Annotated in this window: 50 protein-coding genes; 34 read left to right on the top strand and 16 right to left on the bottom strand. The window is 72.9% G+C overall.

The genetic code is table 11. The features are described 5' to 3' along the window. The first annotated feature begins 184 nt into the window (after positions 1–184). From AB0O11_RS32205 to AB0O11_RS32175, 7 genes are all read left to right on the top strand, one after another. Entirely contained in the window at positions 185–943 is a 759-nt protein-coding gene (locus AB0O11_RS32205; protein ID WP_224283951.1) for an NUDIX domain-containing protein, read from the top strand. A 188-nt stretch (positions 944–1,131) separates the two neighbouring features. Beyond that, the gene (locus tag AB0O11_RS32200; RefSeq protein ID WP_363394048.1) at positions 1,132–1,410 is read left to right on the top strand and encodes a hypothetical protein; all 279 of its coding nucleotides are present in this window, start codon (positions 1,132–1,134) and stop codon (positions 1,408–1,410) included. Positions 1,411–1,677: 267 nt separating this feature from the next. After that, complete coding sequence (locus tag AB0O11_RS32195; RefSeq protein WP_363394045.1) at positions 1,678–3,243, top strand: ATP-binding cassette domain-containing protein; 1,566 nt, start codon at positions 1,678–1,680, stop codon at positions 3,241–3,243. A 3-nt stretch (positions 3,244–3,246) separates the two neighbouring features. Then, complete coding sequence (locus AB0O11_RS32190) at positions 3,247–4,152, top strand: hypothetical protein (RefSeq protein WP_363394042.1); 906 nt, start codon at positions 3,247–3,249, stop codon at positions 4,150–4,152. 165 nt (positions 4,153–4,317) lie between these two features. After that, positions 4,318–5,250: a FadR/GntR family transcriptional regulator gene (locus AB0O11_RS32185; protein ID WP_363394039.1), complete on the top strand. Its 933-nt coding sequence runs from the start codon at positions 4,318–4,320 to the stop codon at positions 5,248–5,250. Between the two features lie 531 nt (positions 5,251–5,781). Further along, positions 5,782–7,437, top strand: coding sequence for an RNA polymerase sigma factor (locus AB0O11_RS32180; protein ID WP_363394037.1), 1,656 nt, complete (start codon positions 5,782–5,784; stop codon positions 7,435–7,437). A 196-nt stretch (positions 7,438–7,633) separates the two neighbouring features. Further along, positions 7,634–8,548 (top strand): serine protease, encoded by a 915-nt coding sequence (locus AB0O11_RS32175; RefSeq protein WP_363394035.1) that lies wholly within the window; start codon positions 7,634–7,636, stop codon positions 8,546–8,548. Between the two features lie 243 nt (positions 8,549–8,791). Here AB0O11_RS32175 and AB0O11_RS32170 read toward each other — a convergent pair whose 3' ends face one another. Further along, positions 8,792–9,022, bottom strand: coding sequence for a hypothetical protein (locus AB0O11_RS32170; protein WP_224280335.1), 231 nt, complete (start codon positions 9,020–9,022; stop codon positions 8,792–8,794). Between the two features lie 537 nt (positions 9,023–9,559). Between AB0O11_RS32170 and AB0O11_RS32165 the strand changes: the two genes are divergently transcribed. The 6 genes from AB0O11_RS32165 to AB0O11_RS32140 all read left to right on the top strand — a co-directional run bounded on the left by AB0O11_RS32165 (position 9,560) and on the right by AB0O11_RS32140 (position 16,844). After that, on the top strand, positions 9,560–11,671 hold the full coding sequence (locus tag AB0O11_RS32165; RefSeq protein WP_363394031.1) for a DNA topoisomerase IV subunit B: 2,112 nt from the start codon (positions 9,560–9,562) through the stop codon (positions 11,669–11,671). 154 nt (positions 11,672–11,825) lie between these two features. Beyond that, on the top strand, positions 11,826–12,311 hold the full coding sequence (locus AB0O11_RS32160; RefSeq protein ID WP_363394028.1) for a DUF1453 domain-containing protein: 486 nt from the start codon (positions 11,826–11,828) through the stop codon (positions 12,309–12,311). A gap of 116 nt (positions 12,312–12,427) precedes the next feature. Beyond that, entirely contained in the window at positions 12,428–13,561 is a 1,134-nt protein-coding gene (locus AB0O11_RS32155) for a histidine kinase (protein WP_363394078.1), read from the top strand. Between the two features lie 69 nt (positions 13,562–13,630). Next, a complete protein-coding gene (locus tag AB0O11_RS32150) occupies positions 13,631–14,326 on the top strand; it encodes a response regulator transcription factor (protein ID WP_363394025.1) in 696 nt (231 codons plus the stop codon). A gap of 320 nt (positions 14,327–14,646) precedes the next feature. Continuing rightward, on the top strand, positions 14,647–15,078 hold the full coding sequence (locus AB0O11_RS32145) for a DUF485 domain-containing protein (protein ID WP_363394022.1): 432 nt from the start codon (positions 14,647–14,649) through the stop codon (positions 15,076–15,078). Further along, positions 15,075–16,844, top strand: a complete 1,770-nt coding sequence (locus tag AB0O11_RS32140; RefSeq protein WP_363394019.1) for a cation acetate symporter — start codon at positions 15,075–15,077, stop codon at positions 16,842–16,844. The genes AB0O11_RS32145 and AB0O11_RS32140 overlap by 4 nt, the downstream gene beginning before the upstream one ends. A gap of 80 nt (positions 16,845–16,924) precedes the next feature. Here the strand turns inward: AB0O11_RS32140 and AB0O11_RS32135 are convergent, their stop codons facing one another. Next, positions 16,925–17,611 carry a response regulator gene (locus AB0O11_RS32135; RefSeq protein WP_363394017.1) on the bottom strand — a complete coding sequence of 229 codons (687 nt, stop codon included), beginning with the start codon at positions 17,609–17,611 and terminating at the stop codon, positions 16,925–16,927. Then, positions 17,611–19,206 (bottom strand): sensor histidine kinase, encoded by a 1,596-nt coding sequence (locus AB0O11_RS32130; RefSeq protein ID WP_363394015.1) that lies wholly within the window; start codon positions 19,204–19,206, stop codon positions 17,611–17,613. Before AB0O11_RS32130 ends, AB0O11_RS32135 begins: the two co-directional genes overlap by 1 nt. Positions 19,207–19,559: 353 nt before the next feature. On the opposite strand from AB0O11_RS32130, the gene AB0O11_RS32125 reads away from it, so the two are divergent. From AB0O11_RS32125 to AB0O11_RS32115, 3 genes are all read left to right on the top strand, one after another. Further along, the gene (locus tag AB0O11_RS32125) at positions 19,560–20,366 is read left to right on the top strand and encodes an ABC transporter ATP-binding protein (protein ID WP_363394014.1); all 807 of its coding nucleotides are present in this window, start codon (positions 19,560–19,562) and stop codon (positions 20,364–20,366) included. Between the two features lie 16 nt (positions 20,367–20,382). Further along, positions 20,383–21,249 (top strand): ABC transporter permease, encoded by an 867-nt coding sequence (locus AB0O11_RS32120; RefSeq protein ID WP_363394076.1) that lies wholly within the window; start codon positions 20,383–20,385, stop codon positions 21,247–21,249. Between the two features lie 62 nt (positions 21,250–21,311). Continuing rightward, positions 21,312–22,373 (top strand): ABC transporter substrate-binding protein, encoded by a 1,062-nt coding sequence (locus tag AB0O11_RS32115; protein WP_363394012.1) that lies wholly within the window; start codon positions 21,312–21,314, stop codon positions 22,371–22,373. A 67-nt stretch (positions 22,374–22,440) separates the two neighbouring features. Here the strand turns inward: AB0O11_RS32115 and AB0O11_RS32110 are convergent, their stop codons facing one another. The 6 genes from AB0O11_RS32110 to AB0O11_RS32085 form a co-directional block, all read right to left on the bottom strand. Further along, a complete protein-coding gene (locus AB0O11_RS32110) occupies positions 22,441–23,343 on the bottom strand; it encodes a sucrase ferredoxin (protein WP_363394010.1) in 903 nt (300 codons plus the stop codon). A 24-nt stretch (positions 23,344–23,367) separates the two neighbouring features. Further along, the gene (locus AB0O11_RS32105; protein ID WP_363394008.1) at positions 23,368–24,105 is read right to left on the bottom strand and encodes a hypothetical protein; all 738 of its coding nucleotides are present in this window, start codon (positions 24,103–24,105) and stop codon (positions 23,368–23,370) included. A gap of 17 nt (positions 24,106–24,122) precedes the next feature. Then, positions 24,123–25,160, bottom strand: coding sequence for a hypothetical protein (locus AB0O11_RS32100; protein ID WP_363394006.1), 1,038 nt, complete (start codon positions 25,158–25,160; stop codon positions 24,123–24,125). Between the two features lie 14 nt (positions 25,161–25,174). Continuing rightward, positions 25,175–26,437 (bottom strand): hypothetical protein, encoded by a 1,263-nt coding sequence (locus AB0O11_RS32095; RefSeq protein ID WP_363394004.1) that lies wholly within the window; start codon positions 26,435–26,437, stop codon positions 25,175–25,177. 28 nt (positions 26,438–26,465) lie between these two features. Beyond that, on the bottom strand, positions 26,466–26,717 hold the full coding sequence (locus AB0O11_RS32090; protein WP_363394002.1) for a hypothetical protein: 252 nt from the start codon (positions 26,715–26,717) through the stop codon (positions 26,466–26,468). Positions 26,718–26,947: 230 nt separating this feature from the next. After that, positions 26,948–29,398 carry a DNA topoisomerase IV subunit A gene (locus AB0O11_RS32085; protein WP_363394001.1) on the bottom strand — a complete coding sequence of 817 codons (2,451 nt, stop codon included), beginning with the start codon at positions 29,396–29,398 and terminating at the stop codon, positions 26,948–26,950. Between the two features lie 306 nt (positions 29,399–29,704). Here AB0O11_RS32085 and AB0O11_RS32080 point away from each other — a divergent pair, with 306 nt between their 5' ends. The 3 genes from AB0O11_RS32080 to AB0O11_RS32070 all read left to right on the top strand — a co-directional run bounded on the left by AB0O11_RS32080 (position 29,705) and on the right by AB0O11_RS32070 (position 33,948). After that, positions 29,705–31,051, top strand: a complete 1,347-nt coding sequence (locus AB0O11_RS32080; protein ID WP_363393999.1) for a pitrilysin family protein — start codon at positions 29,705–29,707, stop codon at positions 31,049–31,051. 20 nt (positions 31,052–31,071) lie between these two features. Continuing rightward, a complete protein-coding gene (locus AB0O11_RS32075; RefSeq protein ID WP_363394074.1) occupies positions 31,072–32,436 on the top strand; it encodes a pitrilysin family protein in 1,365 nt (454 codons plus the stop codon). 318 nt (positions 32,437–32,754) lie between these two features. Next, positions 32,755–33,948: an RtcB family protein gene (locus AB0O11_RS32070; protein WP_363393997.1), complete on the top strand. Its 1,194-nt coding sequence runs from the start codon at positions 32,755–32,757 to the stop codon at positions 33,946–33,948. 90 nt (positions 33,949–34,038) lie between these two features. Here the strand turns inward: AB0O11_RS32070 and AB0O11_RS32065 are convergent, their stop codons facing one another. Further along, positions 34,039–34,320: an HPr family phosphocarrier protein gene (locus AB0O11_RS32065; RefSeq protein ID WP_359817494.1), complete on the bottom strand. Its 282-nt coding sequence runs from the start codon at positions 34,318–34,320 to the stop codon at positions 34,039–34,041. Positions 34,321–34,547: 227 nt separating this feature from the next. Between AB0O11_RS32065 and AB0O11_RS32060 the strand changes: the two genes are divergently transcribed. From AB0O11_RS32060 to AB0O11_RS32045, 4 genes are all read left to right on the top strand, one after another. Then, a complete protein-coding gene (locus tag AB0O11_RS32060) occupies positions 34,548–37,361 on the top strand; it encodes a GNAT family N-acetyltransferase (RefSeq protein WP_363393994.1) in 2,814 nt (937 codons plus the stop codon). 91 nt (positions 37,362–37,452) lie between these two features. Next, entirely contained in the window at positions 37,453–38,049 is a 597-nt protein-coding gene (locus AB0O11_RS32055) for a DUF5998 family protein (RefSeq protein WP_224280238.1), read from the top strand. A gap of 44 nt (positions 38,050–38,093) precedes the next feature. After that, positions 38,094–39,281: a nucleotide pyrophosphatase/phosphodiesterase family protein gene (locus tag AB0O11_RS32050; protein ID WP_224280242.1), complete on the top strand. Its 1,188-nt coding sequence runs from the start codon at positions 38,094–38,096 to the stop codon at positions 39,279–39,281. 61 nt (positions 39,282–39,342) lie between these two features. Next, complete coding sequence (locus AB0O11_RS32045) at positions 39,343–39,999, top strand: thymidine kinase (RefSeq protein WP_363393992.1); 657 nt, start codon at positions 39,343–39,345, stop codon at positions 39,997–39,999. Positions 40,000–40,012: 13 nt separating this feature from the next. On the opposite strand, the gene AB0O11_RS32040 is transcribed toward AB0O11_RS32045, so the two are convergent. Next, positions 40,013–40,756 carry a VOC family protein gene (locus AB0O11_RS32040; RefSeq protein ID WP_363394071.1) on the bottom strand — a complete coding sequence of 248 codons (744 nt, stop codon included), beginning with the start codon at positions 40,754–40,756 and terminating at the stop codon, positions 40,013–40,015. Between the two features lie 238 nt (positions 40,757–40,994). Here AB0O11_RS32040 and AB0O11_RS32035 point away from each other — a divergent pair, with 238 nt between their 5' ends. Next, positions 40,995–41,873, top strand: coding sequence for a sulfurtransferase (locus tag AB0O11_RS32035; RefSeq protein WP_363393991.1), 879 nt, complete (start codon positions 40,995–40,997; stop codon positions 41,871–41,873). Between the two features lie 63 nt (positions 41,874–41,936). Here the strand turns inward: AB0O11_RS32035 and sepH are convergent, their stop codons facing one another. Continuing rightward, positions 41,937–43,016 (bottom strand): septation protein SepH, encoded by a 1,080-nt coding sequence (sepH, locus tag AB0O11_RS32030; protein WP_363393989.1) that lies wholly within the window; start codon positions 43,014–43,016, stop codon positions 41,937–41,939. A gap of 516 nt (positions 43,017–43,532) precedes the next feature. Between sepH and AB0O11_RS32025 the strand changes: the two genes are divergently transcribed. Next, entirely contained in the window at positions 43,533–44,396 is an 864-nt protein-coding gene (locus tag AB0O11_RS32025; RefSeq protein WP_363393987.1) for a hypothetical protein, read from the top strand. A gap of 7 nt (positions 44,397–44,403) precedes the next feature. Here AB0O11_RS32025 and AB0O11_RS32020 read toward each other — a convergent pair whose 3' ends face one another. Both AB0O11_RS32020 and AB0O11_RS32015 read right to left on the bottom strand, forming a co-directional pair. Next, positions 44,404–45,726, bottom strand: a complete 1,323-nt coding sequence (locus tag AB0O11_RS32020; protein ID WP_363393986.1) for a D-arabinono-1,4-lactone oxidase — start codon at positions 45,724–45,726, stop codon at positions 44,404–44,406. A 104-nt stretch (positions 45,727–45,830) separates the two neighbouring features. Then, positions 45,831–47,099 carry an MFS transporter gene (locus AB0O11_RS32015; protein WP_363393985.1) on the bottom strand — a complete coding sequence of 423 codons (1,269 nt, stop codon included), beginning with the start codon at positions 47,097–47,099 and terminating at the stop codon, positions 45,831–45,833. A gap of 131 nt (positions 47,100–47,230) precedes the next feature. Here AB0O11_RS32015 and AB0O11_RS32010 point away from each other — a divergent pair, with 131 nt between their 5' ends. Further along, the gene (locus AB0O11_RS32010; protein ID WP_363393984.1) at positions 47,231–48,373 is read left to right on the top strand and encodes a ferrochelatase; all 1,143 of its coding nucleotides are present in this window, start codon (positions 47,231–47,233) and stop codon (positions 48,371–48,373) included. A gap of 63 nt (positions 48,374–48,436) precedes the next feature. Next, entirely contained in the window at positions 48,437–49,255 is an 819-nt protein-coding gene (locus AB0O11_RS32005; protein WP_363393983.1) for an inositol monophosphatase family protein, read from the top strand. A 159-nt stretch (positions 49,256–49,414) separates the two neighbouring features. Here the strand turns inward: AB0O11_RS32005 and AB0O11_RS32000 are convergent, their stop codons facing one another. Beyond that, positions 49,415–49,600, bottom strand: a complete 186-nt coding sequence (locus AB0O11_RS32000) for a hypothetical protein (RefSeq protein WP_224282990.1) — start codon at positions 49,598–49,600, stop codon at positions 49,415–49,417. A gap of 442 nt (positions 49,601–50,042) precedes the next feature. Here AB0O11_RS32000 and AB0O11_RS31995 point away from each other — a divergent pair, with 442 nt between their 5' ends. From AB0O11_RS31995 to AB0O11_RS31980, 4 genes are all read left to right on the top strand, one after another. Beyond that, positions 50,043–50,696: a response regulator transcription factor gene (locus tag AB0O11_RS31995; RefSeq protein ID WP_030057689.1), complete on the top strand. Its 654-nt coding sequence runs from the start codon at positions 50,043–50,045 to the stop codon at positions 50,694–50,696. A gap of 199 nt (positions 50,697–50,895) precedes the next feature. Next, positions 50,896–52,071, top strand: a complete 1,176-nt coding sequence (locus AB0O11_RS31990) for a HAMP domain-containing sensor histidine kinase (RefSeq protein ID WP_363394068.1) — start codon at positions 50,896–50,898, stop codon at positions 52,069–52,071. Positions 52,072–52,302: 231 nt separating this feature from the next. Continuing rightward, the gene (locus tag AB0O11_RS31985; RefSeq protein ID WP_363393982.1) at positions 52,303–53,286 is read left to right on the top strand and encodes an acyl-ACP desaturase; all 984 of its coding nucleotides are present in this window, start codon (positions 52,303–52,305) and stop codon (positions 53,284–53,286) included. A gap of 471 nt (positions 53,287–53,757) precedes the next feature. Next, a complete protein-coding gene (locus AB0O11_RS31980) occupies positions 53,758–54,057 on the top strand; it encodes a DUF4193 domain-containing protein (RefSeq protein WP_030285479.1) in 300 nt (99 codons plus the stop codon). A gap of 268 nt (positions 54,058–54,325) precedes the next feature. Here AB0O11_RS31980 and AB0O11_RS31975 read toward each other — a convergent pair whose 3' ends face one another. Continuing rightward, positions 54,326–54,775, bottom strand: coding sequence for a DUF3093 domain-containing protein (locus tag AB0O11_RS31975; protein WP_224282987.1), 450 nt, complete (start codon positions 54,773–54,775; stop codon positions 54,326–54,328). A gap of 135 nt (positions 54,776–54,910) precedes the next feature. Here AB0O11_RS31975 and AB0O11_RS31970 point away from each other — a divergent pair, with 135 nt between their 5' ends. The 3 genes from AB0O11_RS31970 (at position 54,911) to AB0O11_RS31960 (ending at position 56,826) form a co-directional block, all read left to right on the top strand. Beyond that, positions 54,911–55,489, top strand: a complete 579-nt coding sequence (locus AB0O11_RS31970; protein WP_224282992.1) for a PaaI family thioesterase — start codon at positions 54,911–54,913, stop codon at positions 55,487–55,489. After that, entirely contained in the window at positions 55,486–55,953 is a 468-nt protein-coding gene (gene dut, locus AB0O11_RS31965) for a dUTP diphosphatase (protein WP_224282986.1), read from the top strand. Before AB0O11_RS31970 ends, dut begins: the two co-directional genes overlap by 4 nt. Before the next feature lie 69 nt (positions 55,954–56,022). Further along, on the top strand, positions 56,023–56,826 hold the full coding sequence (locus AB0O11_RS31960; protein WP_363393981.1) for a DUF3710 domain-containing protein: 804 nt from the start codon (positions 56,023–56,025) through the stop codon (positions 56,824–56,826). The last annotated feature ends 237 nt before the right edge of the window (positions 56,827–57,063 follow it).

Raw genomic sequence — 57,063 nt, 5'->3', positions numbered from 1 at the left:
GCCACGCGCCCGTGCCCCTGACGCCGGTGGCGCCGGTGACGCCGGTCACCGATGCCGCGTCCGGCTCGTGTCCGGCCTGCGCAGGCCGCACACGAGCCGCGCCGGGCCGGGCGGATGGACCGACCCCGCGCGGCCCACGCACGGGCCTGTGCTTATCGTCAGAGAGACGACTATGATCGTCGCCATGTCGCGTTACGATCCGTCGGCCTTCCCGCCGTTCGCTGTCACGGTTGACCTGGTGGTGCTGACGGTGCGCGACCACTCGCTCTGCGCCCTGCTGGTCAGACGAGGCGAGCCACCGTTCCAGGGGTACTGGGCGCTGCCCGGCGGCTTCGTCCGCCCCGACGAGGGACTGGCCGAGGCCGCCTCCCGCGAACTGGCCGAGGAAACCGGTCTGCGCGCCCACACCGCCCCCGGCCACGATGCCGTCGGCCCCGGCGCGGCCGGTGCCCACCTGGAGCAGCTCGCCACCTACGGCCACCCGCAGCGAGACCCCCGGATGCGCGTGGTCAGCGTCGCCTACCTGGTGCTCGCCCCCGACCTGCCGACGCCCCGGGCCGGCGGCGACGCCAGCAGCGCCCGCTGGGCCCCGGTCGGTGAACTCCTCGGTGAGAACCCGGCCGACGGCGTTCCGCTCGCCTTCGACCACGGCCTGATCCTCGCCGACGGCGTGGAGCGCGCCCGCTCCAAGATCGAGTACTCCTCCCTCGCCACCGCCTTCTGCCCGACCGAGTTCACCGTCGGCGAGCTGCGCCGGGTCTACGAGGCGGTCTGGGGCGTGGCACTGGACCCGCGGAACTTCCACCGCAAGGTCACCGGCACCCCCGGCTTCCTGCTGCCCTCGGGCGGCACGACGACCCGTCAGGGCGGACGCCCGGCCCAGCTGTTCACTGCCGGCGGGGCGACCGTTCTCAACCCGCCCATGCTCCGCCCGGAGTCCTGAGCCCCGCCGGTCCCGTGCCCGGCCCGCCCGGATCCGGATCCGGATCCCGACCCGGATCCGTCCCGCCACGGCGTGGCCCCGGGCAGTCGAATGGCCTGGCCTGGCTGCGGACCCGGGGACGGCGGCGCAGAGTGTCGGTGGACGCTCTGGCCGCCGGCCGGAGGCCTTCCGGCCCAGGGAGCCCCGCGATGGCCATCAAGGACTGCGCCAACCAGCGAGCCCTCATCGAGGGGCTGGTGGCGGACTACCGGAGCCTCGACGAGACCACCACCGACACGGAGAAGGAACTGGCCGCGATGCAGGCCGAGCAGGCGGCGCCCGAGGCGATCGCCGCGGTGCAGGAACGGCTGGCCGCCGAGCGGGAGCGACTGGGCGAGATCGTGGTCGAGGGCCAGGCCGCCGTCGACGAGTTCCACGCGGTGTGCGGCGGCGAGCAGCTCCCGCCCCCGCCTTGGCCCCCTCGGTAGGAGCCGCGCCCCTTCGCCGAGCGCGGCGCTCCGCCCGGCCGAAGCTGCCGCAGCCCTCGGGACGGACCGGCCGCCCGTGAATCGCAGGATCGGATTGTCCCCTGATCGGGTGAGGCGGGCCGTCGGCGGGCCCGTGCCGTTCCCGTAATGCCCGGAATAGCCGTTGCCGCCCCCTAATGTGCTGGCGCGGAGCCGCGCGGGTGCATGCCCGCCGTCAGGGGCGCTCCGCGTCGAGCGGGTGGGCCGAGGGCATGGGAGCAGCCAGCGATGATCCAGATCACCGGACTGACCAAGGTCTATCGCAAGGGCGTTCCGCCCGCGGTGCTCGATCTGACCTTCGACGCCCGGCCCGGCACGGTGACCGCGCTGCTCGGCGCCGAGGGGGCGGGCAAGTCCACCGCGCTGCGGCTGATGCTCGAGCTCGAACGCGGCCAGGGCGTCACGCTCTTCGACGGCCGCCCCTACCGCCGGCTGCGCCACCCCGAGCGCGAGGTCGGGGTGCTGCTGCCCGGCCCCGGGGATGCCGCGGTGGCCGGACACCCGGGCCGCAAGGCGCGCAGCCACCTGCGGATGCTCGCCGCGGCCGTCGGCGTTCCGGCCCGGCGGGCCGACGAACTGCTGGAGCAGACCCGGCTGGCCGCCGTCGCCGGGCAACGGCTGCGCACCTTCTCGCCCGGCATGCACCGCCGCCTGGCCCTGGCCGCAGCCCTGCTCGGCGACCCCGGTGCGCTGCTGCTGGACGAGCCCGCCGACGGCCTGTCGCCGCGCAACGTCGAGTGGTTCCACTCCTTCCTGCGCTCCTTCGGCGCCGCCGGCGGAACGGTCCTGGTGACCACTCGTACCCCGCAGGAGGCCTCCCAGCTCGCGGACCGGGTGGTCACCCTGGACCGCGGCCGCCTGGTGGCCGACCAGCCGGTCGCGGAGTTCCGGCAGACCAGGCTCAGCCCCGAAGTGGCCGTCCGGGGGCCGCAGATGGCGCGGCTGGCGGACCTGCTGGTCAAGCAGGGCGCGGACGTCCGCCGGGACGGCAGCGTGGGTCTCGCGGTGGCCGGCATCGACCGCACCGAGATCGGCGAACTCGCCTACCGCCACGGGATCCTGCTGCACGAGCTGGCCGACCGGGTGGTCGAACAGCCGGCGCCGCGGGTCGTCGTGTCGGCCGGCTCGGGTCGCTCCGGCCACCTCCGCCTCGACCCGGGACCCGAGGCCGATCCGGGCGTGGACGCGGACCAGGAACCGACCCGGCAGCCGGCGGTCGGGCGGGTCCCCGGAACGGCCGCCGTGCCCGCCCCGGCCGAAGCCGTGACGCGCCCGGTCGAGCCCGCGACGACCCCGGCTTCCCCCTCCGTCACCGAAGCCGCCGCCTCCGCTGCCGAAACCGGCACCGAGGCCACCGCCGCTCCGAAGAGCAGCTCCGGCCGCCGACCCCGGGAGGACGGCTCCCTGCCCACCCGCGCCCTGCCCGCCGTGGCCGTCGCTGCGGCACTCCCCGCCGCCGCGCTCCCCGTTCTCGGCTCGGCCGGCCTCCGCCCCGAGCCCGCCGGCCTCCGCCCCGAGCCGACCGTGGCGACCCGGTCCGGCTCCATCGCCGAACCCGCCCCCGCCGTGACGGTCGACCGGCTCTTCCGCGACGACCCGGCCCCGGCTTCCCCGCAGGCGCCCGCCCGGGTCCGGCCCCCCGGCCGCCGGGTGAACGCCGACGACCTGCTCACCGACGACACCGTCCGCCTCCGCCGCCCCGACTCGGGCGCGACCGCCGCCGGGCCCTCGGACGCCCGGACCCCTGCCACTCCCGCAGCCCCCGCCACCCCCGACGACCACCGGAGCGAGTGAACCGTGCGTGTCCTGGCCTACGAGCTGCGCCGCCTGCGCGGCCTGCGTTCCACCTGGTTGCTGCTCGCCACCGTGCTGCTCGGCGACGCCGTCGTGGCCGCCGTCCTGGCGAGCCAGGCCCCGGACGGCCCCCTGGCGGCCCCGGCCGGAGTGCGGCTGCTGACCGCCGCCCTCCCGCTGACCCCGTTGCCCTTCGCCGCGCTCGGCGCCGGGCTGCTGGGCGCGCTCTCGTACGGCCACGAGGTGCGCCACCCGGGGCTGCCGGCCTCGCAGGTGTCGTACCCGCGCCGGGTGCGGTTGCTGCTGGCCAAGCTGCTGGTGATCGGCCCGACGGCGGGGCTGCTGGCGCTGGCCACCCTGCTGCTCGACACGGTGGTCGCGCACCTCGCACTGCCGGACGGCGTCACGGTGTCGGCCTGGGCGGACCCGGCCGAGCTGTCGGACCGGGTGGCCGAGGTGCTGACCGGCGCCGGGATGTCCGGGCTGTCCGACCTGCCTGCTGTGTTCGCCCCGCTGGGGCTGGCGGCCGGCCACGGGGTGCCCGCCGCGCTGCTGGCCTTCGTCCTGATCACCGTGCTGGCGGGCTGGACCGGGGTGCTGACCGCCTCGCTGACCCGCGGCGCCGGGTCCGGGGCGCTGCTGGTCTGCGCGCTGCCGACGCTGCTGGAGTCCGGCGTCGCCCTGCTGCTGGGCCACACCGGCAGGCCGTGGCCGACCCAGGCGGCCGAACTGCTGCCGTTCCAGTCCGGGATCGAGTGGGCCTACGGCTGGGTGTACGGCGGTCTCGACGAGGCGGCGGAGGGGAGTGTGACGCTGACCGATCCGGCGCTGCTCGCCGCGGTCGCGACGCCTGCGGCGGTCCTGCTGTTCGCCTCCCTGCTGGCCCAGGCCCGCCGTCGCGCCCTGTAGCGCCACATCGAGCGGAGCCGCCCGGGCGGGGCCCGCCAGGGCCTCGCGACTGCTCCTCGAGCACGGTCCTGCCCGGGACTACCAAGATCGACCAGCAGTGACCGTAATGCACGTTTCTTCCTGATAAGAAGTCAATTATCCAGTCACGGTCGATCACCCTTTCGTGTGCTTTTCACGAGAATTCTCAAGCCGCGCCAGCCGATCGCCGACAAAGGAGGCGTGAGTACCCTTGCGCACCCCACCATGACCCCCGCCCGTTCCGCCGAAGGGCCCATCCACGGCCCCGGCGACCTGGACCGCTTCTCGTACGCCGACCGGCCGACCCCGCCGGCGCCCCGCTGGGAGGGCGCCGAGTCCGACATCGCCCGGGTCGGCCGCAAGACCACCAGCAGCCGCGGCCGCGGACTGCACGGCCAGCTGGTCCAGCAGCTCGGCCAGATGATCGTCTCCGGCGACCTCGGTGCCGACCGCCCGCTGGTGCCCGAGGAGATCGGCCAGCGGTTCGAGGTCTCCCGGACCGTCGTCCGCGAGTCCCTGCGTGTGCTGGAGGCCAAGGGCCTGGTCAGTGCCCGGCCGAACGTCGGCACCCGGGTCCGCCCGGTCGGTGACTGGAACCTGCTGGACCCGGACATCATCGAGTGGCGCGCCTTCGGTCCGCAGCGGGACGAGCAGCGCCGGGAGCTGTCCGAGCTCCGCTGGGCGATCGAGCCGCTGGCCGCCCGGCTCGCCGCCGGTCACGGCCGGGAGGACGTCCAGCAGCGCCTGGTCGAGCTGGTCGAGATCATGGGCCACGCCGCCTCCCAGGCCGACCTCTCCACCTACACCCGGGCCGACGCCGAACTGCACGGCCTGGTCCTCCAGATGGCCGGCAACCGGATGCTGGAGCACCTGTCCGGGATCGTCGCCTGCGCCCTGCAGGTCTCGGGTGGTCCGGCGATCTCCTGCGAGCGGCCCTCCGAGTCCTCGGTCGGCCTGCACGCCCGGTTGGTGGACGCGCTGGGCGCCGGCGACGGCACCGCGGGCGAGGCCGCGATGCGGGCGCTGCTCACCGTCCATCCCGAGATCGAGCCGTCCGTCCCCGCGCCCAGGGAGCACTGAACGGGCTGTTTCCACGAGCGGAGGCGCCGGACGGCGGCGGTCCGCTCCGCCAGGGCCCTCCGGTCGCACCGCGCGGCGCCGCCGGAGGGCCTTCGCATGCCGTCGCCCGCCGGGCCCGGAAGGGGTGGTGGGACCCCGAAAGGCGGCCGGCCCCGGATCGGGCAGCCGCCCCCGGAATGCGAACCGGTGAAGGCGGAACCATTTCAGGGCTTGTCCATGACAATGATTCGTTCCGAGAGTGCGCGATGATGGAAGCGGCCCCGGGTTGCGGACGCCGGGTGGTGTGACCCGCGACACGAAGGCCATGCGTAACACTTGACGAGTAGCAGCGATGTGTCCTGAGCGGAAGCAGCTCCGGAATACTCCAACATGTCAGAATGCTGTGTTGGTCCGCGGCGCTGCTGCCGTCCTGCAAACCCAGTCCTCAAGCCCGAGTCGGTCGGAATCGACACCGCGCGTCCGACGCGCGATCTCCTTCCCCGCCCGCTCGGGCGGCCGGTACGGGTTCGAGTCCACTCATCGTCCGAGAGGTTGTTCGTGTCGGCCAGCACATCCCGTTCGCTTCCCCCCGAGATCGCCGAGTCCGCGGCTCTGCTGGCGCTCATCGAGCGGGGCAAGGCCCAGGGGCAGATCGCCGGTGACGACGTGCGCCAGGCGTTCGAGGCGGACCAGATCCCGGTCACCAAGTGGAAGAACGTCATGCGCAGCCTCAATCAGGTGCTGATTGAGGAGGGGGTGGACCTCATGGTCAGCGCGGCCGAACCGGCCGGCGCCAAGCGCAAGAGCGTTGCTGCCAAGAGCCCCACCAAGCGCACCGCCACCAAGGCTGTCACCACCCGGACCCCGGCCGCCCCGTCGGCCCCGACCAAGCCGCCGGTGCGGATCGCCCCCGGCGCCCCCGTCGCGGCCCCGGCCGTCGCGGCCGCTGCGGCCCCGGCTCCCACCGTCTCCGCCGAGATCACCGGCGAGGAGACGACCACCGTCGTCTCCGAGCTGAAGGCGGCTCCCGCGAAGAAGGCCGCCCCGGCCAAGAAGGCCGCGGCCAAGAAGACCGCGGCGCCGGCCAAGAAGGCCGCCGCCAAGAAGACCACCGCCGGCAAGACCGCCAAGGGCGGCGACGAGGAGCTGCTCGGCGAGGAGGAGCTGCTCGAGGACGTCGCGCTGCCCGGCGACAAGGCCGAGGCCGAGGGCACCGGCCCGGAGGAGGAGTCGGAGGGCTTCGTCCTCTCCGACGACGACGAGGACGACGCGCCGGCCCAGCAGGTGGCCGTCGCCGGTGCCACCGCCGACCCGGTCAAGGACTACCTGAAGCAGATCGGCAAGGTCCCGCTGCTCAACGCCGAGCAGGAGGTCGAGCTCGCCAAGCGCATCGAGGCCGGCCTGTTCGCCGAGGACAAGCTCTCGGCCGCCGACAAGCTCGCCCCGAAGCTCAAGCGCGAGCTGGAGATCATCGCCGAGGACGGCCGCCGGGCCAAGAACCACCTGCTGGAGGCCAACCTCCGTCTGGTGGTCTCGCTGGCCAAGCGCTACACGGGTCGCGGCATGCTCTTCCTGGACCTGATCCAGGAGGGCAACCTCGGTCTGATCCGTGCGGTCGAGAAGTTCGACTACACCAAGGGCTACAAGTTCTCGACCTACGCCACCTGGTGGATCCGTCAGGCGATCACCCGCGCCATGGCCGACCAGGCCCGCACCATCCGCATCCCGGTGCACATGGTCGAGGTCATCAACAAGCTGGCCCGCGTCCAGCGCCAGATGCTCCAGGACCTGGGCCGCGAGCCCACCCCGGAGGAGCTGGCCAAGGAGCTCGACATGACCCCCGAGAAGGTCATCGAGGTCCAGAAGTACGGCCGTGAGCCGATCTCGCTGCACACCCCGCTGGGCGAGGACGGCGACAGCGAGTTCGGTGACCTGATCGAGGACTCCGAGGCGGTCGTCCCGGCCGACGCGGTCTCCTTCACCCTGCTCCAGGAGCAGCTCCACTCGGTTCTGGACACCCTGTCCGAGCGCGAGGCGGGCGTGGTCTCGATGCGTTTCGGCCTGACCGACGGCCAGCCGAAGACGCTGGACGAGATCGGCAAGGTGTACGGGGTCACCCGTGAGCGCATCCGCCAGATCGAGTCGAAGACCATGTCGAAGCTGCGCCACCCGTCGCGCTCCCAGGTGCTGCGCGACTACCTGGACTGATCGACGGCAGTCGTTCCACGCGAAGGCCCGGAGCCGCACGGCTCCGGGCCTTCGCGGCTGTCCGGGCCCGGGCGCGTCAGCGTCCGGGTGGTGGTTGTCCCTCGTCCGGGTGGCGGCACGGCGGGAAGCGGTCGCATCGTGTAGCCGGTCACCTACGCTGTGCCGGTTGCCTGCTTCCGAGCCTCCTGGAGTCACGGTGCCGACCGAGCCGGACCGCACTGACCTGCCGACGACCACCCCGTTCCCGGCGGGCCTCGCCGACCCGGCCGATCCGGCCGCCGTCCGGGTGGGCCGCCGCCGCAGGGCCGCCGTGCTGGCACTGCTCGCCGCCGTGCCCGTACCGCTGGTCGCCTTCGGCACCGCGGCGCCGGCCGAGGCGCAGCGCCGGGTGGTCGGCGGGACCGCGGTGAGCACCGCGGACCACCCGTGGATCGTGGCGCTGTCCAGTCGCCAGCAGTTCGGCAGCGCCCGTTCCGGCCAGTTCTGCGGGGGCGCGCTGGTCACCCCGACCAAGGTGGTGACGGCCGCGCACTGCTTCTACGACGAGGCCAAGGGCCGGGTGGACCGGTCGGGTCTCAGGGTGATCGTCGGCCGGGACGACATGCGCGGCACGGCCGGGCGCGAGGTGGCGGTGCGGTCGGTCTGGATCCACCCCGACTACTCCTTCGCCGCCAACATGAACGACGTCGCGGTGCTCACCCTCGCCGAGTCCCAGGGCGCCCGGCCGGTGGTCGAGCTGGTCGGCCAGGGCGAGACCGCGCCGTACGCGGCCGGGACCACGACGCAGGTGTTCGGCTGGGGCGACACCACCGGGCGGGGCGACTACTCGCCCACGCTGCGCGGGGTGGCCGTGTCGATCGTGCCGGACCGGACCTGCGCGCAGGCCTATCCGGGCGGGCGGGACGGCAAGTTCGACGCCCGGGGCATGGTCTGCGCGGGCGATGAGAGGGGCGGCAAGGACGCCTGCCAGGGCGACAGCGGCGGCCCGATGATCGCCGGGGGCCGACTGGTCGGCCTGGTGTCCTGGGGGACGGGCTGTGCCGAGGCGGCCCACCCGGGGGTCTACACCAGGGTGTCCTCGGTCACGGACGCGGTGCGCTCGGTGCTGTGAACGCCGGCGGACGCGGTGTGCCCGGCGCTGCCGGAATCACGGTGGGTGAGCAGCCGATCACGTGCTGACGCAGGTTTCTGACGTCGCGTCGGATGCGTCGGCCGGGCCCGGACCGAGAGGGCGACCGGGGGTACAGCAGAGCCGGGCGACCGGCCCCCGAGGGGGCCAGCCGCCCGGCTCACCGGTCGCACACAGTGCGACCGGACACAGCTCGACGCCGGCTGCTGGTTTTGGCGCCCGGGATCAGCGCTCGTCGTCGGCGGCCGTGGCCGTGGTCGTGGTGAGACGGCCGCTCTCGTCCTGTATCTCCACGGCGATCTTCTTGAGCTCGGGCTCGAACTTCCGGCCGTGGTGGGCACAGAAGAGCAGCTCTCCGCCGCTGGCGAGTACGACGCGCAGGTAGGCCTGGGCGCCGCAGCGGTCGCAGCGGTCAGCCGCGGTGAGCGGGCTCGCAGGGGTCAGAACAGTAGTCACGTCGCCTCTTCTCTAGCTCGACGAGCTGTCGTACCAGGGTCAACATCCAACCAGGCCGAAAACGTTCCCGCTCGTGGCTTTTCTTCTCTGAGGATTCTGCTGTGTTGATGAGGACGTGCCCCGGGCGCCGCTGGTTCATGCGTGCCGAATCCCGGGATCCGCCCATCGCTCGAACGCCCGATCGGGATCGGGTGCGAGGTCCGCGTAGCATAATCCTCTGCCGGGTTGGAGCATAAGCCCCGTCCCGGGCCCCGGTAGCCTGCATAACGGCAGTTCCGGAGCCTGCGCCGGGCCCCACGATCCGCCAGGACCGGTGGTACCGGGAGGAGATGGCGCCTCCGGGCCCGTACCCCGGTGCGGTGCTTGTTCGCGTAGCGCGTACAAGCTGCGCAGGGCCGGCCCGTCGTGCTGCGCACCCGGCGCAGCTGCTCGGGCACGCAGGGCGACGGATGTCGGTGCGGCGTGCTGCACTGGCGTTTGGTCCGGATGCGTCCGGATGTGACCGATGAGACAGAACTTCACCGAGGAGAGTGCCGCGTGAGTGCCGAAACGACCGTGCCGTCCGCGCTGCTGGCCGGCGACGACGGTTCCAACTACACCGCGCGGCACCTGCTCGTCCTGGAGGGCCTGGAGGCGGTCCGCAAGCGCCCCGGCATGTACATCGGCTCGACCGACAGCCGCGGTCTGATGCACTGCCTCTGGGAGATCATCGACAACTCCGTCGACGAGGCGCTGGGCGGCTACTGCGACCGCATCGAGGTCCTGCTGCACCCCGATTCCTCGGTCGAGGTCCGGGACAACGGGCGCGGCATCCCGGTCGACGTCGAGCCCAAGACCGGGCTGTCCGGCGTCGAGGTCGTGATGACCAAGCTGCACGCGGGCGGCAAGTTCGGCGGCGGCTCCTACGCGGCCTCCGGCGGTCTGCACGGCGTCGGCGCCTCGGTCGTCAACGCGCTCTCCGCCCGCCTCGACGTCGAGGTCGACCGCGGCGGGCACACCCACGCGATCAGCTTCCGCCGCGGCACCCCCGGCATCTTCACCGAGACCAGCCCGGACGCGCCCTTCGAGCCGGGCAACGGCCTGACCAGGACCCGCAAGGTGCCCAAGGCCCGCACCGGCACCCGCATCCGCTACTGGGCCGACCGGCAGATCTTCCTCAAGGACGCCAAGCTCTCCCTGGAGACGCTGCACAGCCGCGCCCGGCAGACCGCCTTCCTGGTCCCCGGCCTGACCATCGTGGTGCGTGACGAGCGTCTCACCGAGAGCGAGCAGGTCGAGGAGTCGGTCTTCCGCTACGACGGAGGCATCGCCGAGTTCTGCGAGTTCCTGGCCCCCGACAAGCCGGTCTGCGACGTGCTGCGGCTGCACGGCGAGGGCACCTTCAAGGAGACCGTGCCGGTCCTGGACGACCTCGGCCACATGACCCCCACCGAGGTCACCCGCCACCTCGGCGTGGACATCGCGCTGCGCTGGGGCGCCGGCTACGACACCACCCTGCGCTCCTTCGTCAACATCATCGCCACCCCCAAGGGCGGCACCCACGTCACCGGCTTCGAGCGCTCGCTGGCCAAGACGGTCAACGAGGCGCTGCGCGCGAGCAAGCTGCTGCGCGTCGCCGAGGACGACATCACCAAGGACGACGCCACCGAGGGACTCACCGCGGTGGTCACCGTCCGGCTCGCCGAGCCGCAGTTCGAGGGCCAGACCAAGGAGGTGCTCGGCACCTCGGCGGCCAACCGGATCGTCGCCGCCGTCGTCGCGAAGGAGCTCAAGGCCTTCCTCACCTCGGCCAAGAAGGACCAGAAGCTCCAGGCCCGGGCCGTGTTGGAGAAGGTCGTCGCGGCCGCCCGCACCCGGGTCGCCGCCCGGCAGCACAAGGAGGCCCAGCGCCGCAAGACCGCGCTGGAGACCAGCTCGCTGCCCGCCAAGCTGGCCGACTGCCGCAGCGACGACGTCGAGCGCAGCGAACTGTTCATCGTCGAGGGCGACTCCGCGCTCGGCACCGCCAAGCTCGCCCGCAACTCCGAGTTCCAGGCGCTGCTGCCGATCCGCGGCAAGATCCTGAACGTGCAGAAGGCCTCGGTGAGCGACATGCTCAAGAACGCCGAGTGCGCCGCGATCATCCAGGTGATAGGGGCCGGCTCCGGCCGCACCTTCGACATCGACCAGGCCCGCTACGGCCGGGTCATCTTCATGGCCGACGCCGACGTCGACGGCTCGCACATCCGCACCCTGCTGCTCACCCTCTTCCACCGCTACATGCGGCCGATGGTCGAGCAGGGCCGGGTCTTCGCCGCCGTGCCGCCGCTGCACCGGATCGAGCTCACCAACCCCAAGCGCGGCCAGGAGAAGTACCACTACACCTACTCCGACACCGAACTGCGCTCCACCCTGCTGGAGTTCCAGCGCAAGAACATGCGCTGGAAGGAGCCGGTGCAGCGCTACAAGGGTCTGGGCGAGATGGACGCCGACCAGCTGGCCGAGACCACGATGGACCCGCGCCACCGCACGCTGCGCCGGATCAACCTGGGCGACCTGGAGCAGGCCGAGAAGATCTTCGACCTGCTGATGGGCAACGACGTCGCCCCGCGCAAGGAGTTCATCGTGGACTCGGCGGCCACCCTGGACCGCTCGCGCATCGACGCCTGACGCACTCCCGTCCGCCGCGTCCTCCACCCACGGGTGGAGGACGCGGCGTTTCCGTTCCACCCGAGGTCCACCCCGGCTCCGATCAGCGGGAAGCGGTGCGTCCGTAGCGTCGGAGAGGTCAGCAACAAGCCCCTCGCCGGGACGGAGAAGTCCGATGACCACCCTCGCCAACCTGCTCGTGATCGCCGTTGTGGTGGTTCTGGTGGTCCAGCGCCAGATGCGGGCCCAGCGCCTGGACACCGAGCGCCGCTTCTGGCTGCTGCCGCTGGTCCTGGGTGCGCTCGCGCTGCGGGACCCGCAGATCATCGACCATCGGCACACCGCGCTGTCGGTGGCCCTGCTGGCCGCCGGGCTGGTCGCGGTGCTCGGGATGGGCTCGGTCTGGGGCTGGACGGTACGGCTCTGGCGGTCCCCGGACGGCTCGGTCATGGCCAAGGGGACCAAGGCCACGGTGGCCGCCTGGATCGGGATGATCGCCGTCCGGCTCGGCCTGTACGGGATCGGCACGGCGCTGCACGTCCACCAGTCCGGCAGCTCCCTGATGCTGGGCATGGCGGTCCTGCTGCTGGTCCGCTCGCTCGTGGTGAACTGGAGGGCCGGGAAGCTGGAGCCCGCGCCGTCCGTCGCCGTACCGCACTGACCTGCACGGATCCGCCGCCGTACCGCCCCGCCCCACTGTCCCGACCCACCGCCGTGAACACCGAGGAGGCACCCGTGGCCGGGTGGTACTGGACCCGCTGGCCGTCCCGCGAGGGGATGGACCGCGAGGCCGAGAGCCGGCCGCGGCGGGTCCTCACCGTGCTCGGCCGGACCGTGCTGCTGGTCACCGTCGTCTGGGGGACCTTCGCCGCCGGCAGGTTCGCCGGCTGGGCGGCGTTGGCCGCGGCAGCCGGACTGGCCGCCGCCGTCGGGCTCTGCGCGGCCTTCCTGCGCGCCACCCGGGAGCAGCGCCCGCTGCCCGCGTACCTGCTGGCCGGCGCGGTGCTCGGCGCCGCCTGGCTGGCCGACACCGGCCAGGCGACCCTGCTCGCCGACGTGCTCTGGTACGGCCTGGCGGTGATGGCCCTGGTCCGGATGCCGCTCGTGCCCGGGCTGATCACGGCGGCGGCCGCGCTGGCCTCGTACGCGGCGGTCACCACGTCGAGCCGGCTCAGCATCGCGGCCACCGTCGGCGGGATCACCCTGCTCGGCTACCTGCTGCGGCTGGACGTCGAGGCACGCGCCACCTCCCGCCGGCTGCTCGCCCAGGAGCGGGCGGCCCGGGCCGCCGAGGCGGAGAGCGCCGCGCTCGCCGAACGGGCCAGGATCGCCCGGGAGATCCACGACGTGCTCGCCCACAGCCTCTCCGCGCAGCTCGTCCACCTGGAGGCGGCCCGGCTGATGCTGGACGCGGGGACGGACCGCGAGCAGATCCGCGAACGGGTCGTCGCCGCCCGGCGGATGGCGCAGGACGGGCTGGCCGAGACCCGGCAGGCGCTGTCCGCGCTGCGCGGGGAGCTCACCCCGGTCGGGGAGTTCCTGGTCGAGCTGACCGGGCGGGAGCGGGCCGCCCTCACCGTCGTCGGAACGCCCCGGCCGCTCGCCGCCGAGGCCGCCCTCGCGGTGCGGCGCACCGCACAGGAGGCGGTGACCAACATCCGCAAGCACGCGGCCGGTGCCCGCTGCTCCGTCGAACTGCGCTACCTGGACGGAGCGTTGGAGCTGGAGGTGCGCAACACTCGGCCGCCGCGCGGTCAGTCCGCAGGTGAGCTGTCGCCGGGGGCCCTGGCCGCCAGCGGCAGCGGGTACGGTCTGCTGGGAATGCGCGAACGCGCGGAACTGCTCGGCGGCACGCTGGTGGCGGGCCCGGAGGACGGAGGGTGGCGCGTGCTGCTGCGGGTGCCGGCATGAGTGATTTTCGCGAAGCGGCTGCCGAGCGTGGCGAGGTGGGCGCATGAGTGAGCGCAGCGAGGTGGGAGCATGAGCGGTCCGGAGGTGACCAGGGTGCTGGTCGCGGACGACCAGACGGTGGTGCGCGAGGGCATCGTGATGCTGCTGGGGCTGCTGCCCGGCATCGAGGTGGTCGGCGCGGCGGGGGACGGGGAGGAGGCCGTCGCCCTGGTGGAGCGTCATCACCCGGACGTGGTGCTGATGGATCTGCGGATGCCGCGCTGCGACGGCGTCGAGGCGACCAGGCGGATCCGCGCGGCGCACCCGGAGACCGAGGTCGTGGTGCTCACCACCTACGCCGACGACGACTCGCTGTTCCCGGCGCTCCAGGCCGGCGCGCGCGGCTACCTCACCAAGGACGCTGGTGCCGAGGAGATCGCCAGGGCCGTCGCGGACGTCCGCTCGGGCGCTGCGGGGCTCTCCCCGCAGGTCCAACTCCGCTTGCTGGAAAGGCTTTCGGAGCAGAGCGGCCGATCCGGACCGGCCGCCGAGCGGCCCGCCACCCGGCCGGGGGAGCTGCCCGACGGGCTGACCGCCCGGGAGGCCGAGGTGCTGGCGCTGATCGCCGAGGGGCTGTCCAACGCCGAGATCGCCCAACGGCTGTTCGTCAGCCAGGCCACCGTGAAGACCCACATCAACAATCTGTTCGCCAAGACCGCGGTGCGGGACCGGGCGCAGGCGGTCGCGTACGCCTTCCGATACGGAATCACCGGGACGCAGCAGTAGTCCGATGAGTGTCTGTCGGATGATCGATCACCTCATCGAGTGAACGTATCTGCGATGGTCAGGGGCGCTGTTCTGGCGCCGCCATCATGGTTCGGGTCAGAACATCCGGCCGTCCAGGAGCAGCAGTGCCACAGCAGCAGACGAGCAGTCCCGGTCCGGGACAGCAATTCGACTGGTGGGCCGCTCCGGCCGCCGGCATCCCCGTTGAGTCCGCCGAGCCATCGGCTGCGCACCGCCGAACGGCGGTACCGGCGCAGTCGGGCCCCGTCCGTACGGACCACGCCCGTACGGACCGGTCGACAGAGGCCGTCGTCGGGCCAGTGGCCGTCGGCGAACCGGTCCACGGGGCCGCCGTCGAGCCGTTCGCGCAGACCACCCCAGTCGACCCCGAGGCCCCGGCCGAGCCGGGCGTGCCACTCGACGAGGAGCCGGTCGCCGACCGCACCGAGGTCTACCGGGCGGTCCAGGCGAGCATGACGTTCCGTCAGATCCGCCGCAGCTACCGGACCTTCGTCTTCCCGATCACCGGCGCCTTCCTCGCCTGGTACCTGCTGTTCGTCGCCGCCCAGGCCGGTGCCCCCGACCTGATGCGCAGGACGGTGGCCGGTCCGCTCAACGTGGCCTGGCTGCTGGGGCTGCTGCAGTTCGCCTCGACCTTCCTGCTCACCTGGCTCTACGCCCGCAACTCCCGGACCAAGCGCGACCGCGCCGCCCTGGGTCTGCGCTGGGACACCCAGGACCAACTGCGATGACGACCTCGATGCTCACCGTGCCCACCGACGTGGCGAAGGCCGCGGTGCAGACCGTGGTGACGACCGCCACCCCGCCGCCCGTCGCCCCCGCCGGCGACCACCACTCGCTCGCCATCGCGCTGTTCGCCGTCGTCGTCCTGGTCACCCTCGGGGTCACCCTCTGGGTCGGCCGCCAGGGCAACGCCGCCGAGGACTTCTTCGCCGGCGGCCGCGACTTCACCCCGCTGCAGAACGGCTTCGCGCTCTCTGGCGACTACCTCTCCGCCGCCTCCTTCCTGGGCGTCGCCGGGCTGATCGCGCTGTACGGATACGACGGCGTGCTCTACAGCATCGGCTTCCTGGTCGCCTGGCTGGTGGTGCTGATGCTGGTCGCCGAACTCGTCCGCAACGCCGGCCGGTACACCCTCGCCGACGTGCTCGCGCTGCGGCTGCGCCGCCGCAAGGTGCGCGCCGCGGCCGGCGGCGCCAGCGTCGTGGTCACCCTGCTCTACCTGGTCGCCCAGATGGTCGGCGCCGGTTCGCTGGTCGCCCTGCTGCTCGGCACCGGCAGCCCGCACGCCCGTACCTGGACCATCATCGCGGTCGGCGCCCTGATGATCGTCTACGTCACCATCGGCGGGATGCGGGCCACCACCTGGATCCAGATCATCAAGGCCTTCCTGCTGACCGGCGGTTCGGTGCTGCTCACCGTGCTGCTGGTGGTCCGCTTCCACGGGGACCTCGGCGAGCTGATGCGCCAGGCCGCCCAGCACAGCGGTGCCGGGCACCGCTACCTGGAGCCCGGGCTCAAGTACGGCGGCAGCATCACCAGCCGGCTGGACTTCGTCAGCCTCGGCCTCGGCCTGGTGCTCGGCACCGCCGGCCTGCCGCACATCCTGTCCCGCTTCTACACCGTGCCCACCGCGCGGGCCGCCCGCCGCTCCACGATGTGGGCGATCGGCCTGGTCGGCAGCTTCTACCTGATGGCCATCGTGCTCGGCCTCGGCGCCACCGCGCTGATCGGCTCGGCCGAGGTGCGGCACGCCAACTCGGCCGGGAACACCGCCGTTCCGCTGCTCGCCCTGATGCTCGGCGGCGGCAACGGCAGCACCGGCGGGGTGGTGCTGTTCGCACTGATCTCGGCGATCGCCTTCGCGACCATCCTCGCCGTGGTCGCCGGGCTGACCCTGGCCTCCTCGGCGGCCTTCGCCCACGACATCTGGGCCGGCGCCTGGCGCGCCCGGCCGGGGAGCGAGCAGACGAAGCAGGGCCGCGGCCGGCGCCGTCGGGGCGAGGCCGTCCCGGCCTCCCGGTCGGAGGAGTCGACGTCCGAGGTCAGCGAGCAGCAGGAGGTGGTGGTCGCCCGGATCGCCGCCGCCGGGATCGGGGCGACGGCGATCGTGATCAGCCTCTTCGCCCAGCACCTGAACGTCGCCTTCCTGGTCGGCCTGGCCTTCGCCGTCGCCGCCTCCTCCAACCTGCCGGTGCTGCTGTACAGCCTGTTCTGGTCGCGGTTCACCGTCCGCGGCGCGGTCTGGGCGGTGTACGGCGGGCTGATCCCGGCGATCGTGCTGGTGTTCTTCTCGCCGGTGGTGTCCGGTTCCGCCGAGGCGCTCTTCCCGGGCCTCGACTTCCACTGGTTCCCGCTGGAGAACCCGGGCATCGTCTCCATCCCGCTCGGCTTCCTGGCGGGTTGGGTCGGGACGGTCACCTCGGCCGAGCCCACCGATCCGGACCGGTTCGCCGAGCTGGAGGTGCGTGCCCTCACCGGTGCGGGCGCGGCCTGAGCCGTCGCGCCCGGGGAACCCCGGCGGGCCTGGGGCCGCCGGGGTTCCCCCATGTCCGGCCACCGGCCGGCGGCGCGCGGCTACGCCCGGGCCGACAGTCCGTAGCGGTGCTCAGGGCGGCCGGTGTCGCCGTACCGCAGGGTCAGCCGCAGCCGGCTGTCCCGCTCCAGCTGCTTGAGGTAGCGCTGCGCGGTGGAGCGGCTCAGCCCGGTGGCGTCGGCGACCTCCTGGGCGGACAGCGGCCGGCCGGCCCGGCGCAGTACGCCCATCACCAGGTCGGTGGTGGGCGCCGAGTGGCCCTTGGGGAGCGTCCCGGCCGGGGCGGCGGCGCTGCGGAGGGTCGCGAACAGCCGGTCCACCTCGTCCTGGCCGGCCTCCCGGGCCGGGGCGGCGAGCGCGTGCCGCAGCTGCGCGTACGCCACCAGCTTCTCCCGCAGCCCGGCGAAGGTGAACGGCTTGACCAGGTACTGGAGCGCGCCGTGCTGCATCGCGGCGTGCACCGTCGAGACGTCCCGGGCGGCCGTCACCATCATCACGTCGCAGGCCACCTGGCGTTCCCGCAGCCGGCGCACCAGGGCCAGGCCGGTCTCGTCGGGCAGGTGGTGGTCGAGCAGCAGCAGGTCCACCGGGCGGCGCTCCAGGGCGGCCAGCGCCTCCCCGGCCGAGTGCGCGGTGCCGGTCACCCGGAAGCCCGGGACCTTGGCCACGTACGCGGCGTGCACGTCCGCGACCCGGAAGTCGTCGTCCACCACGAGTACGTCGATCATCACGCCTCCGCGAGCTGAGTGGTGAGCAGGGCCTCGGGCAGTTCGACGGTGAACCGGGCGCCGCCGAGCGGCCCCGTGTCGAGCACGATCCGGCCGCCGGTCCGCTCGACCAGCCGCCGCACCATCGCCAGCCCCAGTCCGCGCGGACGGTGTGCGGGCGCGTCCTTGCTGGTCCACCCCTCTTCGAAGACCTGCTCGCGCAGTTCCTCCGGCACGCCCGGGCCGCTGTCCGTGACCTGTAGCAGCAGGGTCGGGCCGGCCGCCGCCAGGCTCACCTCCACCCGGCCCCCGCCGCCCGCGGCCAGCGCGTCCACCGCGTTGTCGATCAGGTTGCCGAGCACCGTCACCAGCGCCCGGGCGTCCACCACCGCGTCCGGCAGGTGCGCCGCCGGGGCCAGCGCCAGCCGGACCCCGCGCTCTCCCGCCACCGAGGTCTTGCCCGCCAGCAGCGCCGCCACGTGCGGGTCCTGCACCTGCTCGGCGATCCGCGCGGTGACCACGGCGTGCGAGCCGGACTGCTCCGAGATGAACGCGACCGCGTGCTCGTGACGGCCCAGCTCCAGCAGGCCCAGCAGGGTGTGCATCCGGTTGGCGTGCTCGTGGTCCTGGGCCCGCAGTGCCTCGGTGAGGCTGCGGGTGGTGTCCAGTTCGCGGACCAGCGACTCCAGCTCGGTGCGGTCCCGCAGGGTCACCACCGCGCCGCCCTCGGGCGTGGCCATCCGGTTCACCACCAGCACCCGGTCGTCCCGTACGGCGGGCAGGTCGGCGCCCGCGATCCGCCCGGCGAGCACGTCCGCCAGCCGGCCCGGCGGCAGCACCGCGCCGATCGGGCGGCCGGTGCAGTCCTCGGGCAGGCCGAGCAGCCGGAGGGCCTCGTCGTTGGCCAGCCGGATCCGGCCGCGCTCGTCCAGCGCCACCATGCCCTCGCGGATGCCGTGCAGCATCGCCTCGCGTTCCACCAGCAGTGCCGAGATGTCGGCCAGCGCGATGTTGTGGGTGCGGCGCTTGAGGCGGCGGGCCATGAGGAGGGTGGCGAGCGTCCCGGCGGCCAGTCCGGCGCCCGCGCACAGCAGGATGCCGGTGAGCATCTTCAGCAGCCGGCGGCGGATCGAGTCGTCGCTGATGCCGACCGAGACCTCGCCGACGATCCGGCCGTCCGCCATCCGCAGCGGCACCTTGCCGCGGGCGGTGCGGCCCAGGGTGCCCTCCTGGATGGCGGTGACGCTGCGGCCGCTGAGCGCGGGCTCCGGGTCGGTGCTGACCCGCTGGCCGATCCGGCCCGGGTCGGTGTGGGAGAGCCGGATGCCGTCCAGGTCGGTGACCACGACGAAGCTGGCGCCGGTGGCCAGCCGGATCTGCTCGGCGTTGCGCTGCGCGGCCACCACGTCGCGGTCGGCGGCGGCCCGGGCGATGCTCTCGTCGGTGGCGGTGGCCTGGGCGATCGACAGCGCCCGCTGCATCGCGTCGTGGTCCAGCTCGCTGCTGACCGGGGCCAGGAACAGCCCGGCGGTCACGGCGGTGACACCGACGGTGACGACGGTCTGGCTCAGCAGCAGCTGGGCGAAGACCCGGCGGGGCCGACGGGAGAGCTTCATCCGGGCCTCCTCTCGGCGGCTGCGGGGGATCGGGCGTCCCGGGACGGTCGGGGCGCCTGCGGGTGGGGTCGGGACACCCTATGTTTCCGGGGTGTTTCTGTCAGCCGCGTCCCCGCAGTTGTAGCGGAAGCAAAACGAGCAGAACACCCCCTATGCGCAGAAGTCGCACTACGCGAAGAAGGCTCCCGCCGGGGCCGGGCCCGCTCCTACCTTTCCGGGGCAGGCACACGGACCCGGGAGGATCGAATGCGCGAACGAGCGGTGGGGGTACCCCCGGCCGGAGGCTGGGGGAGAGTGAACCATCGAGAGGTGCCACTCGTGCGAAGCACCAGCCGAGCGAAGCGAGGTGGGGCATGAGCACCCCGGCGATCGAGCTGACCGGCGCGACCAAACGGTTCCGCACCCCCTCCGGGGCGCTGCACACCGCGGTCCGCGATCTCGATCTGACCGTCGCCCAGGGCGAGTTCGTCGCCGTCGTCGGCCCCACCGGCTGCGGCAAGTCCACCACGCTGACCCTGGTCAGCGGTCTGGAGGAGCCCACCGAGGGCGAGGTCCGGGTGTACGGCGAGCCCGTGCGCGGGATCGACCCCAAGGTCGGGTTCGTCTTCCAGCAGGACGCCGTCTTCCCGTGGCGCACCGTCCTGTCCAACGTGATGGCCGGCCCGCGCTTCCGCGGCGTGCCCGCCACCGAGGCCAGGGAGCGGGCCCGGGACTGGCTCGGCCGGGTCGGCCTGGCCGCCTTCGAGGACCGCTACCCGCACCAGCTGTCCGGCGGCATGCGCAAGCGCGTCGCGCTCGCCCAGACCTTCGTCAACGACCCGGCGATCCTGCTGATGGACGAGCCGTTCTCGGCGCTGGACGTGCAGACCCGGGCCCTGATGTCGGACCAGCTGCTGGAGCTGTGGGCGGGGACCGGCTCGTCGGTGGTGTTCGTCACCCACGACCTGGACGAGGCCATCGCGCTCGCCGACCGGGTCGTCGTCATGACGGCCGGACCGGCCACCGTCAAGGAGGTCTTCACCGTCGACCTGCCGCGCCCGCGCACCGTGGAGGCCGTCCGGCTGGAACCGAGGTTCGTCGAGCTGTACCGCGAGATCTGGGCCTCGCTCGGCGAAGAGGTGCGCATCACCCGCGAGAGAGGAGCGGGTCGTGCCGCTTGAGACCACGTCCGCGTCCGTGCCCGAGTCCGCGCCGGGCGTCGCCGGCAAGCCCCCGGCCGTCACGACGAGAACCGAGGCGCGCGAACGGGCCGCCCGCAACCGGAGGTTGGGCGTCTACGGCGCCCGGGTCGCGGTGCTGCTCGCCTTCCTCGGGCTGTGGGAGGTCTGCGCCCGTACGGACGTCATCGACCCGTTCAACTTCTCCCAGCCGTCGAAGATCTGGGACCAGATCTGGCAGTGGGTCACCCACGGCACCGCGCAGGGCTCGCTCGGCGAACAGATCGGCTACACCCTCTACGAGGCCCTCACCGGCTGGGTGATCGGCGTCGTCGGCGGTGTGCTGCTGGGCATCGCGCTCGGCCGGATCCGTTTCCTGGCCGACGTGTTCGGGCCGTACATCAAGGTGCTCAACGCCATCCCGCGGATCGTGCTCGCGCCGATCTTCCTGATCTGGTTCGGTCTGGGCCCGGCCTCCAAGGTCGCCTCCGCGGTGGTGCTGGTGTTCTTCCCGGTCTTCTTCAACGCCTTCCAGGGCGCCCGCGAGGTGGACCGCAACCTCGTCGCCAACGCCCGCATCCTGGGCGCCGACAACCGTAAGGTCACCCTCCAGGTGGTCATCCCCGCCGCCACCACCTGGATCTTCACCAGCCTGCACGTCAGCTTCGGCTTCGCGCTGATCGGCGCCATCGTCGGCGAGTACATCGGCGCCACCAAGGGCCTCGGCCTGCTCGTCGCGGCCGCCCAGGGCACCTTCAACGCGGCCGGCGTCTACGCGGCCATGACCATCCTCGCCGTCGTCGCACTGCTCACCGAGGGGCTGCTGACCTTCGCCGAGAAGAAGCTGTTCCGCTGGAAGCCCGCCGACGCGGGCGACGGGCGCTGACCCCCGCGCCGCCGTCACAGCCGCCGACTCCCCCCTGCCGCAAGAAGAGAGAGGCACCACCCATGCGCAGATCCGCTGCCGCCGCCCTCGCCGCCGTCCTGCTCCTCCCGCTCTCCGCCTGTGCCAACGACGCCGCCACCGCCGGCCACGGCGCGGTCGCCGCCCCCGCCGGGCAGCAGGTCGACGGGCCCAAGGTCAAGATCATGGTCGGTGGCCTGGACAAGGTCATCTACCTGCCCGCGATGCTCACCCAGCGGCTCGGCTACTTCGCCGAGGCCGGCGTCAACGTCGAGCTGATGACCGAGCCGGCCGGCGTCAACGCCACCACCGCGCTGCTCGCCGGGGACGTCCAGGGCGCGGTCGGCTTCTACGACCACACCATCGACCTCCAGGCCAAGGGCAAGAAGGTCGAGTCCGTGGTGCAGTTCGCCCAGGCGCCCGGGGAGGTCGAGGTGGTCTCCGTCAAGCAGGCCGACGCCGTCAAGTCCGGCGCCGACTTCAAGGGGAAGAAGCTCGGCGTCACCAGCATCGGCTCCTCGACCGACTTCCTCACCAAGTACCTCGCGGTCAAGAACGGCACCGCCGTCAGCGAGTTCAGCCCGATCGCGGTCGGTGCCGGCCAGACCTTCATCGCCGCGCTCCAGCAGGGCAGCATCGACGCCGGGATGACCACGGACCCGACCGTCGCCGCCATCCTGGACAAGGGCCTCGGCAAGGTCCTGTACGACATGCGCACCCCGGAAGGTTCGCGCGAGGCGCTCGGCGGGCTGTACCCGTCCTCGTCGCTGTACATGAACACCGACTGGGTGGAGAAGAACAGGGACACCACCCAGAAGCTCGCCAACGCCTTCGTGAAGACCCTCGCGTGGATGTCCACCCACAGCCCCGAGGAGATCGCCGCGAAGATGCCCGCCGACTACGCGCAGGGCGGCGCCGAGCAGTACGCGGCCGCGATCAAGGCGACGCTGCCGATGTTCACCACGGACGGCGTGATGCCGGCCGACGGGCCGAAGACGGTGCTCTCGGTGCTCGCCGCGTTCCACCCGGACGTGAAGGGCAAGGAGGGGTCGATCGACCTGTCGAAGACGTACACCACGGAGTTCGTCGCCAAGGCCGCGGGCTGAGTCCTCGGCGGCCGAGTCCTGGACGGCAGCGGTCCCGCGCCCACCCCCACGGGCGCGGGGCCGCTTCTCACAGGCCCCGGACCGACAACACGTCCATCCGCGAGGGCGTCCCCGCCGCCTTGCCGCAGCTCTCCGGACGCGCGGGCTCGCTCGCCGCCTCGATCACGTCCACCTCCCAGGCCCGGCCGTCCCGGTGCAGCACCGTCACCAGCCAGCGGCCCTCGCCGTCCGGCCGCTGGGTGAGCGTCAGCACGTCCACCCCGGTCTCGCCGGTGGCCAGCCGCACCGCGTGCTCGGCCGCCTGGCCCGGACGCTCCCAGCCCGAGCAGCCCCGCGACCACTCCGGCACCGTGTGCCCGGCCGCCGTCGCCGCCAGCACCTCCTTGGCGGTCTCCGGCGTCAGCCGCCCGTACGCGTAGCCGTACGGCAGCACCAGCATGGTGGGGGAGAAACGGTGCCCGCCCAGGTGGGTGACCTCCCACACCTCGCTGTGCCCGGCCGCCGCCAGCTCCGCCGCGAGCGGACGGCCCAGCAGCGCGCAGCAGCGGTCCCGCCGCCCGTTGGTGCACACCAGGGCCACCGGGCCGCCGACGTGCGCCGTGCCGAAGCCCGTGTGGTTGCCGGCACCCAGCGCCGCGAAGTCCAGCGCCAGCAGCTCCGCCGGATCCGCCACCCCGGCCCGGCGCACCCAGCCGCGCCCCGGAACCGTGTGGGCCACGATCACCTCGTGCTGCGTCGTCGGCAGGCAGTCCGCGTGCCGCCCGGGCCGGCGGATCAGTGCCACTCGCACGCCCGTCCCGGCCGCGGCCGCCTCCAGCGCCCGCCCGACCGCCGCGTCCAGGTGGCTCTCGCCCAGCGCCTTCGCGCCCCACGGCCCGTTCTGTTCCACCAGCAGCCAGGTGGTCGCCACCGCCGCCGTCGCGGCCAGCGGCTCCGAAAGTTCACGCGACACGGTCGCACAGGTGCTCACCCCGGCAAGGCTACCCTCAGCTGATCACCCGAACGCGGCCTTCACGCGCTGCGCCACCTCCTCGTCCACCGAGTCGTACAGCGGCTCGGAGAGGATCGGGAGGTCGGCGAACTCCAGGTGGATGCTGCGGACGACGTCCGCGAACAGCTCCGAGTGCAGCTCCCAGTCCTCCGGGCACGGGGTGCTCAGCTCCAGCGAGAGCAACTGGGACTCGTTCGGCAGCGGCAGGTGCACCTGGATCACCGAGGTGGTCAGCACTCCGTCGACGAGCGGGACCGCCAGGCCGTCGAGCGGGATCGACCCGTCGTCGACAGCGGTCGCCACGGCGTCGATCACCGCCACTGCCCGGCCGGCCGGCAGCTCGATCGCCGTCACCTCCGCCTCCGGCCGGGACAGGGCCAGCCGGGTGAGCAGGAAGTCCACCGCGCCCGGGTAGTCGGTCCCGATCAGCGGACACACCGAGGCCACGATCGACGCCGTGCTCGGACGGCCGTCCACGTCCACCAGGCACATCCCGGCGTGGATCACCCCGGCCTCGGCCATCGGCGGGATCAGCTCGGCCAGCGCCACGGCCCAGCGCACCCGCGTCTCCTCGGACCGGGAGGCCAGCACCTCGCAGACCAGCTCCCAGAGCTCCTCGGCCACCTGGTTGTCGGCGCCCAGCACCGGGACCTCGTGGAAGGCGGGCGGGACGACGAAGCGGATCTGGAGCCGCGCGTCCCCGGCGGGAGCGGGACGGTGGGCGATCGGGGTGCCGGACATCGGGCCTTCCACGGAGGTCATGAGGGCTTGCGGATCCGGTTGCGGACGTCCAGCCAGGACGGCGGGACGGGGACCGGGACGCCGTACGCGCGGGCCTCGATCAGCAGGTCGAGGTAGGCGGCGGCCCAGGAGTGCATCCCGGAGCGGCGCCAGGTCCAGTACGCCTTCAGCGTCGGCAGAGCTGCGATCACACCGACCGCGACCAGCCCGATGGCGGCGGAGCCGAACTGCTGGGCGCGCTCGGCGCCGGAGGGATCCTGGCCCAGGGAGACGAGGATCGCGGCCGTGACCAGAGCCACGACCGAGACCGTCCTCCATGCGACCAACCACTGGCGGCAGCGCCGCAAGGTGGTAAGCAGCTTCCGGACGACCTGTTCGTCCAGGAAGTCGAGGCCGTATGGAGCACCGAGTTCACGAGCCCGGCCGGCCAGCGCCCAGTGGCGCGCGAGTGCGGCGGTCGGCAGCACCGGGAACTTCGGGTCGATGACGGCGTCGGCCGGCCACCACGAGCCGGGCTGCGTGGGGGCGGTGGGGTACGGGGCCGGAGCGGCTGGCGGTTGCGGCTGTGCTTGCGGTGCGGCTTCGGAATCCCACGCGGCGGCAGCGGATCCCCACTCCGCGGGGATCTGGAACGCCAGTCCCGCGCGCCTGGCCTGGTTCAGCAGACCGATGTACGCGGTGAAGTGCACGGAGGCGGTCTGCTTGCTGTGGTCGTGGCCCTGGCCCCGCGCCCAGATCGCGATTCCGGCCGGAATCGCCAGGATGGCCGCCACGATGCCAACCACCTTCTTGGGCTCCACCGGCGATTTCATCGAGAAGCCGATGACCGCGGCGGCCACGATCCCGCCGATGATGAGGATGCCTGCTGCCTCGTCGTGCCAGTCCTGCTGATCTCGCTTCCGCAGGTGCTTGATCACCACGTTGCGGGCCACATCGTCGTTCAACAGGGTGACCCCGTAGAGTGTTTCGGCCCGCCGTGCCGCCTCGGCCACCTCGGGCAGGGCGGCGAGCTGTCCGCCCGAAACCGGCAGCGTCACATGGAGGTCCTTGACCATGAGCTGCTCCTCTCTCAGCTGACGGCGTTCAGGAACGGTGCGGACGCCGGTCGGTACGCGGGCTTCGGAAGCGGTCCCGGGGCCTCGACGTAGGACTCCCGGGCCTTCTCCTTCTCCGCGTCCTTGTAGAAACCGTAGGCAAGCCCGTTCGCCTTGTTCGTGATCGTGACCGCGCGGGGGTCCACCTCGACGCCCGCCTTCTTGAGCCCGCCGACGATGGCCTTGGTCGATATCGGGTTCACGGTCTTCTCGAACAGGCCCGCGCCGGCGGCCGAGGTGCGCTCGGCGGCACCGGCTCCCCCGGCGGCCACCGACGTCCTGATGTTCCTGATCGGGGCCCGGACCACCTTGTTGACGACGCCCACACCCTGAACCTTCGTGATCGACTTCCCGGCGGTGGCGAAGCCCTTGATGGCGCCGACACCGGGGATCACCCCGAGCCCGTCCATTCCGATCTTCAACCAGGAGACGTCCTGGCCACGGGACTTGGCGATGCCGTGCCCGGCCATCGCGGCCGCACTGGTCAGCATGGCTGCGGCACCCAGGATCGGGCCGGCCCCGGGGATCACCAGGGCCGCGATCGCCAGTCCGGCCGAGATCTTGGACAGGTCGTCCGCGTGCTCGGCCAGGAAGTCCAGCGACTTCTGCCAGGCGTGCTCCACGTTGTCGAGCATCCGCTTGAGCAGGCTGGGGTCCGGCGGGTGGTGGCGGGAGGCCTCCTGGATGGCCCGGGCGGCGGCCTCGGCCTTGTTCTTGTGATCGGCCAGCTGCTTGCGGCCGTTGGCGACGAGTTCGTCGAGCTGGTTCACGAGCTGCTCGCGGGCCTGGAGTCCGGCCTCGAAGTCGGCCTTGGCCTTCGCCTGGGCGGCCGCGTCGGTGGACTGCGCAGACGCGTCCAGCGCCTTTCCCATGGCGCCGAGTTGGACGTTCATGTCGCCCAGCCGGGAGCGCAGCTCGACGGCTTGGGCCTCCATGGTCCGGCCGGTGGCGAGCAGGCCGGTGAGCTGGGCGTGCCAGGCCTTGAGGGCCCGTGAACAGGCGGCCATCGATTCGTGGCCCTGGGTGAGGTACTTGGGCAGTTCGCCGAGCTTGCCGGCGAAGTTGCGGGCCGCCTCGCCCTGCCAGGCGCTGCCCTCGGAGCCGAGGTCGGCGAGGGCGTGCCGCAGTTCCTCCAGTTCGCGGGCGACGGCGTCGACGTCCGCGTACATCTTGGCGATGGCCGGGAGGTCCCCCGGGGCCGGGCAGAAGCCGAGGCCCGGCCAGGTCTTGTCACTCATGGTGGAAGTCAGTCCCCTGCGTATCGGCTCAGGTCGCGCCGAGGCCCTTGGCGGTGCCCTGCTCGTTGTCCCCGTAGTTCTTGAGTGAGGCGTCCAGGCCCTCGCGCAGGCCGTGGGCGAGCTTGGCCATCCGGCCGATGCCGCCGTGCCAGTGGTCCTCGAAGCCCTTGCACGCCGAGTCGAGCCGCTCGGTGCCCAGTTGCTTGCCCTTTCCGAGGTTCTCAAGGCTCTTGGCGACCGCCCCCATGCGGTTGCCGCACTCGTCGAGCTGTTTGGACACCGTCCTCATCCCGCCCATGTCGATCTTGAATTCTTCGGCCGACTCCCCGTCCCCCCAAGGCGCGTGATGCGATATGGAGCACCTGTTCGGTGAACCTAACCCATGAATGGGCAAAGTTCCGGCCATGGCCGGGAATTGGAGATCACCCTTCCGGATTCCCGGTCGGACGGGCACGAAAAAGCGGAGGGGCACCGGATGGTTCCGGTGCCCCTCCGCTCATGCGGGAGCCGTTACGCCGGGCCGGCGACCACCGCGATCGGGGTGGTGACCGGGGTGCCGGAGCCGTCGCGGCGCGGGTCGCGCTCGGGCAGGTCGACCGGGGCGCCCTTGGCGGTGGCGGCGCGGGCCGGGGCGGCGCCGGCCCAGGCGAAGGTCAGGCCGTCCTCGCCGCGCAGGAAGCGCTGACAGCGCACCCCGCCGGTGGCGCGGCCCTTGCGCGGGTACTGCTCGAACGGGGTGACCTTCCAGGTCGTCTGCTCGCCGCCGGACAGCGTGCCCGAGGCCGTGGCCACCGAGACCACCACCGCGTCCGCCGCCGGGTCCACCGCCGTGAAGGACAGCACCCGCGCGCCGTCCGACAGCTTGATGCCCGCCATGCCGCCCGCCGGGCGGCCCTGCGGACGCACCTGGCCTGCCGGGTAGCGCAGCAGCTGGGCGTCCGAGGCGATGAAGACCAGGTCCTCCTCGCCGGTGCGCAGTTCGACCGCGCCCACCAGCTCGTCACCCTCCTTGAGGGCGATCACCTCGAACTCGTCCTTGTTCGCCGGCCACTCCGGCACCACCCGCTTCACCACGCCCTGCAGCGTGCCCAGCGCCAGCCCCGGCGAGGACTCGTCCAGCGTGGTCAGCGCCAGCACCCGCTCCCCGGCCTCCAGCCGCAGGAACTCGCCCACCGCGGCCCCGCCCGCCAGCGTCGGCGAAGGCGTCGGCGGCAGCGCCGGCAGGTCGATCACCGGCAGCCGCAGCACCCGGCCCGCGGACGTCACCACGCCCACGTCCGCCCGCGCCGTCGCGTGCACCGCCGACACGATCACATCGTGCTTCGCCCGCTTCTCCGACACCTCGAACGGTTCCCCGTCCGCCGTCCGCGCGAGCAGGCCCGTCGAGGACAGCAGCACCCGGCACGGGTCGTCCGCCACCTCCAGCGGCACGGCCAGCGCCGCCGACGGCGCCGCCCCCGCCTCCAGCAGCACCGTGCGCCGCTCCGTGCCGAACTGCTTCGCCACCGCGCCCAGTTCGGACGACACCACGCTGCGCAGCTTGGTGTCCGACTCCAGGATCTCGGTCAGGTCCGCGATCTCGGCGGTCAGCTTCTCCTTCTCCTGCTCCAGCTCCACCCGGTCGAAGCGGGTCAGCCGCCGCAGCGGGGTGTCCAGGATGTACGCGGTCTGCGTCTCCGACAGCGAGAAGCGCTCCATCAGGCGCTCCTTCGCCTGCTGGGCGTTGTCACTCGACCGGATGATCGCGATGACCTCGTCGATGTCGAGCAGGGCCACCAGCAGGCCCTCGACCAGGTGCAGCCGCTCCTCGCGCTTGCGGCGACGGAAGTCGCTGCGCCGGCGCACCACGGTGAAGCGGTGGTCGACGTAGACCTCCAGCAGCTCCTTCAGCCCCAGCGTCAGCGGCTGCCCGTCGACCAGCGCGACGTTGTTGATGCCGAAGGTCTCCTCCATCGGCGTCAGCTTGTAGAGCTGCTCCAGCAGCGCCTCCGGCACGAAGCCGTTCTTCACCTCGATGACCAGCCGCAGCCCGTGCTCGCGGTCGGTCAGGTCCTTGACGTCCGCGATGCCCTGGAGCTTCTTCGCGTTGACCAGGTCCTTGATCTTCGAGATGACCTTCTCCGGGCCGACGTTGTACGGCAGCTCGGTGACCACGATGCCCTTGCGGCGGGCCGTCACCGCCTCCACCGTCGTCGTCGCCCGGATCTTGAACGTGCCGCGGCCCGACTCGTACGCGTCCCGGATGCCCGACAGGCCCACGATCCGCCCGCCGGTCGGCAGGTCCGGACCGGGCACGAACCGCATCAGCGTGTCCAGGTCCGCGTTCGGGTGCTTGATCAGGTGCCGGGCCGCGGCCACCACCTCGGACAGGTTGTGCGGCGGCATGTTCGTCGCCATGCCCACCGCGATGCCCGTCGCACCGTTCACCAGCAGGTTCGGGAACGCGGCCGGCAGCGCCAGCGGCTCCTGCTCGCTGCCGTCGTAGTTCGGGCCGAAGTCGACGGTGTCCTCGTGGATCGACTCCACCATCGCCATCGAGGCGGCCGTCAGCCGTGACTCGGTGTAGCGCATCGCGGCCGGCGGGTCGTCGTTGCCCAGTGAACCGAAGTTGCCGTGCCCGTCGATCAGCGGCAGCCGCATCGAGAACGGCTGCGCCATGCGCACCACCGAGTCGTAGATCGACGCGTCGCCGTGCGGGTGCAGCCGGCCCATCACCTCGCCCACCACACGGGCGCACTTCACGTGCGCGCGGTCCGGGCGCAGGCCCATCTCGTTGGCCTGGTACAGGATCCGGCGGTGCACCGGCTTCAGGCCGTCCCGTGCGTCGGGCAGCGCACGCGAGTAGATCACCGAGTAGGCGTACTCCAGGAAGGAGCCCTGCATCTCGTCCACGACGTCGACGTCGAGGATCCGCTCCTCGAAGTCTCCGGGCGGCGGGGTCTGCGAACTGCGGCGGGCCATCGCGGCGGGGCTCCCTTACGTGTCGCTGGCTGTGTCTCGGTCGGTCGTCGGTCGGTCGCCGAACGCCGGGGTCGGTCGTCGGTCGTCTCCGCACCTTCCTGCCACCGGACCCGTCAACCGGGCGCCGTCGACAGGGCGCGGCGCCCCCATTGTGGACCCTCGGGCCGACACTCCCGGTCAGCGGCCCTCTTCCGCCCCTGGCGAACGGCCCCGTCAGCGCGGGCACGAACACGGTTCCCGCACGTTGCACCACAATGGGGGACGCCACACGAACCCCGACATCGACGACGGGAAGGACCCGAGCGCATGGCCAACCCGGCCCCCGCCTCCAGCCGAGGCATCGCCATCACCGAGCACCGCCTGGCCAACGGCCTGCGCGTCGTCCTCTCCGAGGACCACCTCACCCCGGTCGCCGCCGTCTGCCTCTGGTACGACGTGGGCTCCCGCCACGAGGTCAAGGGCCGCACCGGCCTCGCCCACCTCTTCGAGCACCTGATGTTCCAGGGCTCCGCCAACGTCTCCAACAACGGGCACTTCGAGCTCGTCCAGGGCGCCGGCGGCTCGCTCAACGGCACCACCAGCTTCGAGCGCACCAACTACTTCGAGACCATGCCCGCCCACCAGCTGGAGCTCGCCCTCTGGCTGGAGGCCGACCGGATGGGCTCGCTGCTCGCCGCGCTCGACGAGACGTCCATGGAGAACCAGCGCGACGTCGTCAAGAACGAGCGCCGCCAGCGCTACGACAACGTCCCGTACGGCACCGCCTTCGAGAAGCTCACCGCGCTCTCCTTCCCCGACGGCCACCCGTACCATCACACCCCGATCGGCTCCATGGCCGACCTCGACGCGGCCACCCTGGAGGACGCCCGCACGTTCTTCCGGACGTACTACGCGCCCAACAACGCCGTCCTCTCCGTCGTCGGCGACATCGACCCCGAGCAGACCGTCGCCTGGGTCGAGAAGTACTTCGGCTCCATCCCGGCGCACGACGGCAAGCAGCCCCCGCGCTCGGGCGAACTCCCCGAGACCATCGGCCGCGAGATCCGCGAGGAGATCCACGAGGACGTCCCGTCCCGCGCCCTGATGGCCGCCTACCGCCTCCCGCACGACGGCACCCGCGAGGCCGACGCCGCCGACCTCGCCCTCACCATCCTCGGCAGCGGCGAGTCCAGCCGCCTCTACAACCGGCTGGTCCGCCGCGACCGCACCGCCGTCGCCGCCGGCTTCGGCCTGCTGCGGCTGGCCGGCGCCCCCAGCCTCGGCTGGCTCGACGTCAAGACCTCCGGCGACGCCACCATCGAGCAGATCGGCACTGCCGTCGACGAGGAGCTCGCCCGCTTCGCCGCCGAGGGCCCCACGGCCGAGGAGCTCGAACGCGCCCAGGCCCAGATCGAGCGCGAGTGGCTCGACCGGCTCACCACCGTTGCCGGCCGCGCCGACGAACTGTGCCGTTACGCCGTCCTGTTCGGCGACCCCAAGCTGCTCAACGACGCCCTCCCCAAGGTCCTCGACGTCACCGCCGAGGAGGTCCAGGCCGTCGCCCAGGCCCGCCTGCACCCCGACAACCGGGCCGTCCTCGTCTACGAGCCGACCGCCGCCGAGACCGCCGCCGACTCCGACGCCGCTTCCGAAGAGGAGGGTGCCGCCGCATGAGCACCGACTACGTCCCCGCCATGACCTTCCACCCGCAGCCCCAGCCGGGCACGCCCAGCCCCTGGGACTTCCCCGCCCCCGAGCGGGCCGCCCTCGGCAACGGCATCACGGTCCTGCACTGCCACCGGCCCGGCCAGCAGCTGGTCGCCGTCGAGGTCCTGCTCGACGTCCCGCTCGCCGCCGAGCCCGAGGGCCTCGACGGCATCGCCGGCATCCTCGCCCGCGCCTTCAGCGAGGGCACCGACACCCTTAGCGCCGAGGAGTTCGCCGCCGAGCTGGAGCGCGCCGGCGCCACCCTCGACGCCCACGCCGACCACCCGTGCATCCGGATCTCCCTGGAGGTCCCCGCCTCCCGGCTCCAGCGCGGCCTGTCCCTGCTCGCCGACGCCCTGCGCGCCCCGGCCCTGCCTGAGGCGGAGATCGAGCGCCTGGTCGCCAACCGCCTGGACGAGATCGTCCACGAGCAGGCCAACCCCGCCCGGCGCGCCGCCAAGGCCCTGTACGCCGAGCTCTTCGACGTCGCCGACCGGCTCTCCCGGCCCCGCGCCGGCACCGCCGACACCGTCAAGTCGATCGACCGCACGGCCGTCAAGGCCTTCTACGACGCCCATGTGCGCCCCGCGACCAGCACCGTCGTGGTGGTCGGCGACCTCACCGGCGTCGACCTGCCCGCGCTGCTGGAGAGCACCCTCGGCACCTGGACCGGAACGGCCGCCGATCCGTCCGTCCACGCCCCGGTCACCGCCGACGACCGCGGCCGCGTCGTCATCGTGGACCGCCCGGGCTCCGTCCAGACCCAGGTACTCATCGGCCGGATCGGGCCCGACCGCCACAACCCGGTCTGGGCCGCCCAGACCCTCGGCACCTACTGCCTCGGCGGCACCCTCACCTCCCGCCTCGACCGCGTCCTGCGCGAGGAGAAGGGCTACACCTACGGCGTGCGCGCCTTCGCCCAGCCGCTGCGCTCGGCCGCCGACGGCAGCGGGCGGGCGATGCTCGCCATCAGCGGTTCGGTGGACACCGCCTCCACCGCGCCCGCACTGGCCGACACCTGGACCATCCTGCGCACCCTCGCCGCCGAGGGCCTCACCGACGCCGAGCGCGACGAGGCCGTGCAGTTCCTGATCGGCGTCGCCCCGCTGAAGTACGAGACCGCGGGCTCGGTGGCCGGCACCCTGGCCGACCAGGTCGAGCAGTACCTGCCGGACGACTACCAGGCCGAGGTCTACCGGCAGCTCGCCGAACTGCCCACCGCCGCCGCCACCGAGGCGGTCGTCGCGGCCTTCCCGCCGGACCGCCTGGTCACCGTCCTGGTCGGCGACGCCGCCGTGATCGCCGACGACGTGCGGGCGCTCGGCATCGGTGAGGTCACCGTCGTCAGCTGACGCCAGCCGCGGTTCCGGCCGGCCCGGTGGAGCACCCGCTCCGCCGGGCCGGACGCGTTTTTAAATCCGTTGCGGGCCGCGCCTGTTCCGTGGATAGATGTTCCCCGGCGCACAGCACGTGCGAACTGCGACGAAGGAAGGGAGGCGGTCACCATGCGGGTCGAGCAAGCCATACGACGCTCCCCACGGCCGTATTCCCCCTGTGCCGTCGCCCCGGGCGTCTGAGCCCCTCCTCCTGAACCTCCCCGAGCCGCGCCGGGATTCCTCGCGCGGCAGCTTCCCCGCGTGAACTTCCCGACCTCTGGAGGTCGTTCGACCATGACGTACACCGAGGTGCCCGGCGTCCGGGTGCCGATCCGGATGTGGACCGACCCGGCCACCGTCGAGGGCCAGGCCCTCCAGCAGCTGCGCAACATCAGCTCCCTGCCCTGGCTGCACGGCCTCGCCGTGATGCCCGACGTCCACCTGGGCAAGGGCGCCACCGTCGGCTCCGTCATCGCCATGAAGGACGCGGTCTGCCCGGCGGCCGTCGGTGTCGACATCGGCTGCGGGATGAGCGCGGTGAAGACCTCGCTCACCGCCGAGGACCTCCCGGACGACCTCTCCGCCCTGCGCCGCGAGATCGAGCGGGCCATTCCGGTCGGCCGCGGCCTGCACACCGACCCGGTCGACCCGACCAAGCTGTACGGCTTCCGCACGGCGGGCTGGGACGACTTCTGGCAGCGCTTCGACGGGGTGGCGGAGGAGGTCAAGTGGCGTCGCGAGCGGGCCATGCAGCAGATGGCCACGCTCGGCGGAGGAAATCACTTCATAGAACTGTGCATTGATACGACCGGCGCGGTCTGGTTGATGTTGCACTCCGGTTCCCGCAACATCGGCAAGGAACTGGCCGAGCACCACATGGGCACCGCCCGGTCGTTGCCGCACAACCAGGGGCTGGTCGACCAGGACCTGGCCGTCTTCCTCGCCAAGACCCCGGAGATGGCCGCCTACCGGCAGGACCTGTTCTGGGCGCAGGAGTACGCGAAGCACAACCGCGCGGTCATGATGGCGCTCTTCCAGGACGTCGTCCGCCGGGAGTTCACCAAGGCGAAGGTCGCCTTCGACGAGGTCATCAGCTGCCACCACAACTACGTGGCGGAGGAGCGGTACGACGGCGTCGACCTGCTGGTGACCCGCAAGGGCGCGATCCGGGCCGGCTCCGGTGACCTCGGGATCATCCCCGGGTCGATGGGGACGGGCTCCTACATCGTCCGCGGTCTGGGCAACGCGGCCTCGTTCAACTCCGCCTCGCACGGCGCCGGCCGCAAGATGAGCCGCAACGCCGCGAAGAAGCGGTTCACCACGCAGGACCTGGTCGAGCAGACCAAGGGCGTGGAATGCCGCAAGGATGGCGGTGTGGTGGACGAGATCCCGGGCGCCTACAAGAACATCGAGAGGGTCATCGAGCAGCAGAAGGACCTCGTCGAGGTGGTCGCGCACCTCAAGCAGGTCGTCTGCGTCAAGGGCTGACCGGGCCGGCCGGGGCGCGGAAGCGGCCGGAGAAGCCGATCGGGGTGCCGCCGGAATCCGGCGGCACCCCGATCGGGCGGCTGCGAGGCCTCAGACCGCGGCGGGGAGCTCGTCGAGGCCTTCGGAGACGAGCTTGGCGAGGCGGTCGAGGGCGTCGTCGGCGTTCTCGGCGTCGGAGGCGAGGATGACCTCGTCGCCACCCTGGGCGCCCAGGCCGAGGAGGCCGAGCATGGAGGCGGCGTTCACCGGGTTGCCGCCCGGCTTGGCGATGGTGATCGGCACGCCGGTGGCCGTGACGGCCCGGACGAAGACGGAGGCGGGACGGGCGTGCAGGCCCTCGGCCCAACCGATGGTGACGCGGCGCTCAGCCATGAGACGTGCCTTTCCGGTGAAGCTGGTCACGGCCGTGCTCGGGGGAGCGGGGGAAGCGGCCATGTTGTCTAGACCAGTGTTGCATGCAGTCGGCCCCTGGAAACCGCCGCGTTCAGGACTTGTGATTGTTTCTTTTCGGGGCATAAACCCCGGCTGACGGCCCTGTACACCCTGCCGCGGGCACGCGCCCGGCGCCATTCGGCTCGCCGCCGGATAATCTGACGAATGTGGAAGACCCCGCGGTGGTGAACCCCGAGCAACCCGACTATCCGCAGCACTGGGAAGCGGACATCCTGCTGCGTGACGGAGGTACGGCCCGGATCCGGCCGATCACGCCGGCCGACGCCGGACGGCTCGTGGAGTTCTACGAGCAGGTGTCGGACCAGTCCAAGTACTTCCGGTTCTTCGCCCCCTACCCGCGGCTCTCCGACAAGGACGTCCGCCGCTTCACCCACCACGACTTCGTGAACCGGGTGGGCCTCGCGGTGGTGGTCCGGGACCACTTCATCGCCACCGTCCGGTACGACCGGATCGACGCCGAGGGCCGCCCCTCCGAGACCGGCACCGACGCCGAGGTGGCCTTCCTGGTGCAGGACGCCCACCAGGGCCGCGGTGTGGCCTCCGCCCTGCTGGAGCACATCGCGGCGGTCGCGCAGGAGCGCGGCATCCGCCGCTTCCAGGCCGAGGTGCTGCCGGAGAACCGGAAGATGGTGAAGGTCTTCACCGACGCCGGCTACACCCAGCGCCGCAGCTTCGCCGACGGCGTGGTGCACCTGGAGTTCGACCTCGAACAGACCGACCGCTCGCTCGCCGTGATGCGTGCCCGCGAGCACCGCGCCGAGGCGCGCTCGGTGCAGCGGCTGCTCACCCCGCGCTCGGTGGCGGTGGTCGGGGTCTCCCGCACGCCGCAGACCGTCGGCCGGGCCATCCTGCGCGACCTGCTGGGGGGCGCCCCGGCCGACCGGCCGGTGTACGCGGTGAACCGCAATGCCGAGCCCGGCACCGAGCTGGACGGCGTCCCGGTCCACCGGTCGATTCTGGACATTCCCGGACCGGTGGACCTCGCAGTGATCGCCGTCCCCGAGAGCGCTGTCCCGGCCGCCGTCGCCGAGTGCGGTGCCCACGGGGTGCAGGGCCTGGTGGTGGTCACCGCAGGCTACGCGGAGACCGGTCCGGAGGGCCGGGACCGGCAGCGCGCGCTGGTCCGCCAGGCCCGCGCGGCCGGCATGCGGGTGATCGGCCCGAACGCCTTCGGCCTGATCAACACCGACCCGCAGAGCCCGCTGAACGCGTCGCTCGCCCCACGCCTGCCCGGCCGCGGCGGCTTCGGGATCTTCTGCCAGTCCGGCGCGATCGGCGTGGCCCTGCTGGAGGCCGCCCACAAGCGCGGCCTCGGCGTCTCCTCCTTCGCCTCGGTCGGCAACCGCGCCGACGTCTCCGGCAACGACTTCCTCCAGTACTGGGCCGAGGACGAGGCCACCCAGGTGGTGCTGCTGTACCTGGAGTCCTTCGGCAACCCGCGCAAGTTCACCCGGATCGCCCGCCGGCTCGCGGCCGCCAAGCCGGTCGTCGTGGTCAAGGGCGCCCGGCACACCGGCAGCCTGCCGCCCGGCCACGCCGTCCCGGCCACCGCCACCGGCCTGCACGACGCCACGGTGGACGCGCTGTTCGAACAGGCGGGCGTCACCCGGGTGGCGACCATCACCGAGCTGTACGACACCGGTGAGCTGCTGGCCCAGCAGCCGCTGCCGCCGGGGGACCGGGTCGCCGTGGTCGGCAACTCCGACTCGCTCGGCCTGCTCACCTACGACGCCCTGCTGAGCGCGGGCCTGCGCCCGTGCGCGCCCGTCGACCTCACCACCGCCGCGACCGGCGAGAACTTCCGGATCGCCCTGGACGTCGCACTCGCCGACCCGGCCGTGGACGCGGTGATCGCCGTCGCCATCCCGCCGATCGGCACCTCCGCGCACGCCTTCATGGGCGGCCGGCTGACCGGCGAGGACGACCCCGCGATGGGCACGGACGACCCGGAGATCGCCGCCGCCCTGCTCGATGCCGGCCACCGGGCCCGGGTGCTGGGCAAGCCGCTGCTGCTCACCCACCTGGCGCTGACCGACCTGCCGGCCAGGCTGCGCCCCGGCGGCATCCCCGCGTACGCGGCGCCCGAGCGGGCCGTGCACGCCCTCACCCACGCCGTGCACTACGCGCAGTGGCGCCGCCGCACGGCCGCGGCGGAGGAGACGGCGCGCGTCCCCGAGCTGGACCGGATCGACGAGCCCGGCGCCCGCCGGCTGGTGGAGGCGGCGCTGAGCACCCGGGTCGCGGTTGCGGCGCGCACCCAGCCCGGCGGCGCCCGGCTCGTCCTGCCCGAGGCCGAGGCCCTGGAGCTGCTGGCCCGCTACGGGATCGACGTCTCGCCGGTGCGGCCGGCCCCGGACGAGGAGTCCGCCGCACGGGCCGCCGGGACGCTCGGCTACCCGGTGGCCCTCAAGGCGACCGCCCCGCACCTGCGCCACCGCCCCGACCTGGGCAGCGTCCGGCTGGACCTGACCGACGAGGCAGGCCTGCGCCGCGCCCACCGCGAGCTGGACGCGCTGCTCGGCGGCGCCGCGCAGGCCGAGCTGGTGGTCCAGCGGATGGCGCCGCGCGGCGTGGACACCGTGATCGCCGCCACGGTGGACCCGGCGGTCGGCGCGATCCTCTCCTTCGGCCTGGCCGGCGCCCCGGCCGAACTGCTGGGCGACACGGCGCACCGGCTGGTGCCGGCCACCGACCAGGACGTCGCCGGGCTGATCCGGGAGGTCCGGGCGGCGCCGCTGCTGTTCGGCTGGCGCGGCGCCGAGGCGGTGGACACCGGCGCACTGGAGGAGCTGCTGCTGCGGGTGTCGCAGCTGGTGGACGACGTACCGGAGATCGCCTCGGTGGATCTCGAACCGGTGGTCGTGGCCCCGCACGGGCTGGCGATCCTGGGGGCACGGGTACGGGTCGCGCCGCTGCCGGTCCGCAGCGATCTGGGCCCGCGCGCGATGAGCACGCTGTAACCTTCCTTGGTTGCGCCCTGCCCGGGCGCTGTTGTCCGAAGCTCGGCGCCGTGCCGCCCGCTTCGTCGGCGGACCATGCCAGGATGGAGATATGGCGAAGACCGGTACCACCACTCAGGACCTGCGCTCGGCGATCGAGCGCAGCGGCTACTACCCGGCCCTGGTGTCCGAGGCGGTCGAGTCCGCGGTGGGCCCGGAGCCGATCAGCTCCTACCTGGTGCACCAGGAGACGACCTTCGACGCCAACGAGGTGCGCCGGCACGTGACGGTGCTGGTGCTCACCCCGACCCGGTTCGTGGTGAGCCACACGGACGAGCAGTCCGGGGCCGAGGGCAGCCCGGCGGTGCCGTTCGCGACGACGTCGACGGAGAGCGTCCGGCTGGACCGGATCGGTTCGGTCGTGGTGAGCCGGATGGTGGCGAACCCGGAGACGTACACCCCGGGCACTCTGCCGCGCGAGGTGGTGCTGACGATCGGCTGGGGCGCGGTGCAGCGCCTGGACCTGGAGCCGGCCGGCTGCTCGGACCCGAACTGCGAGGCGGACCACGGCTACACCGGCTCGGCCACGGCTGACGACCTCTCACTGCGGGTGAGCGAGGCCGGCGACGGCCCGGAGACGGTGGCCCAGGCGCTGGTGTTCGCCCGGGCGCTGTCCGACGCGACGATCAGCAACGGCCCGCGGGTCTGAGTTCCGCCGCTCCCGACCGACCGCACCGCTACGAATCCGGTTCCATGTCCTTCGTTCCTGCCGACGGCTACGACGCCTTCGAGATCCTTGACCCGACCACGGCCCCCGCGCCCCCGTACGGCAGCGGCTCGCTGTGCGACCTGCTGCCCTCGGTGGCGGCGGGGCTGGGCGTCCCCGGGTTCACCGCGACCCTCCCGATCGCCCCGGCGGACCGGGTGGTGGTGTTCCTGGTGGACGGCCTGGGCTGGGAGCTGCTGCTGCGCCACCCCGAGTACGCGCCGTTCCTGTCCTCGCTCGTCGGGAGCTCGCTGGGCGGCAGCGGCCGTCCGCTGACCGCAGGCTTCCCGTCCACCACGGCGACCTCGCTGGCCTCGGTCGGCACCGGCACGCCGCCGGGCCTGCACGGCCTGGCCGGGTACACGGTGGCGGTGCCCGGCACCGGCTACCTGATGAACCAGCTGCGCTGGCAGCCGCCGACCGAGCCGCACGCCTGGCAGCCGTACCCGACGGTCTTCGAGCGCACCCACCAGGCCGGGGTGGCGACCGCCCAGGTCTCGTCCCCGCTGTTCGCCCAGACCCCGCTGACCAGGGTGGCGCTGTCCGGCGGCACCTTCCTCGGCCGCACCACGGGCGAGGAGCGGATGGACCTGGCGGCCTCCTGGCTGGCGGAGCACGACCGGGCGCTGGTGTACACCTACGTCAGCGAGCTGGACGGTGCGGGTCACCGCTTCGGGGTGGACTCGGACGAGTGGCGGATGACGCTGGACGCGGTGGACCGGCTGGCCCGCCGGCTGGCCGGGCAGCTGCCGCCGCGCTCGGCGATGTACGTGACGGCCGACCACGGCATGATCGACATCGCGCCGGAGGACCGGATCGACTTCGACGAGGACTGGGAGCTGGGCGCCGGCGTCGCCCTGCTCGGCGGCGAGGGCCGGGCCCGGCACGTGTACGCGGTGCCGGGGGCCGCGGCCGACGTGCACGCGGTCTGGAGCGAGGTGCTGGGCGACCGGATGTGGGTGGCCACCCGGGACCAGGCGATCGCGGCGGGCTGGTTCGGCCCGGCCGTGGACGAGCGGGTGTACGCCCGGATCGGCGACGTGGTCGCCGCGGCGCGCGACGACATCGCGATCGTCGCTTCCCGCAACGAGCCCGGCGAGTCCGCGATGATCGGTCTGCACGGTTCGATGACCCCGGTCGAGCAGTTCGTGCCGCTGCTCGAAGTCCGCGGCTGAGCTGTGTACTTGACTTGTCTGTGCCCGAACTTCCCTGATTTGAAAGGTCCTTGCTCCACCCATGGCTGAACTGGTGTTCTTCTCGGGCACGATGGACTGCGGAAAGTCGACGCTGGCGCTGCAGATGGACCACAACCACACCGCGCGCGGCCGGCAGGGCGTGATCCTCACCCGCAATGACCGGGCGGGCGCGGCGACGATCTCCAGCCGGCTGGGCCTGCGCGCCGACGCGGTCGAGGTGACGGACGACTTCGACTTCCACACGCACGTGGTGCACCGGCTCTCGGCCGGCGGCCGGGTGGACTACCTGATCTGCGACGAGGCGCAGTTCTTCGCCGCCGAGCAGGTCGACCAGCTGGCCCGGGTGGTGGACGAACTGGACATCGACGTCTACACCTTCGGCATCGCCACCGACTTCCGCACCCGGCTGTTCCCGGGCTCGCAGCGGCTGATCGAGCTGGCCGACCGGGTGGAGGTGCTCCAGGTCGAGGCGCTGTGCTGGTGCGGTGCGCGGGCCACCCACAACGCCCGGACGGTCGGCGGGGTGATGGTGGTCGAGGGCGCCCAGGTGGTGGTCGGCGACATCTCGGTGGACCAGGACGAGGTGGGCTACGAGGTGCTGTGCCGCCGCCACCACCGCCGTCGGCTGACCGCCGCGACGGCGCGCGTCTCGGTGCTCTCCCCGGACGTGCTGCCCTTCGAGGAGCAGCAGGCCTGAGGGCCGGGGCGGTCTAGGGGAGCACCTGCAGTACGGAGAAGTGCCCGCCCTGCGGGTCGGCCAGCCGGACGGCGCGGCCGCGGATGGTGTCGTGCGGTTCGACCAGGACCCGGCCGCCGAGCTCGACGGCGTGACGGGCGGTCAGTGCGGCGTCGCCGACCGCGAAGTGGGTGCGCCAGCGCGTCGGGTGGCCGGGCAGCTCGGCGCGGTGCCGGATGCCGGCGACCGGCCGCCCGTGCACCAGCAGCGCGGTCTCGCCCGGGGCGGAGCGGACCGGGCGGTCGAGCACGGTGGAGTAGAAGGCGGCGGCGCCCTCCGCGTCGGGGGTGAGCAGTTCGGTCCAGGCCGGGGCGCCCGGTTCGCGGCCGGCCTCCCGGCCGAGGTGCTCCTCGCCCTGCCAGAGGCCGAAGACCGCGCCGGAGACGTCGGCGGCGATGGCCATCCGCCCGGCGCGCTCGGCCTGGAGCGGCCCGACGGCGACGGTTCCGCCGCACTCGCGGACGAGTTGGGCGGTGCGGTCGGCGTCGTCCACGGCGAAGTAGGTGGTCCACTGCACCGGGAAGCCGGTGGCGGTGGAGACGCCGAGGCCGGCCACCGGCGCCCCGTCGAGCTCGGCCCGGACGTAGTCGCCGAGCTGGCCGGGCCCGGGCGTGTACGTCCAGCCGAGCAGTGCGCCGTAGAAGGCGCGGGCGCCGGGCAGGTCGTCGGTCAGCAGGCTGACCCAGCAGGGCGTGCCCTGGGCCAGTCGGAGTTCCACCGCGGGCAATGCGGGCCTCCTCGTGGGTGGTCGGCGCACGGAAATCCTCGCGCGCGAGGGTGATGCTTCCACCCTGGCGGGCGCCCAACCCTCGGGCCGCGCGGAAAGTCCGGCAAAGACCCCACAAAGAGCGGCGGGTCGGGCGTGTCCTGCGGATTCCGCCGGTACCCCCGGACCGGGCCGTGGCAGGGATCCGGATGGCCCGCCGCCGGGGCCGGGCTGCGCGACAATGGCCGCCATGACCACCACCTACAACGACGGTTCCCCGCTGATCTCCGCGGCCGAGCTGCGCGAGGCGCTCGCCTCCGCGCTGCCGCCGGTGCTGTTGGACGTGCGCTACCAGCTGGTCGGTGCCGCGCCGGGCGGCCCGACCGCGGCCGAGGAGTACCGGGCCGGTCACCTGCCCGGCGCCCACTTCGTCGAGCTGGACCGGGACCTGGCCGCCCCGCCCGGCGCCCCCGGCCGGGGCGGGCGCCACCCGCTGCCCGACCCGGAGGAGTTCGGCGCGGCGATGCGCCGCTTCGGGGTGAGCGCGCAGCGCCCGGTCGTGGTGTACGACGGAGCGGCCTCGATGGCGGCGGCCCGGGCCTGGTGGCTGCTGCGCTGGGCCGGTCACCGGGACGTCCGGGTGCTGGACGGCGGTTTCGCGGCCTGGCAGGCGGCCGGGCTGCCGGTGACGGCCGAGCTGCCGGAGCCCGGGGAGGGCGACTTCGAGCCGGTGCCGGGGCAGCTGCCGACGGTGGACGGGGACGGCGCCGCGGCCTGGGCGCGCGGCGGGCTGCTGCTGGACGCCCGGTCCGGGGAGCGCTACCGGGGCGAGACCGAGCCGGTGGACCCGCGGGCCGGGCACATCCCGGGCGCGGTCTCGGCGCCGACGGCCGGGAACGTGGGCCCGGACGGCCGGTTCCTGCCGGCCGTCGAGCTGGCCGCCCGGTTCCGGGCGCTGGGTGCGGGGGAGCGGGAGACCGCGGTGTACTGCGGTTCGGGCGTGACGGCGGCGCACCAGATCCTGGCGCTGGAGGTGGCGGGCCTGCCGGCCACGCTGTACCCGGGCTCGTGGAGCGAGTGGTCGAGCGACGATTCGCGCCCGGTGGCGGTCACCGAGCAGACGGGCTGACTCCCCGGGTGCGCCGCAGGGGCGGGAGGCCCGGCCTCCCGCCCCTGCGGCGCACCACTGGTCCTACTCCTGCTTCTTGCGCCGGCTGCCGAAGACGATCTCGTCCCAGCTGGGCACGGTGGCCCGGCGGCCGGGCCGGACGCCGTCCGCCTCGGCCTGCCGGTCGGTGGTGCCGACCAGGCGCTCACGGTGCGGGGCGACGGCGCGCGGCATCAGGATGTCGGCGTAGGCCGAGCCCGCGCCCACTGCCGGGGCGGCTGCCGCGGCCGCCTCCTCGCTCTCCTCGGCGACCTCGGCGGGCACCGGCTCGATCGGGGTGGGGACGCCGACGGCGAGGTCGCCGCGGAAGGCGGGGACCACGTCGAGCAGGCTGGTCAGCGAGTCCCGGGACTCGGCGGTGGCCTCCCGCGACTCGCGGACCTCGCGGGCCGACATGATGCGGTCGGCCGAGGGCCGGTCGATCATCGGGCGGGGAGGCCGGTCCTGGGGGAGCCGGGCGATCCGCGGGATGAACGGGAAGACCGACTCCTCCTCGCGCTCGACGTTCTCGCCGATCAGCGCGCGGGCCTCGTCGTCGTTGGGCTGGACCAGGCGCCGCGGCGGGTCGTACGTCCAGGAGGCGCTGCGGCCCTCGCCGTCGGCCCGGTAGGAGAGGATGACCTCCCAGGTGCCGTCGTCGCGCCGCCAGGAGTCCCAGCGTTCGGTGTCCTTCTCGGCGCCGCGCAGCGCGAGCCGCTCGGCCACGGCCTCGCCGAGCTGCGGGCCGGGGGACTCGCCGTTGCGGCGGATGGCGGTCTTGCGGGCGCGTTCGGCCATGAAGGCGCGCTCGGCGAGCACCGGGCCCTCGAAGCGGCGGACGCGGTCGACGGAGATCCCGGCGGCCTGGGCCACCTCCTCGGCGGAGGCACCGGCTCGTATCCGCGCCTGGATGTCCCGGGGGCGCAGATGGCTCTCGACCTCGATCTCGATCTGGCCGAGGCGCGGCCGGTCGCCGCGGATGGCGGCACGCAGCCGTTCGTCGATGGGAAGGGTGTACTCCGTGCTGTCGGCAGCCTTGAGCACCAGCCGTGTGCCGTCGTTGCTGACGGCCACAACCCGCAGTTCGGGCACGGTTACCTCCCGGGTGGTGCCTGCCGACGTCACCTGCGTCGCTGCTCCCGTACTGAGTGTGGCCTGCCCACTCGCGACTGGCCACAACCTTGCTGAGTTCCCCGGCGTGTCGGGCTTACGCCCGCGCACGCCGCTGTGGCACGGTTGCCTTTTTGCCACGCCATCCGTCGACGTCGCGCCTGGGTGTCCCGGCCGTCCTCGCACGCGCAGTGAACGCGACGATCCGGGACGGGCGTCGCCGTGCGTGCCCGCTCCGTGGCTCCTCGTCAAGCTGCCGGTGCAGGGCAGTCGACAAGTCGACCCAGGGCTCGGGCTTTACGAACAGTACTCCATTCGTGGCATCCAAAGGGGCGGCTCGCCGCTCAAGTCTCCCGCGATTCACGGGAATCTCAAGAGCGCGCTCCCCCAATGGCGGACCACCGCCGGATGAACGGTGATCATCTTCACACAATCCGGGCGCGAAGAACCGCATTTTCGTCCCTTGTGTCCTTCTTTGGGCAAGATGGACAGTCTTGTTCGAAGGACAGTCGTACGGACCGAGGGATGTTGATGCCGGAGCGGAGCCCCGCCGAGGAGGGCGGCAAGGCCAAGGAGGAGCGCAGGCGCATCGATCTGAGTGTGGCTCAGGTCGCGGCGAGTGCGCTGGCAACGGTGGTGGGTGCGCTGCTGGCCTCCGAACTGGGGGTGTACGGCACGATCCTGGGTGCCGCCGTGGTGAGCATCGGGGCCACCACCGGCAGCGCGGTGTTCCAGCACATCTTCAAGCGGACCGGGGAGCAGCTGCGCGAGGTGGTGGACCGGGGGCCGAACCAGGCCGCCAACACCCTGCGCCAGATGCCGGTCGAGTCCGGGGAGCCGGCGCGGCCGCCGGTGATCACCTCGGAGTGGAACGAGCCGCAGGTGGTGCGGGCGCGTCGGCGGTGGGGCTGGAAGACGTACGCGGCGGCGTCGGGGCTGGTCTTCCTGCTGGCGATGACGCCGATCGTGGCGTTCGAACTGGCCACCGGGCAGCCGGTGTCGGCGACGGTCAAGGGCGAGTCCGGCAACGGCACGTCCTTCGGCGGCTCGGTGACGCCCAAGTCGTCCCGGCCGCAGGACGCCCCGGTGGACCGGCCGTCCCCGGGCGACAGGCAGGGCCAGGACGCCACGCCGTCCGGCGGCGCCTCGGCCCCGGCGACCACCCGGCCGGGCCGGGGACCGGGCGACACGCCGAGCAGCGGCGCGGGGGCGGCCTCGCCCTCGGCGGGCCCGAGCGCGACCCCGTCGGCCGGCGCCTCCCCGTCGGCGGGCGGCGGGAAGCCCACCGGCGGGGCGACCCCGCAGCCGCCGGCACCGAGCGGCGCCCCGGCGAACGAACCGGCGAAGGCGCCGGTGGCCCCGCCGCCGGCCGACGGGGCCACCGGGACGCCCTAGGAACGGGTCAGGCGCCCAGTACCCGGCGCAGGTAGTCGTTGCCGAACACCCGCTGCGGGTCGACCTCGTCGCGCAGCGCGGTGAAGTCGCCGAAGTGCGGGTAGACGCCGGCCAGGTACTCGGCGTCGCGGGTGTGCAGCTTGCCCCAGTGCGGCCGGCCCTGATGGGCGGTCATCAGCTGTTCGACGCCGGTGAAGTAGCCCTGGTCGGCGGTGCCCCGGTAGAGGTGGACGGCGATGTAGGCGCTGTCCCGGCCGGAGGCGGTGGAGAGCCAGAGGTCGTCGGCGGGGGCGAAGCGCACCTCGACCGGGAAGCTGACCTTCCAGTCGGAGCGCTCGACCAGGGCCTTCAGCTCGCGCAGCACCGCGCCGACGGCCGCGCGCGGCACCGCGTACTCCATCTCCACGAAGCGGACCTTGCGCGGGCTGGTGAACACCTTGTAGGCGGTGTCGGTGAAGCTGCGCTCGGACCAGGCCCGGCTGGCCAGCGAGGCGATCGAGGGGATCGAGCCGGGGAAGCGCCGGCCGACCCGGCAGGCGCCCTCCCAGACGGTGTTGGAGAGGAAGTCGTCCTCCAGCCACTCCTTGAACCGGGGCAGCGGGGCGGCCGGGCCCTGGCTGCGGTTGTTGCGCTTGGTGGAGCAGCGGTCGGTGTGCGGGAACCAGTAGAACTCGAAGTGCTCGTTGACGGCGGTGAGGTCGTCCAGGCGCTCCAGCACCTCGTCGAAGCCCATCGGCTGCTCGTGCGCGGTGAGCAGGAAGGCCGGCTCGACGCCGAAGGTGAGCGCGGTGATCACGCCGAGGGCGCCGAGGCCGAGCCGGGCGCCCTGGAAGAGCCGGGGGTTCTCGGTGGGGGAGCAGCGCCGGACGGTGCCGTCGGCGAGGACGATCTCCAGCGCGCGGATCTGGGCGGCCAGCGAGCCGGAGTCACGGCCGGTGCCGTGGGTGCCGGTGCTGGTGGCGCCGGCCACGGTCTGGACCTCGATGTCGCCCATGTTGGTCAGGGAGAGGCCCTCGGCGGCGAGGACCCGGTTGAGCCGGTGCAGCGGGAGGCCGGACTCGACGGTGATGGTGCCGGCCTCGCGGTCGATCGCTCGGACGGCGGTGAGCGCGTGCGGGCGGATCTGGACGCCGTCGCCGGCGGAGGCGATCGAGGTGAAGGAGTGGCCGGAGCCGACGGCCTTGACGGTGCGGCCCTGTTGGGTGGCCCGCAGGATCTCCTTGGCCAGCTCCTCCACGGTGCCGGGGGCGGCGGCCCGGGCGGGCCGGGCGCTCTGGTTGCCGGCCCAGTTGGTCCACCGGGTGGGGGTCGCGGTACTGGCCTGGGGCATTGCGCTGCCTCCTGCTCCGTGGCCGAACGGGTCGGCGCGGTCCGGGGCGGCGCGGCCGCCCTACCCACGGGTAGGCCCGCGGGTAGGGCGAGAGATTAGTCAGTTCACCGTTCGGCGTCTACGGTCCGTTCGGTCCCTTCGAGGGCCGGCTCGGCGGCGGGTTCGGCGGCCAGTCCGGCGCGCAGCCGGCCGAGGCCGGCGAGGGCGGCGACCACGCCGAGCAGGCCGGCGGCCATCGGCACCCAGTAGCCCGCGGCGGCGCCGGAGGCGTCGATCACCCAGCCGGCGGCCGAGGAGCCGGTCGCGACGCCGAGGGCCAGGCCGGTGGTGGTCCAGGTCATGCCCTCGGTCAGTTGGGCGGCCGGGACGAGCCGTTCGACCAGGGCCATCGCGGTGATCAGGGTGGGGGAGATGGCGATGCCGGCGATCAGCAGCGCGGCGCCGACCGCGATCAGCCCGCCGACGCCGTGCACCGTGTGGGCGACCAGCAGCAGGGGCGCCATGCTGACCGCCATGAACAGGACGCCGACGAGGAAGCGCACCGCCATCGAGCCGGTGAGCTTGAGGGTTCCGAAGACCACCCCGGCCAGGCAGGAACCGAGCGCCCACAGGGCGAGGATCACGCTGGAGACCGACTTGTGGCCCTGGGCCTCGGCGTAGGCGACGGTGACCACCTCGACCGAGCCGAAGATCGCACCGGTGGCGACGAAGGTCAGGATCAGCACCTGGAGGCCGCGGTTGAGGATGACCGAGCCGCCCTCGTGCCGGGCGGCCGGATGGACCGGCGGCTCGGTGGAGCGCTGGGCGGCGAACAGCAGGACGCCGACGGCGAGGAAGATCGCGCCGAGCAGCAGGCCGGCCTCGGGGAAGACGGAGGTGGCCAGGCCGATGGAGAGGATCGGGCCGACGATGAAGCAGACCTCGTCGACCACGGCCTCGAAGGAGTAGGCGGTGTGCAGCTTGCCGGTGTCGTCGCGGTAGAGGTGGGCCCAGCGGGCGCGGACCATCGCGCCGGTGCTCGGCATCACGCCCATGCCGGCGGCGAAGACGAACAGGGTCCAGTCCGGGGCCTCCAACCGGGCGCAGAGCAGCAGGCCGGTGGCGGAAACGATGGTGATCGCCATGGCGGGGACGATGATCCTGCGCTGGCCGTGCCGGTCCACCAGCCGGGAGACCTGCGGGCCGAGGACCGCGGCGGAGATCGCGAGGCAGGCCGAGACCAGGCCGGCCACCCCGTAGGAGCCTCTGAGCTGGGACAGCATGGTCACGATGCCGATCCCGGTCATGGAGATCGGCAGCCGGGAGACGAAGCCGGTGGAGGAGAAGGCCAGAGTGCCGGGGGAGGCGAATATCTGGCGGTAGCTGGACAGCACGGGAGCTCCGGGCGGGGGAGTAAGGAACAAGGCTGGCAAACACAGCTTACGTACCTTGGCAAACGGTATTTTCCGGACACCCGCGCGGCCCCGGCGGCGACGCCCGTCCCCTCAGTGGCAGGATCGGTGCCATGTCCGACGCGCGCAAACCCTCCCGCCCCGGCGCCGCCCCGTACGACGCCCTGCTGCTGCTGTCCTTCGGCGGGCCCGAGGGCCCCGAGGACGTCGTCCCGTTCCTGGAGAACGTCACCCGCGGCCGCGGCATCCCCAAGGAGCGGCTGAAGGAGGTGGGCAAGCACTACTTCATGTTCGGCGGGGTCAGCCCGATCAACGGGCAGAACCGCGAGCTGCTCGCCGCGCTGCGCAAGGACTTCGCCGAGCACGGGCTGGACCTGCCGGTCTACTGGGGCAACCGGAACTGGGCGCCCTACCTGGTCGACACCCTGCGGGAGCTGGCCGCCGACGGCCACCGCCGGATCGCCGTGCTCGCCACCAGCGCCTACGCCGGCTACTCGGGCTGCCGCCAGTACCGGGAGAACCTGGCCGACGCGCTGGCCGCGCTCGCCGAGGAGGGCGCACCGGCCCTGCGGGTCGACAAGCTGCGGCACTTCTACAACCACCCGGGCTTCGTCGAGCCGATGACCGACGCCACCCTGGCCGCCCTGGACGAACTGCCCGAGGCCGTCCGGGCCGGTGCCCGGCTGGCGTTCACCACCCACTCCGTCCCGGGCACCATGGCCGAGACCTCCGGCGCCCCGGACGACCCGGCGCGCGGCGAGCCCGGCGGCGCGTACGTCGCCCAGCACCTGGACGTGGCCCGGCTGATCGCCGCCGCCGTGGCCGAGCGCACCGGCGTGGCCGACCGGCCGTGGGAGCTGGTGTACCAGAGCCGCAGCGGGGCCCCGCACACTCCGTGGCTGGAACCCGACATCTGCGACCACCTGGAGGCCCAGCACGCCGGGGGCGCGCCCGCCGTGGTGATGGTCCCGATCGGCTTCGTCTCCGACCACATGGAGGTCAAGTACGACCTCGACACCGAGGCCGTCGCGAAGGCCGCCGAGCTCGGCCTGCCGGTGGCCCGGGCCGCCACCGTCGGCGCCGACCCCCGGTTCACCGCCGCGGTGCGCGAGCTCGTCCTGGAGCGGGCCGCCACCGAGCGCGGTGAGCACGTGACCCGCTGCGCCCTGGGCACCCTCGGCCCCAGCCACGACGTGTGCGCGGTGGCCTGCTGCCCCAACCCGCGCGCCCCGCGCCCGGCCGTCGCCGAGCGCTGACCGCCCGTCCCGTCCGTGCTGACCGCTCGTCCCGCCCGTTCCGTCGCCCCGGAGGAGAACCCCGTGCCCACCCCCGCCCTGCCCGACGACGGGCTCCTCGACGACCTGCTGGAGGTCGCCCTGGACGCGGCCCGGCAGGCCGGCGCCCTGCTGCGCGACGGCCGCCCCGCCGACCTCGGCGTGGCCGGCACCAAGAGCAGCCCGGTCGACGTGGTCACCGAGATGGACCTCGCTTCCGAGAAGCTCGTCCTGGAGCTGATCACCGACCGCCGCCCGGAGGACGGCTACCTCGGCGAGGAGGGTGCCGAGCGGCCGGGCACCAGCGGGGTCCGCTGGGTCGTGGACCCGCTCGACGGAACGGTCAACTACCTTTACGGGCTGCCCTCCTGGGCGGTCAGCGTGGCCGCGGAGCTGGACGGCCGGGCGGTCGTCGGTGTGGTGTACGCCCCGGCCCGCGGCGAGCTGTTCCACGCCGTCCTGGGCCGCGGCGCCCGCCTCGACGGCCGGCCGGTCTCGGCCCGCCCGGCCCCGCCCTGGGGCCAGGCGCTGATCGCCACCGGCTTCAACTACGTCCAGCCGGTACGGGTCCGGCAGGCCGAGGTGCTGCTGGCGCTGATGCCGGAGGTGCGGGACATCCGCCGGGGCGGGGCGGCCGCGGTGGACCTGTGCGACGTCGCCGCCGGGCGGCTGGACGGCTACTACGAGCGGGGCCTGGCCCCCTGGGACCGGGCGGCCGGCTGCCTGATCGCCACCGAGGCGGGCGCCCTGGTCGGCGGCCGTCCCGGGCACGGGCCGGACCGCGAGCTGACCGTGGCCGCCGCCCCGGGGGTGTACGAGCCGCTCCAGGAGCGGCTGGCCGCGCTGCGCGCCTGGGCGGACTGACCGGTTCCGGCCGTCCCGCCCCCGGAACCCCGGGGGCGGGACGGCCCCGGACATGCGAAGAGCCCTGACATACGGGGGGTGCCAGGGCCTGGTTTCGCACGGCCCCCGCAGGGCCGCTGGTGCCGGAGGTCCGGCGACGGGTCGGTTGTGCCGGACGGATCAGGCAGCGGTGCGGTGGCGTTCCAGCACCGTGTCGATGCCGTGGTCGGCGGCGAGCCGGCGGAGGTCGTCCAGCTCGGACTGCTCCACCTCGGCGAGGAACTCGTCCCCGGCCTCGATCGCTCGGTGCAGATCCTGCTCCGCGTTGGCTATGCGCTGCAGGATTCCGGCCTTGAAGGCGTCCATACGGGCCCCCTTACTGTGTCGGACGTGCACGGTCGTGCGCTCTCCGCCCCGAGGAGGTCCAGCCGGTGAATGCACCCAGGCCGGAAGGTGGTGAATCTCCGGACAGGTGCGGAGACGGCTTTCGGCCGCTCCCGGTGATGTCCCAGCCCCAGGGCCGGCGCGGATGAACGCACGGCGAGTGGGTGCGACCGGCCGTCAGCCAGATCGCGGGTGTGCAGCTGTCCTCCCCGCCCCGGGGACCGGGAAACCTCCCGGCGGAAGAAAGTTGCCCGTGTCACAGTCCAAGCGGACTGGTGCGGATGCGAACGGCCGCTTTCGCGGACCCGGGGGCCGTGCCCGAGGGGCAGCTTATCGCTGCTTTACCGCTGGACCAGGCAGGATGGAGGCACCGTCGGAGCCGTGCGTCCGCTTCCGGGGCCGGCCTGGAGAAGGGACAACGACCGTGCGGGTTCTCGTCGTCGAGGACGAGCAGCTGCTTGCCGAGGCCGTCGCGACCGGCCTGCGCCGCGAGGCGATGGCCGTCGACGTGGTGTACGACGGGGAGGCCGCGCTCCAGCGCATCGCGGTCAACGACTACGACGTCGTCGTCCTGGACCGCGATCTTCCGCTGGTGCACGGGGACGACGTCTGCCGCAAGGTGGTCGAGCAGGGCCTGGCCACCCGGGTGATCATGCTGACCGCCTCCGGCGACATCAGCGACCGGGTCGAGGGCCTGGAGATCGGCGCGGACGACTACCTTCCGAAGCCGTTCGCCTTCAGCGAGCTCGTCGCCCGGGTACGGGCGCTGGGCCGGCGCGCGACCATCCCGCTGCCCCCGGTGCTGGAGCGCGCCGGCATCTCGCTCGACCCGGGCCGGCGCGAGGTGATCCGCGACGGACGCACCGTCCAGCTCGCCCCCAAGGAGTTCGCCGTCCTGGAGGTGCTGATGCGGGCCGGCGGCGCCGTCGTCTCCGCCGAGCAGCTCCTGGAGAAGGCCTGGGACGAGCACACCGACCCGTTCACCAACGTCGTGCGCGTCACCGTGATGACGCTGCGCCGCAAGCTCGGCGACCCGCCGGTGATCGTCACCGTGCCGGGCTCCGGCTACCGGATCTGACGACCGGAGTCCGCCCACCCGAGGACTCCCTGCCGTAAGCGCCCGCCCCGGCGGACGCCCCGAGAGGACCATCATGACCACCCCGCCCCCGGCCGGCGGGCCCTCCGGCGCGCCCGCCGGCGGCCCGCGTGCCGTACCGCCGAAGCCCCTCACCCCGCCGCGCGTCCACCGCCCCGGGCACTACGTCCCCGGCGACGGCATGCTCGCCTGGCTGCCTTTCCGCCCCACCATCCGGATGCGGCTCACCCTGCTCTACGGCGGGATGTTCCTGATGGCCGGCGTCGTGCTGCTGCTCCTGATGTACGTGTTCTTCCAGGACGCCGTCTCGTACCTGGCGCCGCGCAAGCTGAGCTTCAACGGCAACCTCGTCCAGGTCAGCGGCCCCGACGGCATCAGCAGCACCATGAACAGCGCGGAATTCAACCAGTGGCAGGCCGCCGACTTCCTGGGGCGCTCCAACTCCGCGCTCAACACCCTGCTGCGCAAGTCGCTGACCATGCTGGTCTGCCTCGCCGTGATCGCCTTCGCGGCGGGCTACGCGATGGCCGGCCGGGTGCTGCGCCCGCTCGGCCGGATCACCCGCACCGCCCGCGACGTCGCCTCCTCCGACCTCCACCGCCGGATCGAGCTGGACGGCCCGGACGACGAGCTCAAGGAGCTCGCCGACACCTTCGACAGCATGCTGGACCGGCTGGACCGCTCCTTCGACTCCCAGCGCCGCTTCGTCGCCAACGCCTCGCACGAGCTGCGCACCCCGCTGGCGATCAACCGGACCCTGCTGGAGGTCCAACTCTCCGATCCGGCGGCCTCACCCGACCTCCAGCAGCTGGGGAAGACCCTGCTGGCCACCAACGAGCGCAGCGAGCAGCTGGTCGAGGGCCTGCTGCTGCTCGCCCGCAGTGAGAACGAGCTGACCGACCGGCGCCCGGTGGAGCTGTCCGAGGTGGCCACCCGGGCGCTGGAGCAGACCCGGGGCGAGGCCGCCAAACGCGAGGTCGAACTGCGCTCGAAGCTCGATCCGGCCATGGTCGCCGGCAACGGCGTGCTGCTGGAGCGGCTCGCGCTCAACCTGCTGCAGAACGCCGTCCGCTACAACACGCCGGACGGCTGGGTCGAACTGGCCACCACCGCGGTGCCCGGCGGCGGCGAGCTGGTGGTCTCCAACACCGGCCCGGTGGTGCCCGGGTACGAACTGGAACACATCTTCGAGCCGTTCCGCCGGGTCAAGGGCGCCGACCGCACCCGCAGCGACAAGGGGGTCGGGCTCGGCCTGTCCATCGTCCGATCAGTGGTGCGCGCCCACGGCGGCACCATCGAGGCCACGCCGCGCGCCGGCGGCGGTCTCACCATGAGGGTCCGCATCCCCTCGCCGTAAGGGTCCAACGCCCCTTCCGTAGGCGACCGTTCCCAGCCGCCCCCGCCAGGCCCGTCAAGACGACATAAGGCCTGGCGGGGGCGGCTTGTCATTTCCGGCCCGGGCAACTTACGGTGTCGTAACCTACGCAACCGTAGGTGAATCCGTCGGCGGCCCGTCGGCGGGTCCGAACGACGTGTTCCCGTCCAGCGCGCCCGTCCCAGCGCGTGCCGTCCCCTCAGGAGCAAGACCGTGACCATCGCCCCTGTGCAGAGCAGCTCCTCACTCGTTCCGAGCGGCTGGACCGACGCGCGGCTGATCCTCGCCCTCGAAGAGGTCGTCGAGAAGGAGCTCAACCGCCACCTGGGCGTGGCCCGGGAGTGGATGCCGCACGAGTTCGTCCCGTGGAGCCAGGGCCGCGACTTCGACGGCGTGCTGGGCGGCGAGGCCTGGTCGCTCGAACAGTCCCAGGTGACCGCGGTGGGCCGGGTGTCGCTGGTGGTGAACCTGCTGACCGAGGACAACCTGCCCAGCTACCACCACGAGATCGCGACCATGTTCGGCCGCGAGGGCGCCTGGGGCACCTGGGTGCACCGCTGGACGGCCGAGGAGGGGCGCCACGGGATAGCGATCCGCGACTACCTGCTCGCCACCCGGGCGGTCGACCCGGTGGAGCTGGAGCGGGCCCGGATGAGCCACATGTCGGAGGGCTTCGAGTCCGACAACGCGCACAGCATGCTGCACTCGGTCGCGTACGTGGCCTTCCAGGAGCTCGCCACCCGCATCGCGCACCGCAACACCGGCAGGTACGCCGGCGACCCGCTCTGCGAGCAGCTGCTGGCGAAGATCGCCAACGACGAGAACCTGCACATGGTCTTCTACCGGAACCTGCTGAAGGCCGCCCTGGAGATCGCCCCGGACCAGGCCATGCGGGCCATCGCCGACGTGGTCACCAACTTCCGGATGCCCGGCCACGGCATCCCCGGCTTCGAGCGCGCCGCCGCGCAGATCGCCCTCGGCGGGGTGTACAACCTGCGTATCCACCACGACGACGTGCTCCAGCCGGTGCTGCGTCACCTCAAGGTGATGGAGATCGGCGGCCTCGGCCCGGAGGGCCTGCTGGCGCAGAACGAGCTGGGCGTGTTCCTGGACGGGCTGGACGGCCAGGCGCGGAAGTTCGAGGAGCGCCAGGCCGCGCTGCTGGCGCGCCGCCAGGCCCGGAAGAACGCCGGCTGAGACGCCGTACCGGGCAGTCGGAGTGGGTGGATTTTCCGGGGTTTGCCCCGGAAGATTCTTAACGTGATCAAGCTCACACGGTGTCGCTCCGCGATTCCGGGCAACCCCGGAGAGTGATCACCCGATCGGGGGTGCCGATCGCCGTCCGTGACCGGATTTCGACCCGGGGCCGGGCTGCGGGATCGGTCGGCACCCTGGTGGACAAGGGAATCCGCGGGCGCCCGCACCTCTCGCGATCACTGTGCGTGATCGGTTCGCCGGGTCCGAGGGGGGCTGACGATGGCCCAGCGTGAGGCCTTCCGCAGCCCCGGGGATCACCCCGATGGAGCCCGGGCTGAGTGTCGATTGAGTAACAGGGCTTGAAGTAAGGCAAAATCTCCGCCTCGGGTCGGGCACAAGACCGACCCCCCATGCGTTACGTGCGCTGGAGATACCGCACACACCGCACAACCCGGAGGGGGAGAGCGAAAAATGGCAACCGACTACGACACCCCACGCAAGACCGACGACGAGCTCAACGAGGACAGCATCGAGGAGCTCAAGGCTCGGCGGAACGACAAGGGCGGAAGCTCTGTCGACGTCGACGAGTTCGACGCTGCCGAGGGCATGGAGCTCCCCGGCGCCGACCTCTCGAACGAGGAACTCGCCGTCCGCGTGCTGCCGAAGCAGGCCGACGAGTTCACCTGCATGAGCTGCTTCCTCGTGCACCACCGCAGCCAGCTCTACAGCGAGAAGAACGGCAACCCGATCTGCCGGGACTGCGGCGCCTGAGCACCACGGCGGACAGGGCCCGATGCCCGCGGCTGCGCCCGCGGGACCGGCACACCGCTCCTTCCGGCCCCGGGCAGCGGGGCCGGACGGCAGGTCCGGGAACCGTCCGGCAGGACGGGCCCGGCAGGACGGAGCCGGCCGGCGTACCGGTCAGGACAAAGTCGTAGGGACGGTCCCGCAGCAGCGGAACCGTCCCTCTCCGTTTGTCCGGGCTCTTCCGTCCGGCTCGTGTCCGGGCCCGTCCGGCTCACGGCCGGCCGGGCCCGCCTCAGGTGCGGGCGCCGCGCCGGGCGTCCTCCAGCGCCTCCGCCAGCTTCATCGGCGAGCGGGTCGACAGATAGAGGTACGGCGTCGGGTCGGCCGGGTCGGTCACCTCGATCCGCAGCGCCGTCGGGACGTAGCTGCGCAGCAGCATGAAGGCGCGCGGATCCGCCTTCGGGCCGCGCCAGGCCGCCGCCTCGGCGGGGCTCAGCGCCTGCGCACTGCCGAGTGCGTCCACCGGGATGCGGGCCGGGCCGGCCACCAGCGAGCCCTGGACCACGCGAATGCGGGCCGAGCCGTAGCTGCTGATCGCGACCGCGCCGGCGGCGATGCCGACCACCAGCCCGATCAGCGCGGCCGGACCGCTGACCCGGATGAGGATCAGCGCGAGTGTGAGGCCCATCGCGATCGGGAGCAGCCACCAGGAACGCGGCACCGTGAGGCGTTCGTCGTACATGCCCCCATTGTGGTCGCCCTGACGCCCGGCACGGGACGCCACCCCCACCGGAGGCCTTCCTACCCCTGGGTAGGGTTGGGCCCCGTGACCGGTACGACTGCCCCCAGCACCTCCACCGCCCGGCCGGCGCCCGCGATGCCGCCGTCCCCGACCACCCCGCCGCCGGACGCCGTCCTGCCGCAGCGCCACCCCCAGGCGCCCGCACCCGGCACCCGGCTCGGCTCCCACTACGAACACTGCTTCGGCTGCGGCCCGCAGCACCCCGGCGGCCTGCGGATCGACGCGGTCGCCGGCGAGGGACTCGACGTCACCGCCGAGTTCGCCGTCCGTGACGCCCACCAGGGCGGCCCGGGCCTGGCCCACGGCGGGCTGCTGACCACCGCCATGGACGAGACCCTCGGCACGCTCAACTGGCTGCTGCACGCCCCCGCCGTGACCGGCCGGCTGGAGACCGACTTCCTCAGCCCGGTGCCCGTCGACTCGGTGCTGCACCTGCGCGCCTGGATCACCGGCGTGCACGGCCGCAAGATCTACAGCGCCGCCGAGGCGCGGATCGGCGGCCCGGACGGGCCGGTCGCCGTGCGCGCTCAGGCCCTCTTCATCCAGGTGAAGCTGGAACACTTCACCACGCACGGTCGTCCCGAGGACATCGAGAAGGTCCTCGACGACCCGGATCTGATGAAGCGCGCACGAGCCTTTGAGGTGAACCCTTGAGCGATACCCCCCGCCCGCAGCTGGACGTCCTGATCAAGCGCATCGACCCCGAGCTGCCGCTGCCCGCGTACGCGCAGCCTGGGGACGCCGGTGCCGATCTGCGCACCACCGTCGACGCCGAGCTGGCCCCCGGAGAGCGGGCCGTCCTGCCCACCGGCGTCGCCATCGCCCTGCCGGACGGGTACGCGGCCTTCGTTCACCCCCGGTCGGGGCTGGCAGCTCGTTGCGGCGTTGCCCTCGTGAACGCCCCGGGGACGGTCGATGCCGGGTACCGTGGAGAGATCAAGGTGATCGTCGTCAATCTGGACCCGCACGAGGGGGTCAGCTTCCGTCGAGGGGACCGGATCGCCCAGCTGGTGATCCAGCAGGTCGAGAAGGCCCGGTTCCACGAGGTGGAGGAGCTGCCTGGGTCGGCACGCGCCGAGGGCGGGTTCGGGTCGACCGGCGGCCACGCCGCGGTCTAGCATGCCCGCGGCCTCGCAGGAAGCCGAGCAGGTATTCGCATCGGTCTTGGACCGGGAAGGACAGTGACCGTGTTCCGTCGTCGCCAGAAGAGCGAGGACGCTGTCGAGCAGCTCGCCGACGACGCCATCAGCGCCGACGAGACGGCCGATGACGTCGAAGGTTCCGCCGAGAGCGAGAACGTGACCGAGCTGGACCCGGCCGACAGGGTCGGCCTGCCTCCGGCCCCCCGGCCGGATGGTCCGTGGGACAGCTCCGAGCTGGAGAACCCCGAGGAGGGACGAGTCGACCTCGGGGGTCTGCTGGTTCCCGGTGTCGAGGGCATGGAGCTGCGCGTCGAGGTCGCCGGTGACGCGATCGTGGCCGCCACCCTCGTGCTCGGCAACAGCGCCATCCAGCTCCAGGCCTTCGCGGCCCCGAAGTCGGAGGGCATCTGGGGCGAGGTCCGGGAGGAGATCGCCAACGGCATCACCTCTCAGGGCGGCCTCATCGAGGAGGAGGAGGGCCCGCTCGGCTGGCACCTCCGCGCCCAGGTCCCCGTGCAGCTGCCGGACGGCACCCAGGGTGTGCAGTTGGTGCGGTTCGTCGGCTGCGACGGTCCGCGCTGGTTCCTGCGCGGTGTGATCTCGGGCCAGGCCGCGGTGCAGCCGGAGATGGCCGGGATCCTGGAGCAGGTCTTCCGGCAGACGGTCGTCGTGCGTGGTGAGTCCCCGATGGCTCCCCGCGACCCGATCGTGCTGAAGCTTCCCGAGGACGCCCAGATGGTCGCCGACGGTGGCGGGGCGGCTGCCGCTGCCGGCGAGGGCGAGAGCCGCTTCGGCGGTGCCTCGCTCGACCCGTTCGCACGCGGCCCGGAGATCACCGAGGTCCGCTGACCCGGATCCGGCCGGCCCTGATCGGTATGGATCGCCCCTGCCCGGGAACCCGGGCGGGGGCGATTTGCATGTGGCGGGCCGGTCCCCGTACAGTTCCGGAGTCGCCGCGGGAGACCGGGGCGGCAAAGCGGAAAGCGAATCCGATGAATGAAACTCCGGAAAACGGAGCGGAAAACATCTGATAAGCTGGAAACACGAAAGAACGAAGCCCGGAGGGTCCGCTGGAAGGCGGTCCGA

The organism is Kitasatospora sp. NPDC093102, from assembly GCF_040683915.1.
Lineage (GTDB): Bacteria > Actinomycetota > Actinomycetes > Streptomycetales > Streptomycetaceae > Kitasatospora.
The sequence above is the reverse complement of the archived record's forward strand: the minus strand, read 5'-3'. Positions and strand labels throughout refer to the sequence as shown.

Excerpts from the sequence above, each read along its gene's own strand:
- AB0O11_RS32205 (WP_224283951.1), top strand. The coding sequence starts at position 185 with ATGTCGCGTTACGATCCGTCGGCCTTCCCGCCGTTCGCTGTCACGGTT.
- AB0O11_RS32200 (WP_363394048.1), top strand. The coding sequence starts at position 1,132 with ATGGCCATCAAGGACTGCGCCAACCAGCGAGCCCTCATCGAGGGGCTG.
- AB0O11_RS32195 (WP_363394045.1), top strand. The coding sequence starts at position 1,678 with ATGATCCAGATCACCGGACTGACCAAGGTCTATCGCAAGGGCGTTCCG.
- AB0O11_RS32160 (WP_363394028.1), top strand. The coding sequence starts at position 11,826 with ATGACCACCCTCGCCAACCTGCTCGTGATCGCCGTTGTGGTGGTTCTG.
- AB0O11_RS32155 (WP_363394078.1), top strand. The coding sequence starts at position 12,428 with ATGGACCGCGAGGCCGAGAGCCGGCCGCGGCGGGTCCTCACCGTGCTC.
- AB0O11_RS32150 (WP_363394025.1), top strand. The coding sequence starts at position 13,631 with ATGAGCGGTCCGGAGGTGACCAGGGTGCTGGTCGCGGACGACCAGACG.
- AB0O11_RS32140 (WP_363394019.1), top strand. The coding sequence starts at position 15,075 with ATGACGACCTCGATGCTCACCGTGCCCACCGACGTGGCGAAGGCCGCG.
- AB0O11_RS32135 (WP_363394017.1), bottom strand. The coding sequence starts at position 17,611 with ATGATCGACGTACTCGTGGTGGACGACGACTTCCGGGTCGCGGACGTG.
- AB0O11_RS32130 (WP_363394015.1), bottom strand. The coding sequence starts at position 19,206 with ATGAAGCTCTCCCGTCGGCCCCGCCGGGTCTTCGCCCAGCTGCTGCTG.
- AB0O11_RS32125 (WP_363394014.1), top strand. The coding sequence starts at position 19,560 with ATGAGCACCCCGGCGATCGAGCTGACCGGCGCGACCAAACGGTTCCGC.
- AB0O11_RS32115 (WP_363394012.1), top strand. The coding sequence starts at position 21,312 with ATGCGCAGATCCGCTGCCGCCGCCCTCGCCGCCGTCCTGCTCCTCCCG.
- AB0O11_RS32105 (WP_363394008.1), bottom strand. The coding sequence starts at position 24,105 with ATGTCCGGCACCCCGATCGCCCACCGTCCCGCTCCCGCCGGGGACGCG.
- AB0O11_RS32100 (WP_363394006.1), bottom strand. The coding sequence starts at position 25,160 with ATGGTCAAGGACCTCCATGTGACGCTGCCGGTTTCGGGCGGACAGCTC.
- AB0O11_RS32095 (WP_363394004.1), bottom strand. The coding sequence starts at position 26,437 with ATGAGTGACAAGACCTGGCCGGGCCTCGGCTTCTGCCCGGCCCCGGGG.
- AB0O11_RS32085 (WP_363394001.1), bottom strand. The coding sequence starts at position 29,398 with ATGGCCCGCCGCAGTTCGCAGACCCCGCCGCCCGGAGACTTCGAGGAG.
- AB0O11_RS32080 (WP_363393999.1), top strand. The coding sequence starts at position 29,705 with ATGGCCAACCCGGCCCCCGCCTCCAGCCGAGGCATCGCCATCACCGAG.
- AB0O11_RS32075 (WP_363394074.1), top strand. The coding sequence starts at position 31,072 with ATGACCTTCCACCCGCAGCCCCAGCCGGGCACGCCCAGCCCCTGGGAC.
- AB0O11_RS32070 (WP_363393997.1), top strand. The coding sequence starts at position 32,755 with ATGACGTACACCGAGGTGCCCGGCGTCCGGGTGCCGATCCGGATGTGG.
- AB0O11_RS32065 (WP_359817494.1), bottom strand. The coding sequence starts at position 34,320 with ATGGCTGAGCGCCGCGTCACCATCGGTTGGGCCGAGGGCCTGCACGCC.
- AB0O11_RS32055 (WP_224280238.1), top strand. The coding sequence starts at position 37,453 with ATGGCGAAGACCGGTACCACCACTCAGGACCTGCGCTCGGCGATCGAG.
- AB0O11_RS32050 (WP_224280242.1), top strand. The coding sequence starts at position 38,094 with ATGTCCTTCGTTCCTGCCGACGGCTACGACGCCTTCGAGATCCTTGAC.
- AB0O11_RS32045 (WP_363393992.1), top strand. The coding sequence starts at position 39,343 with ATGGCTGAACTGGTGTTCTTCTCGGGCACGATGGACTGCGGAAAGTCG.
- AB0O11_RS32035 (WP_363393991.1), top strand. The coding sequence starts at position 40,995 with ATGACCACCACCTACAACGACGGTTCCCCGCTGATCTCCGCGGCCGAG.
- AB0O11_RS32025 (WP_363393987.1), top strand. The coding sequence starts at position 43,533 with ATGCCGGAGCGGAGCCCCGCCGAGGAGGGCGGCAAGGCCAAGGAGGAG.
- AB0O11_RS32020 (WP_363393986.1), bottom strand. The coding sequence starts at position 45,726 with ATGCCCCAGGCCAGTACCGCGACCCCCACCCGGTGGACCAACTGGGCC.
- AB0O11_RS32010 (WP_363393984.1), top strand. The coding sequence starts at position 47,231 with ATGTCCGACGCGCGCAAACCCTCCCGCCCCGGCGCCGCCCCGTACGAC.
- AB0O11_RS32000 (WP_224282990.1), bottom strand. The coding sequence starts at position 49,600 with ATGGACGCCTTCAAGGCCGGAATCCTGCAGCGCATAGCCAACGCGGAG.
- AB0O11_RS31990 (WP_363394068.1), top strand. The coding sequence starts at position 50,896 with ATGCTCGCCTGGCTGCCTTTCCGCCCCACCATCCGGATGCGGCTCACC.
- AB0O11_RS31980 (WP_030285479.1), top strand. The coding sequence starts at position 53,758 with ATGGCAACCGACTACGACACCCCACGCAAGACCGACGACGAGCTCAAC.
- AB0O11_RS31975 (WP_224282987.1), bottom strand. The coding sequence starts at position 54,775 with ATGTACGACGAACGCCTCACGGTGCCGCGTTCCTGGTGGCTGCTCCCG.
- AB0O11_RS31970 (WP_224282992.1), top strand. The coding sequence starts at position 54,911 with ATGCCGCCGTCCCCGACCACCCCGCCGCCGGACGCCGTCCTGCCGCAG.